The sequence below is a fragment of the Acidisphaera sp. S103 genome (genome assembly GCF_009765975.1).
In the GTDB taxonomy this organism is placed as follows: Bacteria; Pseudomonadota; Alphaproteobacteria; order Acetobacterales; family Acetobacteraceae; genus Rhodopila.
In genome coordinates this window covers 1-46,374 of sequence record NZ_LMUJ01000100.1, presented here as the reverse complement: position 1 = coordinate 46,374, position 46,374 = coordinate 1, and the positions used below count along the sequence as shown (strand labels likewise).

At 64.5% G+C, this 46,374-nt stretch carries 40 protein-coding genes, 1 tRNA gene and 1 pseudogene; 14 read left to right on the top strand and 28 right to left on the bottom strand.

The window, feature by feature from the left end; genetic code table 11:
- Positions 1 to 1,761: pseudogene (locus GSQ89_RS32430) on the bottom strand (heme utilization protein); the annotation flags it as partial.
- Positions 1,762 to 1,947: 186 nt separating this feature from the next.
- Between GSQ89_RS32430 and GSQ89_RS32425 the strand changes: the two are divergent.
- The 6 genes from GSQ89_RS32425 to GSQ89_RS32400 all read left to right on the top strand — a co-directional run bounded on the left by GSQ89_RS32425 (position 1,948) and on the right by GSQ89_RS32400 (position 8,908).
- Entirely contained in the window at positions 1,948 to 3,300 is a 1,353-nt protein-coding gene (locus GSQ89_RS32425) for a tetratricopeptide repeat protein (RefSeq protein ID WP_158932249.1), read from the top strand.
- Positions 3,301 to 3,352: 52 nt separating this feature from the next.
- Entirely contained in the window at positions 3,353 to 4,954 is a 1,602-nt protein-coding gene (locus GSQ89_RS32420; RefSeq protein ID WP_158932248.1) for a tetratricopeptide repeat protein, read from the top strand.
- A gap of 62 nt (positions 4,955 to 5,016) precedes the next feature.
- A complete protein-coding gene (hemE, locus tag GSQ89_RS32415) occupies positions 5,017 to 6,060 on the top strand; it encodes a uroporphyrinogen decarboxylase (RefSeq protein WP_158932247.1) in 1,044 nt (347 codons plus the stop codon).
- Positions 6,047 to 7,102 carry a ferrochelatase gene (gene hemH / locus GSQ89_RS32410; protein ID WP_254073468.1) on the top strand — a complete coding sequence of 352 codons (1,056 nt, stop codon included), beginning with the start codon at positions 6,047 to 6,049 and terminating at the stop codon, positions 7,100 to 7,102. The genes hemE and hemH overlap by 14 nt, the downstream gene beginning before the upstream one ends.
- Positions 7,103 to 7,578: 476 nt before the next feature.
- The gene (locus GSQ89_RS32405; RefSeq protein WP_216856525.1) at positions 7,579 to 8,226 is read left to right on the top strand and encodes a class I SAM-dependent methyltransferase; all 648 of its coding nucleotides are present in this window, start codon (positions 7,579 to 7,581) and stop codon (positions 8,224 to 8,226) included.
- A gap of 52 nt (positions 8,227 to 8,278) precedes the next feature.
- Complete coding sequence (locus GSQ89_RS32400; RefSeq protein ID WP_158932245.1) at positions 8,279 to 8,908, top strand: hypothetical protein; 630 nt, start codon at positions 8,279 to 8,281, stop codon at positions 8,906 to 8,908.
- A gap of 203 nt (positions 8,909 to 9,111) precedes the next feature.
- Here GSQ89_RS32400 and GSQ89_RS32395 read toward each other — a convergent pair whose 3' ends face one another.
- The 5 genes from GSQ89_RS32395 to GSQ89_RS32375 all read right to left on the bottom strand — a co-directional run bounded on the left by GSQ89_RS32395 (position 9,112) and on the right by GSQ89_RS32375 (position 15,456).
- Entirely contained in the window at positions 9,112 to 11,811 is a 2,700-nt protein-coding gene (locus GSQ89_RS32395; RefSeq protein ID WP_158932244.1) for a valine--tRNA ligase, read from the bottom strand.
- A gap of 95 nt (positions 11,812 to 11,906) precedes the next feature.
- Positions 11,907 to 12,458 carry a DUF2497 domain-containing protein gene (locus tag GSQ89_RS32390; protein ID WP_158932243.1) on the bottom strand — a complete coding sequence of 184 codons (552 nt, stop codon included), beginning with the start codon at positions 12,456 to 12,458 and terminating at the stop codon, positions 11,907 to 11,909.
- Positions 12,459 to 12,471: 13 nt separating this feature from the next.
- Positions 12,472 to 14,001: a TolC family outer membrane protein gene (locus tag GSQ89_RS32385; RefSeq protein WP_254073467.1), complete on the bottom strand. Its 1,530-nt coding sequence runs from the start codon at positions 13,999 to 14,001 to the stop codon at positions 12,472 to 12,474.
- 163 nt (positions 14,002 to 14,164) lie between these two features.
- Positions 14,165 to 14,833, bottom strand: coding sequence for a protein-L-isoaspartate O-methyltransferase (locus GSQ89_RS32380; protein WP_158932242.1), 669 nt, complete (start codon positions 14,831 to 14,833; stop codon positions 14,165 to 14,167).
- A gap of 83 nt (positions 14,834 to 14,916) precedes the next feature.
- Positions 14,917 to 15,456 (bottom strand): GcrA family cell cycle regulator, encoded by a 540-nt coding sequence (locus GSQ89_RS32375; RefSeq protein WP_158932241.1) that lies wholly within the window; start codon positions 15,454 to 15,456, stop codon positions 14,917 to 14,919.
- Between the two features lie 186 nt (positions 15,457 to 15,642).
- On the opposite strand from GSQ89_RS32375, the gene GSQ89_RS32370 reads away from it, so the two are divergent.
- Positions 15,643 to 16,470 carry an amidohydrolase gene (locus GSQ89_RS32370; RefSeq protein ID WP_254073466.1) on the top strand — a complete coding sequence of 276 codons (828 nt, stop codon included), beginning with the start codon at positions 15,643 to 15,645 and terminating at the stop codon, positions 16,468 to 16,470.
- A gap of 14 nt (positions 16,471 to 16,484) precedes the next feature.
- Here the strand turns inward: GSQ89_RS32370 and GSQ89_RS32365 are convergent.
- Positions 16,485 to 16,558 (bottom strand) — tRNA-Cys (locus GSQ89_RS32365).
- Positions 16,559 to 16,634: 76 nt separating this feature from the next.
- Positions 16,635 to 17,093 (bottom strand): DNA-binding transcriptional regulator, encoded by a 459-nt coding sequence (locus GSQ89_RS32360; RefSeq protein WP_158932240.1) that lies wholly within the window; start codon positions 17,091 to 17,093, stop codon positions 16,635 to 16,637.
- Between the two features lie 469 nt (positions 17,094 to 17,562).
- On the opposite strand from GSQ89_RS32360, the gene GSQ89_RS32355 reads away from it, so the two are divergent.
- On the top strand, positions 17,563 to 18,015 hold the full coding sequence (locus GSQ89_RS32355) for a GFA family protein (RefSeq protein ID WP_158932239.1): 453 nt from the start codon (positions 17,563 to 17,565) through the stop codon (positions 18,013 to 18,015).
- Positions 18,016 to 18,019: 4 nt separating this feature from the next.
- On the opposite strand, the gene argB is transcribed toward GSQ89_RS32355, so the two are convergent.
- Positions 18,020 to 18,931: an acetylglutamate kinase gene (gene argB, locus GSQ89_RS32350; protein ID WP_158932238.1), complete on the bottom strand. Its 912-nt coding sequence runs from the start codon at positions 18,929 to 18,931 to the stop codon at positions 18,020 to 18,022.
- A 160-nt stretch (positions 18,932 to 19,091) separates the two neighbouring features.
- Here argB and GSQ89_RS32345 point away from each other — a divergent pair, with 160 nt between their 5' ends.
- Positions 19,092 to 20,723 carry a bifunctional diguanylate cyclase/phosphodiesterase gene (locus GSQ89_RS32345; protein ID WP_158932237.1) on the top strand — a complete coding sequence of 544 codons (1,632 nt, stop codon included), beginning with the start codon at positions 19,092 to 19,094 and terminating at the stop codon, positions 20,721 to 20,723.
- Positions 20,724 to 20,748: 25 nt separating this feature from the next.
- On the top strand, positions 20,749 to 21,222 hold the full coding sequence (locus GSQ89_RS32340; protein ID WP_158932236.1) for a BLUF domain-containing protein: 474 nt from the start codon (positions 20,749 to 20,751) through the stop codon (positions 21,220 to 21,222).
- 10 nt (positions 21,223 to 21,232) lie between these two features.
- Here GSQ89_RS32340 and hpaB read toward each other — a convergent pair whose 3' ends face one another.
- Positions 21,233 to 22,681, bottom strand: a complete 1,449-nt coding sequence (gene hpaB / locus GSQ89_RS32335; RefSeq protein WP_158932235.1) for a 4-hydroxyphenylacetate 3-monooxygenase, oxygenase component — start codon at positions 22,679 to 22,681, stop codon at positions 21,233 to 21,235.
- Positions 22,682 to 22,906: 225 nt separating this feature from the next.
- Here hpaB and GSQ89_RS32330 point away from each other — a divergent pair, with 225 nt between their 5' ends.
- Complete coding sequence (locus tag GSQ89_RS32330; RefSeq protein ID WP_158932234.1) at positions 22,907 to 23,788, top strand: TauD/TfdA family dioxygenase; 882 nt, start codon at positions 22,907 to 22,909, stop codon at positions 23,786 to 23,788.
- A 251-nt stretch (positions 23,789 to 24,039) separates the two neighbouring features.
- On the opposite strand, the gene GSQ89_RS32325 is transcribed toward GSQ89_RS32330, so the two are convergent.
- The 8 genes from GSQ89_RS32325 to GSQ89_RS32290 form a co-directional block, all read right to left on the bottom strand.
- The gene (locus tag GSQ89_RS32325; protein ID WP_216856524.1) at positions 24,040 to 25,203 is read right to left on the bottom strand and encodes an MFS transporter; all 1,164 of its coding nucleotides are present in this window, start codon (positions 25,201 to 25,203) and stop codon (positions 24,040 to 24,042) included.
- Complete coding sequence (locus GSQ89_RS32320; RefSeq protein WP_158932233.1) at positions 25,200 to 25,976, bottom strand: SDR family oxidoreductase; 777 nt, start codon at positions 25,974 to 25,976, stop codon at positions 25,200 to 25,202. The genes GSQ89_RS32325 and GSQ89_RS32320 overlap by 4 nt, the downstream gene beginning before the upstream one ends.
- A gap of 9 nt (positions 25,977 to 25,985) precedes the next feature.
- Positions 25,986 to 27,473: a M81 family metallopeptidase gene (locus GSQ89_RS32315; protein ID WP_158932232.1), complete on the bottom strand. Its 1,488-nt coding sequence runs from the start codon at positions 27,471 to 27,473 to the stop codon at positions 25,986 to 25,988.
- A gap of 2 nt (positions 27,474 to 27,475) precedes the next feature.
- Entirely contained in the window at positions 27,476 to 28,432 is a 957-nt protein-coding gene (locus GSQ89_RS32310; protein WP_158932231.1) for a D-glycerate dehydrogenase, read from the bottom strand.
- A gap of 1 nt (position 28,433) precedes the next feature.
- On the bottom strand, positions 28,434 to 29,405 hold the full coding sequence (locus tag GSQ89_RS32305; protein WP_158932230.1) for a D-glycerate dehydrogenase: 972 nt from the start codon (positions 29,403 to 29,405) through the stop codon (positions 28,434 to 28,436).
- Positions 29,406 to 30,088: 683 nt separating this feature from the next.
- On the bottom strand, positions 30,089 to 31,417 hold the full coding sequence (locus GSQ89_RS32300; RefSeq protein WP_158932229.1) for an MFS transporter: 1,329 nt from the start codon (positions 31,415 to 31,417) through the stop codon (positions 30,089 to 30,091).
- A 97-nt stretch (positions 31,418 to 31,514) separates the two neighbouring features.
- On the bottom strand, positions 31,515 to 33,008 hold the full coding sequence (locus tag GSQ89_RS32295) for an FAD-dependent oxidoreductase (RefSeq protein ID WP_158932228.1): 1,494 nt from the start codon (positions 33,006 to 33,008) through the stop codon (positions 31,515 to 31,517).
- Positions 33,009 to 33,228: 220 nt separating this feature from the next.
- Positions 33,229 to 33,858: a pyridoxamine 5'-phosphate oxidase family protein gene (locus GSQ89_RS32290; protein WP_158932227.1), complete on the bottom strand. Its 630-nt coding sequence runs from the start codon at positions 33,856 to 33,858 to the stop codon at positions 33,229 to 33,231.
- A gap of 77 nt (positions 33,859 to 33,935) precedes the next feature.
- Here GSQ89_RS32290 and GSQ89_RS32285 point away from each other — a divergent pair, with 77 nt between their 5' ends.
- On the top strand, positions 33,936 to 34,325 hold the full coding sequence (locus tag GSQ89_RS32285) for a nuclear transport factor 2 family protein (RefSeq protein WP_158932226.1): 390 nt from the start codon (positions 33,936 to 33,938) through the stop codon (positions 34,323 to 34,325).
- A gap of 25 nt (positions 34,326 to 34,350) precedes the next feature.
- Here GSQ89_RS32285 and GSQ89_RS32280 read toward each other — a convergent pair whose 3' ends face one another.
- From GSQ89_RS32280 to GSQ89_RS32265, 4 genes are all read right to left on the bottom strand, one after another.
- The gene (locus GSQ89_RS32280; protein WP_158932225.1) at positions 34,351 to 35,052 is read right to left on the bottom strand and encodes a pirin family protein; all 702 of its coding nucleotides are present in this window, start codon (positions 35,050 to 35,052) and stop codon (positions 34,351 to 34,353) included.
- 60 nt (positions 35,053 to 35,112) lie between these two features.
- The gene (locus GSQ89_RS32275; protein WP_158932224.1) at positions 35,113 to 35,865 is read right to left on the bottom strand and encodes an SDR family oxidoreductase; all 753 of its coding nucleotides are present in this window, start codon (positions 35,863 to 35,865) and stop codon (positions 35,113 to 35,115) included.
- A 165-nt stretch (positions 35,866 to 36,030) separates the two neighbouring features.
- Positions 36,031 to 36,447 carry an immunity protein YezG family protein gene (locus tag GSQ89_RS32270; protein ID WP_158932223.1) on the bottom strand — a complete coding sequence of 139 codons (417 nt, stop codon included), beginning with the start codon at positions 36,445 to 36,447 and terminating at the stop codon, positions 36,031 to 36,033.
- A gap of 8 nt (positions 36,448 to 36,455) precedes the next feature.
- The gene (locus tag GSQ89_RS32265; RefSeq protein WP_158932222.1) at positions 36,456 to 37,526 is read right to left on the bottom strand and encodes a DNA/RNA non-specific endonuclease; all 1,071 of its coding nucleotides are present in this window, start codon (positions 37,524 to 37,526) and stop codon (positions 36,456 to 36,458) included.
- Between the two features lie 293 nt (positions 37,527 to 37,819).
- Between GSQ89_RS32265 and GSQ89_RS32260 the strand changes: the two genes are divergently transcribed.
- Together GSQ89_RS32260 and GSQ89_RS32255 are read left to right on the top strand one after the other, a co-directional pair.
- Positions 37,820 to 38,959, top strand: coding sequence for a hypothetical protein (locus GSQ89_RS32260; protein ID WP_216856523.1), 1,140 nt, complete (start codon positions 37,820 to 37,822; stop codon positions 38,957 to 38,959).
- Positions 38,960 to 39,188: 229 nt separating this feature from the next.
- Positions 39,189 to 40,256, top strand: a complete 1,068-nt coding sequence (locus GSQ89_RS32255) for a hypothetical protein (protein WP_158932221.1) — start codon at positions 39,189 to 39,191, stop codon at positions 40,254 to 40,256.
- A gap of 73 nt (positions 40,257 to 40,329) precedes the next feature.
- On the opposite strand, the gene GSQ89_RS32250 is transcribed toward GSQ89_RS32255, so the two are convergent.
- The 6 genes from GSQ89_RS32250 to GSQ89_RS32225 form a co-directional block, all read right to left on the bottom strand.
- Complete coding sequence (locus GSQ89_RS32250) at positions 40,330 to 41,376, bottom strand: C-terminal binding protein (protein WP_158932220.1); 1,047 nt, start codon at positions 41,374 to 41,376, stop codon at positions 40,330 to 40,332.
- A gap of 87 nt (positions 41,377 to 41,463) precedes the next feature.
- Positions 41,464 to 42,639: a mandelate racemase/muconate lactonizing enzyme family protein gene (locus GSQ89_RS32245; protein WP_158932219.1), complete on the bottom strand. Its 1,176-nt coding sequence runs from the start codon at positions 42,637 to 42,639 to the stop codon at positions 41,464 to 41,466.
- Positions 42,640 to 42,717: 78 nt separating this feature from the next.
- Positions 42,718 to 43,104 carry a PRC-barrel domain-containing protein gene (locus GSQ89_RS32240; protein ID WP_158932218.1) on the bottom strand — a complete coding sequence of 129 codons (387 nt, stop codon included), beginning with the start codon at positions 43,102 to 43,104 and terminating at the stop codon, positions 42,718 to 42,720.
- 58 nt (positions 43,105 to 43,162) lie between these two features.
- Positions 43,163 to 43,456 (bottom strand): hypothetical protein, encoded by a 294-nt coding sequence (locus tag GSQ89_RS32235; protein ID WP_158932217.1) that lies wholly within the window; start codon positions 43,454 to 43,456, stop codon positions 43,163 to 43,165.
- Entirely contained in the window at positions 43,453 to 44,877 is a 1,425-nt protein-coding gene (locus GSQ89_RS32230; protein WP_158932216.1) for an amidohydrolase family protein, read from the bottom strand. The genes GSQ89_RS32235 and GSQ89_RS32230 overlap by 4 nt, the downstream gene beginning before the upstream one ends.
- An 82-nt stretch (positions 44,878 to 44,959) precedes the next feature.
- On the bottom strand, positions 44,960 to 46,015 hold the full coding sequence (locus GSQ89_RS32225) for an MORN repeat-containing protein (protein WP_158932215.1): 1,056 nt from the start codon (positions 46,013 to 46,015) through the stop codon (positions 44,960 to 44,962).
- Between the last annotated feature and the right edge of the window lie 359 nt (positions 46,016 to 46,374).

Here is a 46,374-nt window from a genome sequence, read left to right as displayed (position 1 = left end):
CTGCGCCGAGGACAACGCCGCCACCTCGGTGGTGCTCAGCACCGCCACCTGGGCCGTGGTCAGGGCCTTGATCTGCGCCGTGGTCAGCGCCTTGACATCGGCGGTGGACAACACCGGCACCTGGGTGGTGGTCAACGCCGCCACCTGAGCGGTGGTCAGCCCGGCCACCTGAGCGGCGGTCAGCACCGCCACCTGCGACGTAGTCAGCGCGGCAGTCTCGGTGGTGGTCAGCGCCGCCAGCGCGGCGACCGCCAGCGACGGCAACTGTGCCGTGGTCAGGGTGGCGATCTGCGCCGACCCGATGGCGGCGACCTGCGCCGACCCCAGCCCGGCGATGCCACCGGTGGACAGCACCGGCACCTGGGTGGTGGTCAACGCGGCCGCCTCGGTGGTGGTCAGCGCCGCCACCTGCGCCGAGGACAGCGCCGCCACCTCGGTGGTGCTCAGCACCGCCACCTGCGTGGTGGTCAGGGCCTTGATCTGCGCCGTGGTCAGCGCCTTGACGTCAGCGGTGGACAACACCGGCACCTGGGTGGTGGTCAATGCCGCCACCTGGGCGGTGGTCAGCCCGGCCACCTGAGCGGCGGTCAGCACTGCCACCTGCGACGTGGTCAGCGCGGCAGTCTCGGTGGTGGTCAGCGCCGCCAGCGCGGCGACCGCCAGCGACGGCAACTGCGCCGTGGTCAGGGTGGCGATCTGCGCCGACCCGATGGCGGCGACCTGCGCCGACCCCAGCCCGGCGATGCCACCGGTGGACAGCACCGGCACCTGGGTGGTGGTCAGCGCGGCAGCCTCGGTAGTAGTCAACGCCGCCACCTGCGCCGAGGACAACGCCGCCACCTCGGTGGTGCTCAGCACCGCCACCTGGGACGTGGTCAGGGCCTTGATCTGCGCCGTGGTCAGCGCCTTGACGTCAGCAGTGGACAACACCGGCACCTGGGTGGTGGTCAACGCCGCCACCTGCGCGGTGGTCAGCCCGGCGACCTGAGCGGCGGTCAGCACCGCCACCTGCGACGTGGTCAGGGCGGCGGTCTCGGTGGTGGTCAGCGCGGCCAGCGCGGCGACCGCCAGCGACGGCAACTGCGCCGTGGTCAGGGTGGCGATCTGCGCCGACCCGATGGCGGCGACCTGCGCCGACCCCAGCCCGGCGATGCCGCCGGTGGACAGCACCGGCACCTGGGTGGTGGTCAGCGCGGCCGCCTCGGTGGTGGTCAGCGCCGCCACCTGCGCCGAGGACAACGCCGCCACCTCGGTGGTGCTCAGCACCGCCACCTGGGCCGTGGTCAGGGCCTTGATCTGCGCCGTGGTCAGCGCCTTGACGTCGGCAGTGGACAGCACCGGCACTTGGGTGGTGGTCAACGCTGCCACCTGCGCGGTGGTCAGCCCGGCGACCTGAGCGGCAGTTAGCACCGCCACCTGCGACGTAGTCAGCGCGGCAGTCTCGGTGGTGGTCAGCGCGGCCAGCGCGGCGACCGCCAGCGACGGCAACTGCGCCGTGGTCAGGGTGGCGATCTGCGCCGACCCAAAACCAATGATCTGGGTTGATCCAAGCCCCCTCACCCCCGCCGTGCTGAAGGCAGGCACCTGCGCAGTGGTGAACGCGGCCGTCTCCGTGGTGGTCAACACCGCCATCTGCACCGAAGTCAACGCCGCCACCTGAGCGGTGGTCATCCCGGAGACTTCGGTGGTGGTCAGCGCCGCGATCGTGGCGGTCGGCAGTGCAGCGATTTGCGCGGGCGTCAGGGCGGTGATGGATGCCATTGGGAAGGACTCCGAAGCAATTTCGACGAACGGTTTCACCACTCGGGTGAAGGCGAAATTTTTTCGGCCGGCGCACAACATGACCCGTGAAAGTTAACGAAAAGTGAACACAGCAGAGCTCTCATGCCGATTTTCGCATTGGGGCGCGTTAACCGGCGCTTAACTCCCGGCCGGCAGGATGGCCGAATGCTCAGGTCCCACCCATGGCTGAACCGCCTGCGTGCCCTTCTCGGTTCATCCAAGGCTCGGTTTGCCCTTGGCGAGGCGCTGGCAAGCCACGACGCGCACGCCGCCGCATTCCCGTTCTTCGCCCGGGCAGCCGCGGCCGGTCTACGGCAGGCGCAATATCGCCTGGGACGCAGCTACCTGCTGGGCCTCGGTGTGCCGCCGAGTATCGGCGAAGCACTGCGGTGGCTTCGCCGTTCGGCGGAGGCTGGGGAAACAGCCGCGCAGACGCAGCTCGCGGCCCTCGCTCTGCAAGGGGTTTCCGACGACGGCGCCGCCGGCCTGTTCCACGATGGGAGTCAGGAAGCCGCGTCTGACTACGAAACCGCCGAACGCTGGTGCCGCAAGGCCGTGGCGGCCGGATCGGCGGAGGCAAAGGTGCTGCTGGGCTTTATCCTGACAGCCGGGCCGGAAAGCCGTCGTGACCCGGCGGCGGGCGAATCGCTGTATCGCGAAGCGGCACAAGCCGGCTGGTCGCGCGGCAAACTCGGCCTGGCAATGACATTGCTGCGAGACGGCACGACGGAACACGCAGCGGAATCGGTCGCATTGCTGCAATCCGCCGCCACCGATGGCGTAGCTGTTGCCCACCACCTGATGGGAATGCTGGCCGAAAGCGGCGCGGCCGGTTCGGTTGATTTCACCGCGGCGGCGGCCAGCTACAAAGCTGCAGCCGAACTTGGCCACCCCCAGGCCCAAGTCCGCTACGGCTTCGCCCTTCTGCTCGGTCGAGGCATAGAACGCAATGTTTTCAATGCGGAAACCTGGCTGCGACGGGCGGCACTGGCAGGGGATGCGCAGGCGGCGGCGGTAGTCGGCTTTCTTTATGCCCGGGATGGCGAGCTGCCGCCCAATTACGCCGAGGCCGCGACGTGGCTGCGGCGCGCGGCCGAGGCCGGGCACACCGGCGCGGCCCGAATCCTGGGTCGGATGCTGCTGCTGGGCACGGGCATCCCCAAGGATGTCGCGGAAGCCGCCCACTGGCTGCGGATCGCCGCCGCCAACGGCGAGGAGACGGCCCGCGCCGACCTGGTACGCCTGGCGCTGACCCGCGGGGTAGGGGTGGACGATCAGGCCGCGGTGGCAAGCTTGTTACGGCAAGATGCGGCGGCCGGCGACCGCGCGGCACAGTTCGATCTTGGCCTGTGCCTGGCCCAAGGCATCGGTGTCGAACAGGATGACCGAGCGGCGTTCGCCTGGGTTCGCCGCGCGGCCGAGGCCGGTCATCCCGAGGCAACACGGATGTTGGCCCAACTCGCCGAGAGAGGCGAATGCGAGCCGGCCGGCGCGGAGACGGGAGCAACCAGTTGCTAACCCGCTGTTAACCTTCCGCTGCCATCCTGCTGCTTTCCGTAGAGGCTCCGTGATGCCATCACCTGAACTCCTGGCTGAGGCGATGCGTCTGCTCGCTGCCGGTGCCTGGCTGCAGGCCGAGACGGCGGCACGGGCCGCTCTCGCCACCGATCCGGCCGATTCGCACGCCACCCTTCTGGTGGGCCTCGCCATCGCCGCGATGGGGGAACACGGCAGGGCCGCCCCCATCCTGACGCAGCTCGCCGCCGCCAGGCCCGACGCCGATCATCCCTGCCTGGACTTCGCGCGGCTACAGCCGCCGCTGCCTCGCACGATGGTGGCACGCCAGTTTCGTGCCTGCCTGCGATTGGCCCCCGCCGATGCCCGCCTGAGACTGGATTTTGCGGCATTCCTGCTCGATACCGGCCAACTTACCGATGCGGAACGCATCCTGGCGGAAGGTCCTGCCTCCGCCGCGAGCCATCATCTGATGGGCCTGGCGCTGGCCGAACAGAACCGGTTCGCCACCGCCGTCGCCAGCTTCGAGCGAGCCGTCGCATTGAATCCGGACGCCGCGCCCAGTTGGTCGAACCTCGGCATGGTGCTGAAAATCGAAAGCCGCTTCACCGAGGCCATCGCCGCGCACGACCGCGCGGTCGCGCTGGACCCCGGCAACCCCCGCTTCCGCGTCAACCGCGCCGTCGCCTTGCTGCGGGCGGGCCTCTGGGACCGCGCCTGGCGGGACTATGAGGCCAGGCTCGAGCTGACCGGCACACCGGCCGTGGACCCGGTTCGGCTGCTGCGGTCGCTGTATCCGCGCGAGACCCTGTCCGGCCGGATCGTGCTGGCGCTGCATGAGGACGGGTTCGGAGACACGCTGCAATTCCTGCGCTATCTGCCGCTGCTGGCCGAACGCGGCGCTCGCGTGGTGGCCTGCGTTCCCCCAGCACTGGCCCGGATCATGCGGCTGGTGCCCGGCGTGGCCGAGGTGAACACTGACGCCAACCATCTGCCGCCGCACGATTTCGTCTGCCCCATGTTCAGCTTTCCCCGGGTGTTCGGCACGTCGGTCGACACCATTCCGCCCGTACCGCCAGCAGCGCTGGATCCCGCGCTGCTGCAACGCTGGGCCGGCCGCCTGCCCACGGGCGGTCTGCGAGTCGGCCTGGTATGGGCCGGCCAGGCCCGCCCGTCGTTGCAGGGGTTCGGTACCCTGGACCGCCGGCGCAGCGCCGGGCTGGCGGCGTTTGCTCCGTTATCCGATGTCCCCGGCCTGTCATTCGTCAGCCTGCAAAGCGGCCCCGCCGCTCGGCAACCTCGGCCACCCGGCCTGGAGTTGTTCGACCCGATGCCGGACGTGCTGGATTTCGCAGACACTGCCGCGATCATCGCCGGGTTGGACGTGGTGGTCAGCGTGGATACCTCCGTCGTGCATCTGGCCGGCCTGGTCGGCAAACCGATCCTTCTGCTGGACCGCTACGACAGTTGCTGGCGCTGGCTCAGTGGCCGCCTCGACAGCCCGTGGTATCCAGGCCTGACGATTTTCCGCCAGGAGCAACCCGGCGACTGGTCCGGCCCGATGGCACAGGTCCGATCGTCCCTGCGCGCCATGACACTGTTTCACGGCTACAGTTCCGAGACCTCCGGCATGTGGGAACAAGCGTTCGTCGCTTGACCGGCGCCGCGATAGCCTGGACACAGGCGCGATGGCCCGATCCCGGGCCAACGGACGTCGATATGAAACCGTTGCTGCGGACCTTGGGTGGAGAGGCGGTATGGCCGCCGCCCGTGTGGCTGATGCGTCAGGCGGGGCGCTATCTGCCGGAATACCGGGCGGTGCGTGCCGGCGTGAAGGACTTCATCGCCCTCTGCACCACGCCCGAACTGGCGGCAGAGGTCACCTTGCAGCCGATCCGCCGCTACGGCTTCGACGCCGCCATCCTGTTCAGCGACATCCTCATTCTGCCCTGGGCACTCGGGCATGGCCTGGAATTCCGCGAAGGTGAGGGGCCCGTCCTGCCCAAGCTGCACGACGAGGCCGGTGTCGCCGCCCTGGACCCGTCGCGCGTCGCCGACCGGGTTGCTCCGGTGATGGAAACCGTGCGCCTGGTCCGAACCGGACTGGCCACCGAGGGTTTCGCGGATACCACCCTGATCGGTTTCGCCGGCGCCCCGTTCACCGTCGCCTGCTACATGATCGAAGGCGGTGGCTCCAAGGATTTTGCCAACATCCGAGGCATGGCCTACGCCCAGCCGGCGCTGTTCCAGCGGCTGATGGATACGCTGACGGACGCCTCCATCGAATACCTCTCGGCACAGGTCACCGCCGGCGCCGAGGCGTTGATGCTGTTCGACTCCTGGGCCGGCGTGCTGTCGCCACGCCTGTTCCGCGCCCATGTCATCGAACCCGCCAAACGCATCGTGGCGGCGCTGAATCAGCGGCACCCCGGCGTGCCGATCATCGGCTTTCCCCGCCTGGCCGCCACGTTGGCCGGCGACTACGCAGCGGCCACCAGGGTGAACGGCGTGGGCCTGGACACCGCCGCCGACCTGCCGCGGATCGCCGCAATGATGCCGCCCTCGACCGCCGTCCAGGGCAATCTCGACCCACTCGCGCTGGTCGCCGGCGGCGCGGCCATGGCAGCGGAGACCGCCGCGATCCTGGACGCCATGCGGCACGCCGAACGGCCGTTCATCTTCAACCTGGGGCACGGCATCGTGCCGCAGACGCCCCCCGAACACGTGGCGGCGCTGCTGAGGCTGGTGCGTGCCGCGTCCTAAGGTCGCGATCGTTCTGTTCAACCTCGGCGGCCCCGACCGCCCCGAGGCGATCCGGCCGTTCCTGCTGAACCTGTTCAACGATCCCGCCATCCTGCGTGTGCCGTTCTTCGTACGACCGTTTCTTGCTCGGACCATTGCCCGAGCGCGTTTGGCACCAGCCACGGCTAATTACGCGTTGCTCGGTGGCAAATCCCCGCTGCTGGACCTGACCCGGCAGCAGGCCGACGCACTGGAAGCCGCGCTTCCGGACGCCGACGTCAAATGCTTCATCGCCATGCGCTACTGGCACCCGTTCAGCCTGGAAACCGCCCGAGCGGTGCGGGAATGGGCACCGGATCAGGTCGTGCTGCTGCCGCTGTATCCGCAGTATTCCACCACCACCACCGGCAGTTCGCTGCTCGCCTGGCGGCAGGCGGCCGCCCGTGTCGGTCTGGCGGCCGAGACCACGACTGTGTGTTGCTACCCCATCGATCCCGCCTTCGCTCAGGCGACGGCGGCGCTGGTCGAGGCCGCATTCGACAGCGCCCGATCGGCCCTGGATCCCGCGGTCGGGCTGCGCGTGCTGTTCTCTGCCCACGGCCTGCCCGAGGCCATAGTTGAAGCCGGCGACCCCTACCAATGGCAGGTGGAACACACCGTCGCCGCCGTGATGGCCGCCTGGGGCGCCGCGGTCGATCACACCATCTGCTACCAATCCCGCGCCACGCCGCAGAAATGGATCGACCCCAGCACGGATGCCGAGGTGGAACGTGCCGCGAAAGACCGCACCGCCGTGCTGGTGGTGCCGATCGCCTTCGTCTCTGAGCACACCGAGACGCTGGTCGAACTGGATGTCGAATACCGCGACCTGGCAGTCAAGCTGGGCGTCCCCGGCTATTTCCGCGTCCCGACACAGAACGCCGACACGGGCTTCATCAGCGCCCTGGCCGGTTTGGTCCGCCACGCCCAATCCGCCGGTCCCGGCCTGTGCAGCGCGTCCGGCGGCCGCCTATGCCGCATCGAGCATCGCGGCTGCCCCTTCGCGGCGGTCCAGGCGGCGTAGTCGCGCATCGCCATTCTCTTGGTGTCATGGCCGGGCTTGGCCCCATTCGGTCCACCCGTCATAGCCGGGCGTGTCCCGGCTATCCGCGCTTCGTCCGCCGGTGCAAAGATGGCCGGAACAAGCCCGGCCATGACGTGAGAGCGTGGCGCCAGCGACACCCTTCTCCCCGCCGCCGCTATCCTGATGCCCCCTTGGGCTTGGCCTGGCCGCTTCCTCCAATCCCGACCTCGACACCCTCCTTTATTTACCCCCGTCATACAAATGACATGAAAACTCGACCTTGCCGCCATGGAATTGTAATATATTTAGCCATTTTTTCTTGTCGTGACTGCGGTAATTAACTCCGATGAATGTGTAAACGAATCACCGACTCGCCGGCACGTAACCAACCACAGCGGGGTGCCACCCACACGACCCGACCTTGTTAAGCGCCAGCATCCCCGCTGACGTCCACCTTAATGACACGGAAGAGAGATATGGCGATAACGAGCGTGATGGACCGGGACCAGGTTGCCGAGGCATACGGACGATGGGCGCCGGTCTACGACATCGTCTTCGGCCCGGTGTTCCGCCAGGGCCGCCGAGCCGCGGCCAGGGCGGCTGACAGTATCGGCGGCCGCGTTCTCGAAGTGGGTGTGGGGACCGGCCTGTCGCTGTCCGACTATGGCAAGGGCACGCGGATCGTCGGCATCGACATCTCCGAACCCATGCTGGACAAGGCCCGCAAGCGGGTCGAGGCCCAGGGCCTGACCAATGTCGAGGCCATCCAGGTCATGGACGCTGAAAACCTGGCCGTGCCCGATGCCTCCTTCGACGTTGTGGTGGCGCAGTATGTGGTGACCGCTATCCCCAACCCGGAAAGGGCGCTGAATGAGTTCGTCCGGGTTGTCCGCCCCGGCGGCGAGATCATCCTGACCACCCGAATCGGTGCTGAGACCGGCCTGCGCGGCACGATCGAGAAATGGTTGATGCCGCTGACCACCAAGCTGGGCTTCCGCACCGAATTCCCCTGGGCGCGGTATGAGCGCTGGGCCGAGGGCACCAAGGTCCGCCTGCTGGAACGGCGTGCCCTGCCGCCGATGGGCCATTTCTGGCTGCTGCGGTACGTCCGCACGGCGGACTAAACCCCCGACCCGTTACGTCCAAAACCAAACCTGGAATCCGTAAGGAACCTCGATGCGCAACTTTCTCGACACGCTCAGAATACAGCGGTGGGATGACCATCGGTACTACCACCACAGCCTGGTCAACCAGTCGCTGCATCTGCTGAGTGCCGTCAGCTTCGTCATCGCCTACATGCTGATCTACAAGGACCCGTGGCTGGGTGCGCTGATCGGCTGGCTGATTTCGATGACCAGCCGCCAGATGGGTCATTTCTTCTTCGAGCCGCGCGACTACGACGTCGTCAACCAGGCGACTGACGAATACAAGGAGGCGATCAAGATCGGCTACAACATCCGCCGCAAGATCGTGCTGATGTCGATCTGGGCGCTGTCGCCGGTTCTTCTCCTGGCCGATCCGACGATGTTCGGGTTTGTTTCCGCACCGCGAACCTGGATCCAGTTCGCCCGTCATCTGGGTTACCTGTGGCTCGCGGTGGGTGTGTGCGGCCTGATATTCCGGACGGTGCAGTTGTTCCTGACCCGTGACGTCATGACCGGGATCGCCTGGGCCACGAAAATCTTGACCGACCCGTTCCATGATATCAAATTATACTACCGGGCCCCGCTGCAACTGGTGCGCGGCGGCCTGATCCACCGGACCCTGACCGCGAACGCCGAGGACGAGACCGTCGAATCCTTCTAATAGTACTAACGGGGGTTGTTGCTGACCCTTCGGCGGCCACCATTCGTCATGCCGATACCCGGGTCAAGCCCGGGCACATGTGCAGATCGGCATCCACGCCTTTTGCGTTCGAAACAAAGGCGTGGATGGCGAGCCTCCGCTCGCCATGACGATTACACAACGGTACCGAATGTTCGCGCGTGACCCGGCGAAGAACTCCAACGCTACCCCAACCGATCCAATGCCGCCTGTAACCTGGCGATCTCCGACTCCGCCGCCGCCAGCCGCTCGCGGTTTTCCGCCACCACTTCCTCCGGCGCACGCTTGACGAAATCGGCATTCTCCAGCTTCTGACGGGTCTTTTTCGCGTCCGCCGCCAGCTTATCACGCTCTTTCGACAGTCGCGCCCGTTCCGCCGCGATATCGATCAGCCCTTCCAGCGGCAGGACGATAGTTACCTCTTCCAGCACCGCCTGAGCCGACCCTTTCGGCACATCCCCGCTCAGCGGCAACACGTCGGACGCCCGCGCCAACCGTCTGATCGCGTCCATCCAGCGATCCACCCGCCCCAGCATCGCCGCCGAGGCACCCTGCAACAGCACCGGGGAAGGCTTCGACGGCGGCACATTCATTTCATTACGAACGGAACGAACCAGCCCGATCAGCCGCACCACCCAGTCCAACTCAACCCGAGCATCCGAAGCATCCGGCACCGGTACAACCTCCGGCCAGGCCGCCCCGATCAGGCTGAACGTCTCGCCATAGCCGAAATGATCCCACAATTCCTCGGTCACGAACGGGATCGCCGGATGCAGCAGCCGCAGGATCAGGCCCAGCACATGCGCGCCCACCCGCTTGATCTCGGCTGCATCCGCCGGGTCCGCGCCCTCCGCCAGCAGCGGCTTGGACAATTCCAGGAACCAATCGCAGAACGTATTCCAAACGAAACGGTATCCGGCAGCCGCATATTCGTCGAAACGATACGCCTCCAACGCAGTCGTCGCCTCGGTGATCGCCGTGTTCGCCGAATCCAGCAGCCAGCGGGACAGCGGCAGCCGCACCGACGCCGGATCGAACCCCGCCTCCGGCCGCATCCCGTTCATCTCGCAAAACCGAGCGGCATTCCACAGCTTGGTGACGAAGCCGCGGTAGTTCTCGACGCGAGACGCACCCAGCTTTACGTCCCGGCCTGGACCGGTCAGCGCGCAAATGGTGAAGCGCAACGCATCGGCGCCGTACGTGTCTATCAGCTCCAGCGGATCGATGACGTTGCCTTTCGACTTCGACATCTTCTGGCCCTTCTCGTCGCGCACCAGGCCATGGATATAGATAGTGCGGAACGGCACATCGCCCATCATGTGCAGGCCCAGCATCATCATCCGGGCAACCCAGAAGAAGATGATGTCGAACCCGGTGACCAGCACATCGCCCGGATAGTAACGATCCAGTTCCCGCGTCTTCTCCGGCCATCCCAGCGTAGAGAACGGCCACAACCCCGAACTGAACCAGGTGTCCAGCACGTCCTCATCCTGGGTCAGCGCTTCATCCCGCCCGTAATGAGCACGCGCCTGCGCCGCCGCCCCATCAGCGTCCTTCGCAACGAACACCGTCCCATCCGGCCCGTACCAAGCCGGAATCCGATGCCCCCACCACAACTGCCGGGAAATGCACCACGGTTGTATATCTCGCATCCATGCGAAGAACGTATTCTCCCACTGCTTCGGCACGAACACTGTCCTGCCGCTCTCCACCGCCTCGATCGCCGGCTTCGCCAGCACCCCGGCGTTGCAGTACCACTGGGTGGTCAGCAGCGGCTCCACCGGCACCCCGCCGCGGTCGCCGTGAGGCACCTGGTTGGTGTGCGGCTCGATCTTCTCCAGCAGTTCCAGCCGTTCCAATTCCGCCACGATCGCGGCGCGCGCGGCGAACCGGGCCTGGCCGGCCAGCGTGCGGACGAATGCCGGGTCCGCGACCCCGGCGACCGAGACCAGCGCGTCCTCGATTTCCGCCAGCGTCACCATCGCCTGGCGGTCCAGCACCGACGGCATCGGCAGGTCGTGCCGCCGCCCGACCTCGAAGTCGTTGAAATCATGCGCAGGGGTGATTTTGACCGCACCGGTTCCTTTCTCCGGGTCGGCGTAATCGTCCCCGACGATGGGGATCGACCGCCCGACCAGCGGCAACACCGCCCGCTTGCCGATCAGCCCGCCATACAAAGGATGATCCGGATGCACCGCCACAGCGGTATCGCCCAGCATCGTCTCCGGCCGCGTGGTCGCGACGATGATGAACTGGCCGGGCTCGCCCTCGATCGGATAGCGGATGTACCACAGCGATCCTTTGATCTCGCGGTTCTCCACTTCGAGGTCGGAGATCGCGGTCTGCAGCTTCGGATCCCAGTTGACCAGCCGCCGGTCGCGATAGATCAGCCCTTCGGAATACAGTTTGACGAACGTCTCCTTCACCGCGGCCGACAACCCGTCGTCCATGGTGAACCGCTCGCGCGGCCAATCCAGCGATGCCCCCAGGCGCCGCAACTGCGTGGTGATCGCCCCGCCTGACTCGGCCTTCCACCGCCAGACGCGGTCCACGAACGCCTCGCGGCCCATGGTCCGGCGATCCAGGCCCTCGGCCGCCAGCAGCCGTTCGACCACCATCTGCGTGGCGATCCCGGCGTGATCGGTGCCCGGCTGCCACAGCGCGTCACGCCCCTGCATCCGCCGCCAGCGTACCAGCGTGTCCTGCACGGTGAAGGTCAGCGCGTGGCCCATGTGCAGGCTGCCGGTGACGTTCGGCGGCGGGATCATGATGGTGAACGGCTGCGCGTTGGACTCGGGGTCGCACGCAAAGCCGCCGGCGTTTTCCCAGCCAGCGTACAGACGGGGCTCGATCTCGTTCGGAGCGAACCTGCTTTCCAGTGTCATTGCTATCTCCCGCGGCCCGGCGCCTGCGCGGCCAGGGTTCGCGTCGCCAATTGTCGGAAATCCGGCGCGGTCCGCCGGAAACAGCGTTCCCTTTATCAGGGAAATTCGCGGCCGACGACCCTTTCGATTTCGGTGCGGACCAAGCGTTCCACCATCGGCGGCAGATACACGTCCAGCCATTCCTTCAGCAACGGCCGCAATTCGGCGCGCACCATGTCTTCCAGTGTCGGCCCGCCGGCATAAACCTGGGTCGTACGGCCAGCCGCCAGCGTCCGCACCAAACTCCCGACCGAGGACGCAGCGGCGGCGGCGGTTTCTGGCGCTACCAGGCTGGGCGTCGGAACCGGCCGTTCCCTGGGTTCGGCATAGGGCAGGGGCCCCAGGACTTCCATCTCCCGATCCGGCGCCATGGGTTCCGGCGGCATTGCCACTGGTTCGGGGTCTTGATGATCGAGGGGGGCTTCGGACACCAACATGGTCTCGTCCAAAACCAACACATCGTCGTTTGCCGCCGACGAATCCGGCGTCTCCACCGGTTCGACCGGGACATCGTCGTCGTTCAGGATGCGCCGGATGGAGGCAAGAATTTCCTCCATCGACGGGTCGGCGCCGTCTTGCGTCGTGGGCGTCGGTGGTTCTGTTGTCATGTGCGGACCATCGTCAGCGACCCGGCTGGTTGGTGGCATAGTCGCCAAGGCCAAACCATTTGTCCTTGACCTCTTTGTAGTAGGCGGTGTCGTCATACAGCGGCACCTGCAGATGCAGGTCCCTGGCGGTCAGGCGGCCGATCGCGGCGGCAACCCCATAGGACGCGCTGATCACCTGGGCGAGGTTCTGCACCAGCGTCGTGCGGGACGTCAGCAGGGCCTGGGTCGCGTTCAGTACGTCCAGCGTGGTGCGGCTGCCGACAATGGCCTCGCGCTCGACGCCCTCCAGGGCTACTTCGTTGGCGTGGATTGCCGCGCGGGTGCTGTCGGCGGCGGCCTTGGCGGCAACCAGCGTATCCCAGGCCTGCACCGCGTTTTGCACCGCCGTCCGCTTGGCATCGTCGATCAGCCGGTTGGCCTGCTGCTCGGATTGGCGTGCCTGGCGAACCGCCGAGTATTCCGCGCCGCCTTGGTACAAGGGCAGTGAAACCTGCGCCAGGATCTGATAGCCATTGGCCTGGCTACTGCGGCCGCCGGCGTTGTTCTGCTGGAACGTCTGTCCTTGCAGGCTGACCTGCGGCATCAGCGCGGCAAACGCCACATCGACTGCATCCTTGGCCGCGGCGTCGGTGAACTGGGCGCTGACGACATTCGGATTGTTGACCCCGGCGAGCACGGAGGCCTCCTGCTCGTTATGTACCGGCAGGTTCAAAGGTTGCGGCTCCACCAGATCGTCCGGCGGAAACACGCCAATGATCTGCTGGAACGTGCCGCGAGCGGTCTGTAGCGTGCCTTCCGCCGTCTCACGGGTCGCGCGGGCACCTTCGAGTGCTGCCTCAGCCTGGGCGACGTCCGTGCGGGTGATCTCGCCAACCCGGAACCGGTCGTTTGTAGCCTGAAGCTGCTTGGCGAGCACCTGTTCGTTGTTCACCTGCAGTTCCAGCAATTCCTTGTTCTGGATGACTCCGACATAGGCACTGATGGCGTTGGTGAAGCTGGTCTGCTCTTGCGCGATAAGGTTCGCCCGCTCCGCGTAGACCTGGTTCTTCGAGCGGTTGATGTTACCCTGTGTCTTGCCGCCGGTGTAGAGGTTTTGGGTGAGGGTGGCCTGGGCGGTGCCGATCAACCGGTCGGTTTGCACGTTCTGCACGCTCTGCAGTGTCCCGGAGTAGGTGCGCGTCATGCCGTCGCCATAGCCGGTGGACCCCCCCAGGACAACCGTCGGGCGCCATCCCGAGAGTGCGGTCGGCACGTTTTCGTCGGTTGCCCGCAGTTTCGCCCGTTCGGCCTGCAACGCGGGCTGGTTCGAATACGTCGCCGCCAGTGCCTCGGCCAGGGTATGCGGAAGCGCCTGCTGGCCATTTACCACACGTGCCTTGGCGGCCATCGCCGGCCTGGATTTAGCTGCCGGAGCGACGGGCGCCGATGCCTGCGCCACTTTGACGCGCGGCGCGACCGGAGGCACCGGTAACGTCTGAGCCCCAGCGGAGGCCGCTAGCGCGACCAGGCTGAAGCCGGCAAGCAATCCATGACGCAGACCCATTCGGAACCCTTCTCACAAGACCGCCTGCCATCCTGGCCGGCTTATCGGATGGTTATCTGAAGATTTGGTTAACTAACCGCGACTGCGGCCCAGCGAAATTAGATTCGTCCCGATAACACCGTTCTGTCCAGTACCGCGTTGCATAGGATCGCCTCGGTCGGTCTCAAAATGCAAACATTGGCGCTTTTCGTAAAGACGGGATGAGCGGCGTGCCGCAGTCGAACAGTGGCGAAATACCCACACCGAACGCCGTTGCCTCGGCGATGACGGCCTGGGTGATGCGACCTTCTGCATGGATCGCGGCAAGGATCCGTCCGTTTTCCTGGTGCGTCTGCGTGGCCAGGGCGGCCGGGATTTGCGGGACAGCGCCCTCGATCAGAATAAGGTCGAACGGTCCGTGAGCCGGCCAGCCGGCCGCCAAAGGTCCCGTAACCAGGGTCACGCTTGGTGCCTCGACCGGTAGCACGGTCCGGGCGATCGCCAACAGGGAAGCATCTTCTTCCAGCGCCGTGACCCGGCAGCCACAGGCGGCCAGCACCGCGGCGCCATAGCCAGTGCCGGCACCGACGACCAGGACACGCTCGTTGTCACGCAGATTGGCGGCCTGGAGCAGTTTGGCCAGCACCATCGGCTCCAGCATGAACCGCCCGTTGCCCAGCGGCACGTCTTCATCCGCGTAGGCGAGCGACCACACATTCGCGGGCAGGAACCGTTCCCGCGGCAGGCGCCGCATGGCCGACAGGATGCGTGGATCGGCCACCCGGTTGGGACGGATCTGGCTATCCACCATGCAATTGCGGGCGTCGGCGAAATGTTCGGCTGGCGTGGCCATATCGTCACTCGGCTTCTGGGGCGGCCCCCTTATAGACGGGGCATGCCGCGCCGCAAAGCTTTCGTCGCCGGTGTACTCATGGTTTAGGCTGCGTCTTCCTTGCGGTCGCGCAGTTTCACATAGGCCAGCTTGGCATGCTCGTCGCAATACGGCTTGCCGGCGACCGAGGCGTCGTCGCAGAATCGGAACGTCTTCGTCCCCGGTTCCCCGATCGGCCAGCAGCACGACGGGGCGGAGCGCCGAACCTGGATCGGCGCGACCGGCATCACCGCGCGCGGGACGGGGGTTACAGCCGGCGCTGGTGCGACCGGCCGGGGGCCGATGGCCGGCGGCGAACGCAGCACCTGAACATGCGGTGTGGCCAATGGCGCCGATGGACCGCCCGCGCTGGCCAGCGGCGGCAGGGTCGGTCCCGCCATCCGCGGATAGGGCGACGGACGCTCCGTTGCCGGCTTCGCAGCATCACGCCTTATGGGTGACGGACGAGCATCAAGGTCGAGCCGATGGGCCTTCCCCACGATGGCGTTTTTGGACACACCCAGCCGGCGGCCGATCTCGGCCGTCGAATGCCCTTGCGTCCAGAGATCCCTCAAATGACGGATCGTCTCGTCGTCCCATACCATATGCTGGTTCCTTCTAAGACGCTGCCTACTAAATACAGTATGGGCAGGCGAAACCGCTGGCAACGACTGAATCAGTGCAAAGGTCAAAATCTTGTGGACAACCCGGGACTCCGGCACCAGACCTGGGTTTATTGACGCCGGCGCGGCGTTGTGGGACTGCCCGCCGACGGGATGGGAGCACACAAGATGACGAAAAATGGTCGGTCCGGCCGCCGAGCGGTTCTCGTTGGCGCCGCGGTCGCCGGAATGGGCCCCGGCCCAACCCACGCCCAACCGGTGTTCGACAGCCATTTCCATATCATCGACCCAAGATTTCCGCTGATCGCCAATGAGGGCTACCTGCCGCCGCCCTATCTGCTGCCGGCGTATCGCGCTGCCGCCGGCAAGCTGGGCATCACGGCGGGCGCGGTCGTCTCCGGCTCCTTCCAGGGGTTCGACCAGACCTATCTGCGCGCGACACTCGCCGAACTGGGCCCCGGCTGGGTCGGCGTCGCCCAGGTGCCTCCCGACATCACCGACGCCGCGCTGCTCGACCTGTCGCATGCCGGCGTCCGCGCCCTGCGCTTCAACATGTATCGCGGCCGGATCGACAGCGTCGATGACGTGGTGGCGTTGGCCACACGGGCGCATGCCGTTGCCGGCTGGCACGCCGAAATCTACGCCGATGCTGCCGCGCTACGGCCTTATGTCGACCGATTGGGCCGCATGCCGGCGCCGCTGTCGATCGATCATCTGGGGATGACCCAGGCCGGCCTGCCGGTGCTGCTCGACCTGGTATCCGCCGGGGTAAAGGTGAAGGCGACCGGTTTCGGCCGCGTCAAGATGGACGTGCCCCAGGCGCTCGCCGCGATCGCTGCCCGCGATCCCGCCGCCCTGATGTTCGGCACCGACCTGCCGTCCACCCGAGCCGCTCGGCCGTTCGAGGCATCGGACGTCGACCTGCTGCGCAACGCGCTCGGCCCCGACCTCGCCCGGCGCGCACTGTGGGACAACGCGAAGGCGTTCTACGGCTGAACCAGAGGAGGATTTGGAGGTCCGGGCCGGAATCGAACCGGCATCCGCGGATTTGCAGTCCGATGCATCACCACTCTGCCACCGGACCCCCGGGGCGCAGGCGCGGTATATGGTTCGGCAGGCGGGCAGGGGTCAAGAGCGAAGTCTGAACCGAGGCGACAGGATCACCCCGGCACCGGATCGGTCTGGCCCCACAACGCGGCTTCCACCCCCGCCGGGTCGTTGCTGATCGCGCGCAGATAGCTTTGTGCCGCCGTGTCCGGCTTGCGCCGGCCATGTTCCCAGTTCCGCACCGCATCGAGTTCCAGCCCGTAATGGATCGCGAACTGCTCCTGCGTCAGGTCGAGCCGCTGGCGAATGGCTTTTACATCGATCTCGTCCTGAACGACGCGGGTCACCTTGACACCGGCCGCCACCAGTTCAGCCGCCAGCGCCTCGAACGATTCCAGCCGGGGCACCGTGATGAAAGCACGCTTGTGCTCGACCATCGCTTCGACCGCCCGCTTCCCGCGCAACACCGGCGTCCATCGCTTCGTCAGCGCCCTGATGGCGTCGATCGTCCTGATTTGACGGATATCACCAGCCCATTCGATCAGCACGGTCGCGGGTGAACCGTCGCTCACGCGGGGGGCGCCCTGGGTTCGCGCCAGTCGTTCGAATCCCTCCGGTAACCACGAGTTCGTCAAGGTTCATCACCTCCATGAAAACACGAACCAGGAAAGTAAGGTTCGCCGGTCCAATCGCGTTACGGCCGAAACCCTCGCTCTGGACATGAAGTCCGCGAAGTGCCAGCGAGCGGCCCTGCCGAATTGTCTCCGCCATCACCGAGAGTCGTCCGACCGGGGTCTGGATAACCAACGTCGCGATGGGATGGACGCTGGTCTCGTCTTCCAGTTCGAACCAAAGTTGATCTCGCCGCCAACGTGCCATTCTTATATGCCATTGACCTACAGGTTTACAAGCCCGATCACCGGACCACCCCCGACCGTCGCAGCAAAAGGTTAGCGATTGATTGACGACGCTCGTCCCCGCGACCCTTGACGCCCGCGCGACGACCAGCGGATCATCAGCGCCTGCTAGGGGAGTCCGTCGATGCTTGAAACCCGGGAAGGTGGCTGCCATTGCGGCCGGGTCCGGTTCCGCGCCCAGGTCGATCTGGACCTGCTGTCGCAGTGCAGCTGTACCGTCTGCACCAAGAAGGGGATTCTCCACCTGCCGGTCTTCCCGGCCGACTTCACCCTGCTGCGCGGCAAAGATGCGCTGACCGTCTACACCTTTGAGACCGGTGTCGCGCAGCACCCGTTCTGCTCGCATTGCGGCATGGCCGCCTTTTACGTACCGCGTTCCCAGCCAGACAAAGTCACCGTGAACGCACGGTGCCTCGACGGCATCGACGGGCCGTCCCTGAAACCCACCCGATTCTTCGATGGCCGCCACTGGGAGGACGCCCAGCGCAACCGGATCGCCCACGGCGGCCACGTGACGCCGCCCGGTACCCACGGCGCCGACACGCTCAAGGCCATCCTGGACCGAGCGCTGGCGTAGTCCCTTACCGCTTGATCAGCGTCCCCGGCCCGGCCTCGGTGAACAGCTCCAGCAGGCAGGCATGCGGCACCCTTCCATCCAGGATAACCGCGCCCTTGACGCCCTGACGCACCGCCTCGACGCAGTTCTCCACCTTCGGGATCATCCCGCCGGTGATCGTGCCATCGGCGATTCGTTCCTCGACCTCGGCCAAGGTCAGTGACGGGATCAGCTTCTTGTCCTTGTCCAGCACCCCCGGCACGTCGGTCAGCATCAGCAACCGAGTCGCATTCAACGCGCCCGCCACCGCTGCCGCCACCGTATCGGCGTTGATGTTGAACGTCTGACCGTCGGCATCGACACCAATCGGCGCGATCACCGGCACCAGCCCCCCACCAGTCAGCGCATGAATCACCCGGGCATCCACACCGCTCGGTTCCCCGACGAAGCCAAGATCGAGCGCCCGCTCGATATGGCTGTCCGGATCCTTCTTCGTCCGTTGCAGCTTACGAGCGCGGATCATCCCGCCATCCTTGCCGGAAACGCCCACCGCCAGCGCACCGGCCCGGGTAATCAGCCCGGCGACATATTTGTTGACGGTGCCGGCCAGCACCATTTCCACCACCTCCACCATCGCCGCATCGGTGACGCGCAGCCCGTCGATGAAGGTGGACTGGATGGCGAGGCGCTTCAGCATCGCGTTGATCTGCGGCCCGCCGCCATGCACCACGACAGGGTTGATGCCGACCTGCTTCAGCAAGGCGATATCGTTGCCGAACTGCTGCGCCAGGTGCTCCTCGCCCATCGCATGACCGCCGTATTTCACCACGACCGTCGCGCCGGCATAGCGGCGCAGGAAAGGCAGGGCCTGGGCGAGGACATGGGCCTGTTCGGTCGCCGCGGCGATGTCGATTGCCGGCGTGTGTGATTCGCTCATATCGCGCGTTTAGGGCGGGGTGGCATCCAGGGTCAAGCGGCCTGCCACACCCAATTGGACCGAAACCGAAATTCCACAAACGAAAAATCACGCGCGTTAACGGTTCGGTAAGGCTCCGCGGATATCGTTGCCGCTGTTTGTAGTTTTGGATGCGCGGGAAATGACATTGCGAGCACCTTGGGCGGCGCGGGCACCAGATGGATTGGCCGGCGGCGTGCGGCCGTCCCAGCCGGAACGCGGCGCATCACGGCGGCGAGCCGGGGCTGACGGCCGGTTGGCCAACGCCATGCTGGCACACCTGCCACTGGCCCTCGCGGTTCTCGACGCGGAATCCCGGCTGGTGTTCTGGAACGAACAGGCTGCCGGACTGTTCGGCGTTCCGCCGCTGATGGCTGCCGACACGCCGCCTCTGACGGCCATCCTGGCGGGCATCGCCAACCTGACCTTCCAGCAGCGGGACCGGATCATCGCCTTTACCGCCACGCACATCGCCGCCGGCGACCGGGTGGAGCCGGAAAGCTGGCTGCGAATCGCCCTGGGGCGGGATCGCCGGATCACCATCCAGGTGCGGGGGATCGGATCGCACTACTGGATGCTGGTAATCGATGACGGAACGATGGCGTTGGCGGCCGGACGGCGTGAACCGGCGCAAACCGGCGGCGATGCCTGGCTCGATCCGCTGACCGGACTGGGCAACCGCCGGCATTTCAATCAAACGCTGCGTACCCTGGCCGACAACGCCGAACCCGACTCCCGGCACACCTTGCTGATGATCGATCTCGACCGCTTCAAGCCGGTCAACGATACGTTCGGCCCCGCCGTGGGCGACGCACTGCTGTGCCTCGTCGCCCAGCGTCTGCGCCGGGAAACGCGGGAAGAAGACCTGCTGATCCGCCTCGGCGGCGATGAGTTCGCCATCCTGCTCACTAACGGCGAACGGGCCGAAGCACTGGCAACTCGGATCGTCGACATCCTGTCGCGCCCCTTCCTGGTCGAAGGCCAGATCGCCCAGATCGGTGCCAGTATCGGCATCGCCCACTCCCCGGAACACGGACCGTCGGCCGACCACCTGACACGCCACGCCGAACTGGCGCTGTATGACGCGAAATCCGCCGGCGGCGACGTCTGGCGGATTTTCGAACCCACCCTGGCAACAGCCGCCCGCACACGGCGGGATCTGGAAACCGACCTGCGAAAGGCACTGTCGCTGGGTGAGCTGTCGCTCGCCTACCAGGCGCGATTCGACACCGGAAATCAGGCACCGACTGGGTTTGAAGCCGTGCCATGCTGGAACCATCCGACCCGAGGCGCCGTGCCGACCCAACAGTTCATGCCTGTCGCCGAGGACACAGGCTGCATCGTCGCGCTGGCCGGATGGATGCTGACAACCGCGTGCGCGGAGGCCGCGCACTGGCCGGCACCAATGACCGTGGCGGTGCACGTCTCGCCCCGGCAGTTGGCTGATGGCGAAACTCTGTTCGACGCGGTCCAGGCGGCCCTGCATGCATCCGGACTGGCCGCTGAACGGCTGGAATTGGAGATAGTCGAAAGCGCGCTGCTGTCGCCGGGGGCACCGGTTCAGGCCGAACTCCACCGCCTGCGCGCTCTCGGTGTTCGCATCGTGACGCTCTGGACCACATCGGCCCCAGGGATGGCGACGACCGAGTATGCCGTGCCGGTTGAGACCGGCGGATGCGGCGGCATCCAGGACGATCCGGCCGGCCGGCCGATCCAGGCGGCCGAGATCGATGCACTGTTACACCGGCACGGATCGAACCGGATAACGGATTAACACCAGTATGAGAACGGGCCGCCGCATGAAGAAGACAAACATGGCCGGAGCGCTGTACAGGCTGATCTACTGCAGCCGAAACGTCATCCTGCAGGCGATGCCGGACGCCGTCCTGGAGGACGAGATCCGTGCCATCCTCGCCAACGCGCGTCAACGCAACAAGGCCGATAACATCACCGGTGCCCTGCTGTTCACCGCCTCGGGCTTCGCCCAGGTGCTGGAGGGCCTGCGCGATGTCGTCGAACGTACGTTCGAGCGCATCAACGCCGATCCCCGCCACGCCGACGTCACGGTGCTGAGCTTCACCCCCACCGAACACCGCAGCTTCCCCGACTGGCCGGTGGGCTTCAGCGGCCAGACCTCACCGGACATGCCCGACCCGCTGGCGCATCTGCTGGCCGATGCGACCGGCGCTGGCCCCAGAGCAACCACGGGAAGCGACGTGCTCCGCCTGTTGGAACGTGTGGTGCAGCGGGAGGATGAGTGGGTCGCGGCGTGACCCCTACCCATCAATCCCGTCCCAGGAAATCCAGCACCCGGTCGGTCACCTGCTTCTTCGGGAACATCCCCGCCAAAGCCCGAGCCCGGGTCAGCGGGTCGCTGGCGAAAAACCGCTCGTACAGCACCTGCCGGTTGCCGAACGAACTGCACGCGATATCCCACGCCAGATGAAACAGCTTCACCCGATCCCGGGCGGAACTGTTGTCGGTCGCCAGATACTGATCGATATGCCCGGCCAGAGGCCCGCTCATATCTGCGTCGGTCGGCAGGATCATCAGGCTGGACGACCCCAGCAACTGCAGGATCTCCACCATCCGCGGATACGCCGTCATGAACAGGTTGCGAGTCGTCTCGGCCGGCAGCGGGGCAGGGCACATCACACCCCATTCGTCCAGTTCGGCGTCCGCCTCCGCCGCCCGCATGCAGGCGCGCATCAGTTCGGTGTACATTACCAGCTCGCCGATCCGCTCCTCGGCGTGGGGCAGGTGGCTGTTGCCCAGCGTCTCCGTCACCAGCAGCGCCACGCCCAGCACCAGTTCGCATTTCGCCAGATTCTTCGCACAGCCCTGATGCGAGGTGTGGGCGGACGAATGCGTCACCGACGCCGTCCCGTTCAGCAACCCGACATCGCCGTTGATGAACACGCGCTCCCACGGCACCAGCACGTCGTCGAAGAACACGATGCTGTCCATTTCCTCAAACCGAGACCCCAACGGATGATCGAAATGTGACTTTTCGTGATCGAAACTGTCCCGGCATAGGAAGCGCAGGCCCGGCGTGTCGCACGGGATCGCGAAACTCAGCGCGAACGGGCTGTAATGATCCAGATGCTGCGCCAGCCGAGGCGAATACACCGCGATTTCATCCGCTAGTGGACCCAGCGTCGCCAGCACTCGAGCCCCGCGGACGATGATGCCGGCCGAGGTCTCCTTCACCACCTGCAGCGCGGTGCCCTCCTGCAGGTTGAACATCCCGCTGACATGCCGGCTGCGCTGCAGGTTGATCAGCGCATGGGTCAGTACAAGGTCGTTTTCGGCGATATAGCGGTAATAGCGCCGCATGTTGTCGGCGAACTCGGGCTTGCCGCGTCCGAAATAGTCGGCCGACCCCGCCCAGCAGGCATAGGTCACGTTCATGAAGTCGGGTGACCGGCCCATCATCCCGCAGGTCGTCCGAGCCCAGTTCAGCATCATGACCCGCCGTCGCACCAAGTCGTCCCGGGTGCGAGGAATGATGAAAGATAGGCCCAGCGTGTCTCCGGTATCGGGGCAGGTGAACGTCATCGCGTCCCGAAGGGCCGGATCGGACTGCTGATCATACAACGACGCGATAGCCGCCGCCCCGCCGGCGAGGCCCGGATGGGTGGCGACATCGGTCACCCGTTCGCCGCGCAGCCAGACCTCGGTCCGGCGCGCCCGCAGACCGGCCAGATATTGCGCACCCGAACGTGCAGGCATGCCGTCCTCCCCGTTTTTGTCCCGCGCCGACTGTCCCGGTGCGACGGCAGCGGGTCAAGCTTTTCGTCGGCGAGGCACGGGGCGGCAGCACTCCTTCCAGCCCAGGTGATCGGGCAAGACTTGATAGATGCGAACAATCGGCCGATCCTGTTGGCCAGAGCGGTTTTCCGGAAATGCCACCCGCACCCGCCGCAACCCGCGGGTCAAGATAAGAGGAGCCAGATCATGAGCGCTGCCGCGTCAAAATTTCCCACCCAGTCCATGAACATTGCGAAGGTCAAGGAGCACATCGGCGCCATTGTCACCGGTATCGACCTTGCCCAACCCATCGACGGCGAAACGCAGAAGAAGCTCTACGACGCCGCCGTCGAAAACGTCGTCCTCGTGATTCGTGGGCAGGAGCACCTGACCCCAGGCCAGGTGCAAGCCGCTGGCGAAATCTTCGGCGAACTGATGGAGGACCAGAACCGGCGCTATCTGGTTGACGGATTTCCGTTGATCAGTGTGCTCGACAACCGTCACAAGGACAGCAAGGGTCAGCCCGCGAAAGTCGGCACCAATGCCACCTGGCACACCGACCACACCAACCAGGAATTGCCGCCCAAGTTCACCATGCTGTACGCGGTGGCAGTGCCGGACAAGGGTGGCGCGACATCGGTTTGTAACTCTCGTGCGGCCTACGAAGCGCTGCCGGACGACATCAAACTGAAGATCGCCGACGCGAAGACCGAGAATACGCTGATCAGCAGCGCGCGCATGAAGACGGCCAATCCGGACGTCGTGAAGGCCCAGCTCGAGGCGAAGAAACCGCCGACGGTGCATCCCCTGGTCCGGACACATCCGGAGACGGGCACCAAGGCCGTGTGGTTCCATAAAAGCAAGACTGAGACGGTCACCGGCATGTCGCCCGAGGAAACCCAGGATTTTCTGCAGGATTTGACCGATAGGATCACGCAGCCTCAGTTTTGCTATGCGCACGAATATAAGGCGGGCGACCTGCTGATTATCGATGACCGAGCCTCGTTACATAAAGCCGGCTTCGATTACGATCACAGCCAGCATCGCCGCCTGTATCGGATGCTTGTGCGCGGCGACCGTCCTCACTGAGCGCCGCGAACTGGCCGCATGCGAACGAAGCTGTGGCTGGTCCAGATTTCCGGCGTGAACTGATCACGGGTAAACTTCAAACCGCAGGGTGAATGGCGTCCAATCGCCAGCGGGCATTACCGCGTAGCCTGACAGCGGTGACCAACCAACTCAGCCTCGCCACGCCAACCAGCTACTGTCCGGTGAGGTTCCACCCCGCCCCAGACCAGGTGACCTCGCCGCCCTGATGCGGCCAAAGCCTGGCTAAACCATCAGAGAATGCGACTGCTGAGGGAAACGGCAACGAGCATCGCGGCCAGAATGAGAAAGGCCGTCGGCAGGCTCGAAAGATGCGCGATGAAACCGATGCAGACCGGGCCCGCGAGAATCCCGGCGTAGCCGAGAGTGGTGATCGCCGGGACCGCGACGTTTTCCGGCATGACGTTCTGCCGCCCGACGGCGCTGAACAGGACAGGAACGATGTTCGCGCAGCCGGCACCGATCAAGGTGCAGCCCAGCATGGTCATCTGCCAGGACGGCAGCGTGGCCGCGAGGAGGAATCCGGCCGCGGCCAGCAGGCCCCCGATGAGGACGATCTTTTTGTGTCCCAACCGGTCCACGACGCCGTCGCCGGTCAGCCGGCCGATCGTCATCGTCGTAGCGAACGCGGCATAGCCGAGACCGGCGTAGGCGGTGGGCAGATGCCGGACGGATGTCAGGAACACCCCGCTCCAATCCAGGATCCCGCCTTCGGCCAGGAACAGCACGAAACACAGGATGCCGATGAACAGCACGATCCCATGCGGTATCGCGAAGGCCGGACCATCGTTCCTGGCACCGTAGGGCAACAGATGCGAAGCGCCGGCGGCGAGGGCCGTGAGAAGTCCGAACGACATGCACAGGCTGGCAATCAGGGGTGAAGCGCCGGCAACCAGCAGGGCCGCCATCCCGCCGGCACCAACGATCCCGCCCAGGCTGAACAGTCCATGGAAGCCCGACATCATCGCGCGTCCGCTGGCTCGTTCCACGATGATCGCCTGGATGTTCATCGCGATATCGAGGGTTCCGAGGCCAGCGCCGAACAGCATCAACGCCACGACCAGCAACGGCAGCGCCGAAAGGGTCGCAAGAAAGGGCAGCGTCACAACGATGGCCAGGATGGCAACGATGATAACGCTGCGGCAGCCGAACCGCGCCACCAAAGCGCCGGCGGCGGGCATGGTCACGATCGAGCCAATGCCCAGGCATAATAGCAACAATCCCAGCCCGCCGTCGCTGATGTCGGTGCGGACCTTGGCGAAGGGTACCAGTGCTGCCCAAACGGCGCTTCCGAAGCCGGCGACGCCGAAGGACATGCGCGTGGCATGCTGTTCGGCGACGTTCGGAATTCCCGGCGATGAACCGCCATGAAGCACGTCCGGCCCCTGTTGCGTCACTCCTCCGGCACCGCGACGTAGCCCGGTGCCGCCCACTGCATGTGCTGTCCGCCATCCAGCGCGATCATCTGCCCCGTCATCGCCGGCAAACTCAGGATCGCCACCACCGCTCGGCCGATCTCATCCGGATCGGTCCCATGCCCGAGCGGAACCGACGCCGACTGCCGGGCAAACTGCGCCTCACTCTGCCGAGGACTCGGCAACGCCGGCCCCGGCCCGATCGCATTGACCCGAATCCGAGGCGCCAGCGCCAACGCCATCGTCTGGGTCAGCACCCACAACCCTGCCTTTGAAATTGTATAAGAAACGAAATGCTGCGTCAGCGACCACACCCGCTGATCGGCCATGTTGATGACGACACCCTCGGCCTCCGCCGGCAGGGCCTTTGCGAACGCCTGGATCAGCACGAACGGCGCCCGCAGGTTGGTTTCCATGTGGGTGTCCCAGGACTCCCGAGTCACATCGTCCCATTCGTCGCGATCGAACTGGCTGGCATTGTTGACCAACACCCCGATCGGCCCCAACTGCTCGACCGCCGCGGGGAACAGCCGCGAGACTGCTGCCTCATCCGCCAAATCTGTTTGCAGCACCACGGCGCGGCGCCCCATGGCCTCGATCTGCCGCCGCGTCTCGTCCGCCGCCGCCGCGCTGCCACCGTAATGGATCGCGATATCGAAACCCTGATGCGCCAGGGCCAGCGCGATCGCGCGCCCGAGCCGCCGAGCGCCGCCGGTGACCAAAGCAACCCGAGGGATCGAACTGGGAATGTCCATCGTAACGACCTAACGAACCCGGGGTCGCCGCCGGACCTCCGCCCGCACGTGCTGGAAGTTCAGCACCGCCGGATCGGCGACCACCGGCCCCGGTGCGATCGCCACAATCACCCGTTCCGCCATTGGCCCAAAATCCGCTCGGAAATGCACCGAAGATTTCAACGCGATGATAGAACAATCCGAGGGCTCGATACCGACATGCCGCAAAATCGCCTGATCCAGAGCCTGCATTTTGCGCGATGTCACCATCACCCGCACGCCGTCGATGTTCACCAGCGCGGTGTCGCCCAAATTGCCCGGGTTGCCGGCGCCCATCGGCCCGGTCAGGGTAAACACGCCGTCGGTCAGCCGCTCCACCACCGCCGAACAGGCGAACGGCATCCCGTCCGACTTTCCACCGAGCGACAACGACACCGTCGCCCCAACCCCCGCCGCCACGCAGGCCGCCACGCTCTCCGCATCATTGATCAGACAGACCACCGCGCCTGCCGCCTTTTGCCGGACCAGTTCCGACAACAACTCCGTGGTATCGCCATGCCCACCGCCGCCCGGATTGTCTTGCGTGTCCGCCAGCACCACCGGCCGGCCAGCCCTGGCGGCGATCCGTTTCGCCTCGGCAACCGCCTCGGCCGAGGGCAAAGTCTCCTGCACAAACGAAGCCTCTTGCGCGTTCACAAACCCCAGCAGCGCGTCGGCCGCCGCATCCGCTGCTGCCTGGGTCTCGCTGAACGCCGCTATGGCGGCGCCACATCCCGCGAAATCCGCATACGGAAACCCAAAACAGAACGCCAGTTCCACCGACCCCAACCGTTCCGCCAGCCCGGCGCGTTCGGTCATTACGGTCTGCATTGGCGGCATAAGCGTGCACTGGCTGCCCAGCGGAAGCCAGAAATCCAGCGTCCGGAAGGCCCGAGCCCAAGGCTGCCCACGCTCGATCCGGGCCAGCAACAGACGCATTGCCTGTGCCCCGGCGTCCTTCATGTCGACGTGCGGATAGGTCCGGAACGGCACCACCGCGTCCGACAGTCGCACCATCTGCGGCGTCAGGTTGGCATGCGGGTCGAGGCTGATCGTCAGCGGCAGATCCGAACCCACGATTGCCCTTACCCGCCGCAGCAACTCGCCCTCGGCATCGGGAAAACTGTCCACCACCGCCGCGCCATGAAGGTCCAAATAGACCCCGTCCAGCGGCCCCGCATCCAACGCCACCGACAGAGGTGCACAGATACGCGCGGCAATCCGCTCGAACGCTTCGTCCTGCACCGGTCCTGCCGGATTGGCGAACCCCCAGGCCAGCGGCACCAGATCGACCCCAGCCTTTTCCGCCACCGCAATCGCCCCAGCCAGCGGCACCGATCTGGGCCGCATCGCCTCAATCAACCCATCGCCGGCCGAAAACGCCGGCAACCCACCGGGCTGCAGGAAATCCGCATACGTCGTCGGCCGAGGCGCGAACGAATGACTCTCATGCAAGAAGCCGCCAACAGCGATGCGCATCGTCAAACCACCAGGTTGGAAGGGGTCTCACCCGCCAGGATCGCACCGATCCCGGACAGGACGATACGCCCCATGGCATCCCGGGTTTCCGTCGTGGCGCTACCCAGATGCGGCAGCAAAACCACATTCTCCAGCGTCAGGTAATCCGCATGCAGCCGAGGTTCCCCGTTGTAGACATCCAATCCGGCGGCGGCGATTTGTCCGCTCCGCAGTGCCGCGATCAGCGCGCCGTCGTCCACCAGGGTGCCGCGGGCGGCGTTCACCACCACCGAACCCATCGGCAATTTCCCGATCCGCGCTTCGTTCAGCCAGTGGCGGGTGCCGTCCCCGCCCGGTGCGTTGAGCGACAGCACCTGGCAGAGCGGCAGGAAACTATCGTCGTTGTCATGGAAGATCGCCCCTTGCTCCAGGTCCGGCGGCAGACGGGTCATGTCACGATAGTGGATCTCCATACCGAAGCCGCGTGCCATTCTGGCGATCTCCCGCCCGATGCGGCCCATGCCGAAAATCCCGAGGCGCCGTCCCGAAACCTGGGTCCCCATCAACTGGGTCGGCGCCCAGCCATCCCATTTCCCGGCCCGAACGAGGCGTTCCCCTTCGCCGGCACGCCGGGCGGCGGCCAGGATCAGCAGCATGGCGCACTCGGCGGTGGCGACGCTCAGCACGTCGGGCGTGTTGCAGACCCTGATGCCGCGAGCCTTCGCCGCTGCGATGTCGATATGATCGTAACCGACGCTGAATGTGCCGATGACCTTCACCGATGCAGGCAGCGCCGCGATCGCCTTCGAATCCAGCGTATCGCCAGGGCAGCACAACACCGCATCCGCACCCTCGGCCTGCGTCAACAGGTCGGTGATCGCCACATCCGACGGGGTCAGTCGAGCTTGATAGTCTTGTTGCGCCTGGGCCTCGATCGAGGCCGGCAGACGGCGGGTCACGAATAGAACAGGTTTCGGCATGTCAGTCCTTCCACAGCGGGTCGATCGCCGGCCGACCAGCCAGCACCGCGACAATATTGTCCAACGCTCGGAAGCCCATTGCGTCACGGGTTTCTTTCGAGGCGCTTCCCACGTGCGGCGACAGCACCACGTTCTCCAGCGGCGCAAAGCGCAGGTCGTAATCCGGTTCGGCTCGGAACACGTCCAGGCCGGCGGCGAACAGTTTTCCGGACGTCAGCGCATCGAGCAGCGCATCTTCATCGATCAAGGTGCCTCGGGCGACGTTCACCAGGACGGCACCGTCCGGCAGCAGGGACAGCGCCTTGGCATCGACGATCTTGTCGGTGGCGGCCCCGCCGGGGGCGTGGATCGACAGGAAGTCGCAATGCGGCAGCATCGCGTGGAAGTCGGAAAAGTATTCGGCGCCCTGTTCCAGTTCGGGCGGCAATCGCGTTCGGCCATGATACATGATCTTCATATCGAACCCGCGCGCCCGCTGTGCGAAGGCCTGGCCGATCCGGCCCATGCCCAGGATGCCGACCCGCTTGCCGGTCACCCGGACACCGAGCAACTCACCCTGGCCGATGCGGCGGCGCCAACCCTGGCGCATGATGCGGTCATACTCGGCACCCCGGCGGGCGGCGGCGAGCATCAGCATCATCGCATGATCAGCGGTGCATTCCGTCAGCACGCCGGGTGTGTTGGTGACGACAAGACCGCGGGCCTTGGCGGCTGGGACATCGATATGGTCGTAGCCGACACTGCTGGTGGCGCCGACCCGGACGCTGGGGGGCAGGCCGGCGATGGCGGCGGCGTCCAACGGCAGGGTGTTGGTGAACAGGATGGCCTCGGCCTTAAGCGACTTGGCGGCCGCGGTTACCTCCGGCACCGTCATGTCGTCGGGGCCGTCCAGGACGATCGAGTCGAAGTCGGCCCTTGCTCGGGCAACAACATCGGTCGTCGTCAGGCAGGCCAGCACCAGCCGTGGCTTCATATCGATTGCTTTCCTGTTATCGCTACCAATCATAGGTGCGGGCGGGTTGGTTGGACAGCCTTTACCCCTAGACGAAACGATTCTGGAGCATGTGCGGTCGGCGGCAGATTGCCGTGTCACCGCTGTTCCCGCAATGGGCCGGCGTCGGGGGCGTGGGGGCCGAGGAAGCAAGGGCCTAACGCAGATAGAAAGGCGGATGCAGGCGAAACACGCAGATGCTTGGTTATACCAAGTGCCGTTGAGTTTGACCCTTCCGCTGCCGTCATGGCCGGGCGCCTGCTTCGGGCGTCCCGGCCATCCGCGCACCAGCCGATGAAGCGTGGATGGCCGGGACACGCACAGCGCGCGCGCCCGGCCATGACGGCATCCAAGAGTCGGCATCAACGGCGCCTGGTATTATAGCTCGCTGACCATGCGTTTGATGCTCAGCCTTGCGGACTTTCTCCGTAGACCCGATGCCGAGCGTGTAAAGGCAAAGCCGATGACATGTCCGGATATATCATTTAGCCGGTTTTCATCCGCGTGTTTGGCGTGCATCTGCTGTGTTATCTGCGTAAGGTTCTTCTTTGCGATGATACCAGCAAAACGTTGCCAAAGAGCTAACAGGTTGCCGCGTAACAACGTAACCCGATACGGCCGGGACGGCGGCGCGTACAACCGGTCAGCCTCTTCGTTTCGAGACGCTACGCTCCGTCAGCCCGGCTGGCCCGATGGCCGTCCCGCATGAACGCCGCGGCAATGATGCTGATGATCGAACACAACACCAGGTAGCCGGCGATCAGGTAGCCGCTGCGGTCGCGCACGAACAGCAGCGTGGCGATGATCGGTGTCGGTCCGCCGCCCAGGATCGAGGCCAACTGATACCCCACGGCCGACCCGCTGTAGCGCACGTTGGCGGAGAAGCTTTCGGTAATCAGCGCGGCCTCGGCGCCGTACTGCAGCCCGTGCGGGATCAGCGACAGGGCGATAACCAGGAAGACCAGAGACGGAGACGCGGTCGCGAAACCGGCGAAATAGACGAAGCTGAACAGCCCGGCGCCGGCCACGCCGATCATGAACATCAGTTTGCGGCCGAACCGGTCGGCCAGCGCACCGGAGATCGGCACGCAGAAGCACTCGATCGCCAGGCCGACCAGCAGCGCGGCCAGGATGAAGTTGCGGTCGAAATGCAGCACCTGGACGCCGATGGTGAAGACGAAGACGGTGAAGATGATGAAGCTGCTCAGCTCCGACATCCGCAGCAGGGTGATCAGGATGATTTCCCTGTAGTGCTGCTGGATCGCCTTGATGACGGGCAGCTTCTGCACCTGGCCGGCATTGGCGAATTCCCGGAATACCGGGGTTTCCGTCAGCCCGAGGCGCATATACAGGCCCAGCATGACCAGGATGGCGCTGAATGCGAACGGGATCCGCCATCCCCATGTCATGAAGGCGCTGCCGGTGGCCAGGCTGGCGCCGCCGAACAGCAGGTTGGAGAACAACGCCCCCATGGGGACGCCGATTTGCGGCCAACTGGCGAACAGGCCGCGGCGCTTGGGTTTGCTCCATTCCATGGACAGAAGGATCGCCCCGCTCCATTCGGCGCCGACGCCCAGGCCCTGGAGAAACCGCAGTACGGACAGGATGACAGCGCCCCAGATGCCGATGTGCTGATAGGTCGGCACCAGCGCGACCAGGAACGTGCCGAAGCCCATCAGCAAAATGGTGGCGACCAGCGCGCCCTTGCGGCCGAGGCGGTCGCCGAAATGGCCGAAAATCAGCGCACCGACGGGGCGGGCGATGTAGCCGACGGCGAAGACGATGAAGGAATTGAGGGTTCCGGCCAGCGCGTCGGAATTCGGGAAAAACAACGATGGAAACACCAGCCCGGCGGCGATGCTGTAGAGGCCGAAATCATACCACTCGATGATGGCGCCGATGGTGCTGGCGATGACGGCGCGTTTCCGATTCCGATTGTCCCTGACCGAATCCGCTGAGTCCAGGCTGTTGCCGTAGCCCGCGCTGCTGCTCATCATTGGATCTCCCATTTTCTTTGTCTTGACCGTCTTGGGCGGCGTTTATCGAAGTCCCGGCGGCCGCCACGGGATTGCCCGCGGCGGCCTGGCCGTCTTATGCGTTGTCGGCCCTCCACGCTGGTTCGGCGACCGCGTTGCGGGCGGCGATGCGGCCGAATGTCAGGCATTCGCCGATATTGCCGGTGCCCTGATACAGGTAGCTGTAGATCGATCCCAGTTCGCCGGCGCTGTAGAGCCTGGGGATCGGGGACCCGTCGGGACGCACGATCTGCGCCCGTTCGTTACGCCTGGGGCCGCCCTGGGTGTTCAGCATCGAGGGCGACAGTTCCACCGCGTAATACGGTCCGTCACCGATCGGCTGCATCATCAGGGTTCGGCCGAACTCGGCGTCACGCTTCGCCGCCACATGATCGTTCCAGCGACTGACTGTATTGATCAGTGTGGTGGCGTTCACGCCGATGACCCCGGCGAGATCGGCGAGGCTGGCGGCACTCTTGACCCAGCCTTTTGCCAGTTCCTTGCTGTTGTCCTTGCTCCAGTCGTACTGCTCGATGATTTGCGTCCACCCGTGGCTCGGGTGTCCGTCGTAGAGCGGGCCGGAAGAAAACATGGTGTGATCGAAGATCAGATACATCGGGCAGGGCGTGGCCAGCGGCAGCCAGACGCCGTTGATCGGAACCTTGCCGTGACGGGTGCGGTATTTTTCGTCGGCGAACCGTTTTCCGTCCGGGCCGACAACGATCATGCCGCCCGGGATTTCCTTGCTGTAGTGCAATGCCTGCATCGAGAATGTGGTGCGGACTTCCGGCACTTTCAGTGCCATCGACGGACCAGCATAGTTGTTCATGTGCCACAGATCGGCGCCCACGGACATTGCCATGGTGATGCCGTCACCCTCATTGTACGGCGAACCGGAGGTGTAACAATAGGGGACACCGGGCAGATAATCGCGGATCATCTGTTGGTTGTTTTCGAAACCACCGCAGGTCAGGACGACGCCTTTGCGGGCCTTGACGGTGATCGGCTTGCCATCCCGTTGGGCGCGGACACCCAGGATTTCCTTGGTGGTGTCGTGCTGGATCAGCGCCTGGCCGGGCGTTTCGTAGAGGATCTGGATAGGGCGTTCCTTCACCAGGCGTTCGAACAGTTTCCAGGTGTAGGAATAGCCATAGGTCGGGCCGTCGTGGAACTTGTGCACGCAGTCGGACCCGGGCAGGTCGGGGAATTCGATTCCGACCGGCGGATGCTGATGCTCCTGCGGGTCGCCGCCGAGGCTGCGCAGCCAGTCATTGTTGCGGCCCATCTCCTCGGCCCACACCTTCACCATGGTCTCCGGCACGGTGTAGGGGCCACACAGGGCGGTCAGGTAGGCAGCGGCGCTTTCGGCCGACGACGTGTTCAGGTAGCCCTGGCCGGCGACGCGGGTGTTGCCGCCTTCTTGCCCCTCGGGCGCTTTCTCCAGGATAACGACCTTGGCGCCGAGTTCGTGGGCGGTGACGGCGGCGGCCATGCCCGCGGCGCCAAATCCGACGACGACGACATCAGCTTCTATGTCCCACTTCCGTGGGATTGCATTCTGGTGGTCCATGGGTATTCCTGCTGGCGGAATCAGTCCGCGATTAATCGGTGCGAATCCGGTCTGGATGCGTCCTGTTGCGAACCGAACAATCCATCGCAGCGTCGTGATATATCGATATCACGGTTCTGTTTTGGCGCGCAATTTTCCGGGCCGGGCCGACGGGCGGATTCCACCGATCATATCGGAACGATATGGTCTTATCCCGAATGCAGGACTATATAATTCCGGTTCAGTAGATTGTCGTGCGCAGCCGTTCGGGGTAGTCGCGGTCGTATTGCTCGCCACCCACCTTGCCGGCGGTGATGTCGGCCAGGATCGTACCGGTGCTGGGCAGCGATTTCCGGCTGATATGCTTCTCGGGGTTCCATAGTTCGGAGCGGACCAGCGCTTTCGGGCATTGGAAATAGACGTTTTCCGCCCGTACGATGATGACCGAGCGGGGCAGGGTGCCACGGTACGGGAAGCGGCCGATCAGCTCCGGCGCGGTGGAGATCGCCGCTCGGCCGTTCACCCGCAGGGTTTCGCCGACGCCGGGGATCAGGAACAGCAGGGCGATACGGTCGTCTCGGACAATGTTGCGCAGCGTGTCGATGCGGTTGTTGCCGCGCCGATCGGGAATCAGCAGGGTCTTTTCGTCCAGCACGTGGACGAAGCCAGCGGGATCGCCGCGGGGGGAACAGTCCAGCCCCTCCGGCCCGCTGGTGGCGATGACGACGAAGGGCGAGGCCTCGATCATCGTGCGGTAATGCGGATGGATATGATCGGTCTCCTTGGCGATCGCGCCAATGGGGGATTCGCCGTAGATCGCATCGAGGGCCGCCTGATCGCGGATCAGGCCGTCGGTGTTGATCGCATCCATCGCGGGCACGCTCCTGTGACGCTGAGACCGATCAGTCTATACTGGCGCGGGATAAAGGGAACGGACAAGGAGGGCATATGTCTGATAAAGATGAGATTCGGGAACTGTTGGCACGCTATTGCTTCGCGCTGGACGCCGATCGGTTCGAGGAGATGGCGGCGTTGTTCACCCAAGACGGGGTTTGGGAGACGGCGTTCGGCACCGGGACGGGGCGAGCGGGCATCGTGGCGCAGGCACGCAGCATCGCCACGGGCGAGCGGCCGCGGCGGGTGCATCTGACCACCAATATCGTGATCGACCTGGATGGCGATACCGCGACGGCGCGGTCCAACTGGGCGCTGGTGCAGAACAGCCCCGCCGGACCGGTGATCGGGTCGGGCGGGGCCTATGCGGACCGGCTGGCGAAGGTCGAGGGCCGTTGGTTCTTCAAGCATCGGACGATCGAGCGGTATATCAAAGCGGGGTGACCGGACGATAACCCCGCCTTGAGGCCTAAGCGGCGACGTCCACGACCACGATCTCGGTTGCCTTGGTCGCGGTGATGGTCACCGACCGTTCATCCGCGATCGCAACGCCGTCGCGGGCCTGGGCGGTGACGCCGTTCACCGTGACCGAACCGTTCACCGCCACGAGGTAGGCGGCTCGGCCGGGGGCAAGGGTGAGTTCGGTCGTCTGGCCCTCGGCCAGGGTGCCGGCGAGGACGGCGGCATCGGCGTTCAGGGGAAGCGCGCCGGTGTTCGCGTCGGCTGGACGGCCGCTGGCCACGACGGACAGGCCCTTGTTGTCGCGAGGGAATGCCTTGGTGCCCCAGCCAGGCGCGACGCCGCGCTTGTCCGGCATGATCCAGATCTGGAACAGGCGGGTCGGGACGTCTTCCTTGTTGTATTCGGCGTGGGTGATGCCGGTGCCGGCGTGCATGACCTGGACGTCGCCGGCTTCCGTGCGACCTTCGTTGCCCAGGTTGTCGCGATGGGTGATCGCGCCTTCGCGGATGTAGGTCACGATTTCCATGTCGCGGTGCGGGTGGGGATCGAAACCGGTGCCGGGTGCGACCTCATCATCGTTCCATACGCGCAGGCGGCCGAGGCCCATGCGCTCCGGGTCGTGGTAGCCGCCGAAGCTGAAGTGATGGTGGGCGTTCAGCCATTCGTTGCGGAACGCGCCCAGGGTGGCGAAGGGGCGAAGCTGGATCATGGTGCGGGGTTCCTTTCTGTTGGCGCCGCACGTGGGAAGCCGTTTGGCTTTCGACAAGTGTTACAGGGCGGCGGTCAGACCCCCGTCCACCACAAGGATATGGCCGGTGACGTAGGATGCGGCGTCCGACGCCAGGAACACGGCCGGACCCGCGAGTTCCTTTGGATCGCCCCAACGGCCCATGGGTGCTCGTGTGGCAATCCAGTCTGCGAATTTCGGGTCTTTGTGGAGAGTGTCGGTGGCGTCGGTGGGGAAGAAGCCGGGGGCGATGGCGTTGACGGTGACGCCCTGGGGCGCGAGTTCGGCGGACAAAGCGCGGACCATGCCGTGCAGGCCGGCCTTGGCGGTGATGTAGCCCGGGATGGTTGGCCGGCCGACCAGGCCCATGATGGAGGATACCATGATGATGCGGCCGGATTGGGCGGGGACCATGAGGCGGGCGGCTTCCCGGGACAGGCGGAAATAGGCGGACAGGTTGGAGTCGATGACGCCGGCCCAGTCTTCGTCGGTGGTTTCCAGCAGCGGTTTGCGGGGGATGATGCCGGCGTTGTTGACCAGGATATCCAGGCGGCCGTGGTCCTGGGCGATGGTTTCAAATGCGGCTTTCGTGGCTGAGCGGTCGGAGACGTCGAAGGCCAGGGTTCCCGCCAGGTTGGGGAAGGCGGCGGCGGTAGCTTCAAGGCGGGCCGGGTCGCGGCCGTGGAGGATGACCTTGGCGCCGGCCTCGGCGAGGCCCTGGGCGATGGCGTGGCCGAGACCACGGGAGCTGCCGGTGACGAGGGCGATGCGGTTGGTCAGGGAGAAGTCGGGCATGCGGGCGTTCCTGGCTGGTTGCCGTGGTCTACCCCAGGGATCGCTTGTCTGCCCAGATCAATGTTCTGTTGCGCGGCTGGTTATCGCGGCAATGGTATGTTCCTTATAAGAAACTACAATAAATTCGGGGTGCTCGTCCACGTATCCATTGCCGTTTGTGTCTCGTTATGTTCGGCCGCGGTCGGTCTTGTAGGTTTCCAGGTAGCGGTCGAAGCGGCCCTGGGATTGTTCGTCGAAGATTCCATTGACACGCCTTGGGGCGGCGTAGTCGAAGTTGAACTTGTACTGGCCGGAACGATCGATCACCAGGTCGCAGGTGCCCCAGCGCTCGTTCTCGGTCTTCGCCATCAGGTCGTTGAGCTGGATGAACAGGTCATCCACCGCGTCCGGCAGGGTGCGCAGGCTGGTCTCCTGGAAGTCGCCGCCGGCGGCGGAGATGTAGAAGGCACAGTAGTCAACTTCGCGTCCCTCGTCGGTGGTCAGCATCTCGTAGTTCACCACGATGCGCTCCCACGATTCCTGCATCGCGTCTGACACCGCCCGGGCCAGGGATTTCTGAAGTTCCAGCGCTTGCAGGTTCATCGGTGCACCTATTTGTTGATCAGCTTGCGGGTATTCCACTTGCCGCCGTTCACCCGGTAGGAGGCGATCAACTGATCGGGACGGTTCGTGGTGTTCCCGGCGCTGTAGCGCGGTTCGACGCTGACTTCCACCTTGTTGGACGTGTTGGAGGCGAGATCGCGGACGGTGTTCTCGAATCGTTTATAGGCGCCCTGGTTCAGGTTCGGAATGCCATCGCCGATCGTCTTGCCGTTGCCCGGCACCACGTTCAGCCGCACCGTCGGTCCGTCCATGGAGTCGGCGATCAGGTGGAAGCCGACATCGGTCGGTTTGCCCTCATGCCCGATATCCTTCTGCAGGTCGGGATGGTTGCGGCCGAATTCCCGCACCTTGACCGTGCCGCTGGCCTCGACGGTGCGGCCCTCGCTGTCGGTCGACCATTTGTAGTCGCCATATTGATAGCTCGTGTTCGGTGCTGGGTTGTTGGCTGCGTCCTCAAAATCCTTGAATGAGGTGAAGGTCTTCACCGGGGGCGCCGGTTCGGCTTCCGGCATCTTGGGCGGGTCGATCTGGCCTTCGGCATGGGTGGTGAGTTTGCTGGCGTCCCCGGCGGTATCGGCGAGTTTACCGGCATCCCCGGTTGCGTCGGCCACTTTGCCGGCGTCGCCGGTGAGTTCGGCGACGCGACCGGCATCGCCCAGGGCGCCGGCGGCATCGGCTTCAGCGCCACCTGGAACGAAGGCGGTGTCGATCATGACGACGCCCTGGCCGAACAGCTTGCCGACGAAGGCGCTGCCTTGGCCTTGTGCCGCGGCCTGGTCGTAGGCGGTCTGCACCGAATGCCAGGCGCAGCTGATGGCGTGACCGGTTTCGCTGGCGGCCTTGCCGGGATCGGTGACGGCGGTGGCGGCGAAGTTGCCGACGGCCTTGGCATCATGAACGGCGTCGTCCCAGGCCTGCTTTCTGTATTGGCTGTTCGTTGCCAGCTTGTAGCCGGACTGGGCCAGGTGGCCGACGCCCTCGACCATGCCCTTGGCGCCATCCCAGGCGCCTTCGCCGGCGCCCTCCACGAACCCGCCAACGTCACCGAGCCAACTCATTTGTTTGATCTCCTGGTGTTTTTGCTCAAGGGTTTGTCGGATTTTGTGCAGTTGAATTTTTGGTGATGTAAAATTCAACGTCTGTATACTGGAAGAGAATGAATACGAATCCCCAACAACTGTTGAATCGGGGGTAAATGACGCCCCCGATTGCCACAACGGCACTGCGATGACGGTTGCATGACCTTGCCGACCCGAATCGTCGGCGTCGATATGCAGCCCGGCGAGCGGTCGTTTGCTGACGACGGGTGGGGGGCCGGATCGATCATTGTCGGTCCGCGAGTGTCTCCAGCATGTCACTTGGTCCGCGGGCACTGTTTCGATATTGTGTCGGCATGCATCATGTCATGGGCGATTTGCGTCTCGGTCGGATGGCGATCCGTTACAGCCAGTTTGTGCCCAGGCTTTACAATTATTGCCGGTCGTTGGGGTTTCGGCGGGACCGGATGATGCCGTCGCGGGCGTTCTGCTCCGACGAAAGCCAGGGCTATCCGGTTATTCTGATCGCGCAGCATTTTGGCACATTTCCGTTCGATCATGGACAGGTCGGCGGCCGGGTGGCGACCGACCGGCATGGGCCGCATGCGCATCACGGCGAGGATCTCGTCATCATCCAGGCCAGCCATGTCGGTTACGATGTCGATGGCCGGCGTTTCGGGGTTTATCCGCGGCCGCGCACGGACCACGGCGGGTTCGGTGCGAACTGCGGGAAGCTGTCGGCCGTGCTGGACTGGTATCGGACGGAATATGCGCATGCCCGTAACGATATCCGGCTTGGTTCGGTCGATGGGATGCCCACGGTGTTTATCGACAATGCACTGCTCGATCCAAATCGCACCGAGGGCTTGTTTCCGCGGCTTGACCGGCTGATCGATGCGGCTCGGCCTGATCCGCTGCGGATGCTGAGCACGTCGAAGGCGTTCGCGGCGGCGCCGTCGCTGGCGCGCGGTGGTGGCGGGCCGGGGCCGATCGGCGATTTGTTGACGGCCGACTTGTTCTTTTTCCGCCGCCAGCCGGTGATTGGTCCGGAAGGGCACGACCTGCTGGAGGACGCGTTGGCGCCGGCTATGCCGACAGTCGTGACGTCGCCGAATCCGGCGCTGGACGCTGCGCGGTATCATACGCAGATCGAGTTCGACCGCACGTACCGTACTATGCAGCGCGAGCCGGCCTATCACGGCAAGAACGTGCTGTTCGTTTCTGGACTGAATGTGGATGTCGCACCGCGGGATGGCTTGCTGTTTCCGCTAACCAAATTCGTGCCGTGGGCGGCGTATGCCCGATTGCGGGACGGAACGCATTTCCTGTTGGAGCAGGACGCGTTGTTTGAGGCACTGGCCAGGCAATCAATTGAAAATGCAGATCAGGTCTCGTTCGATGCCACGATCACGACCATGGCGGAGGTCGAGGGGATCGAATTGCCGTCAGTCTAACGTCCCCGGGGATTGGCCGGGAAGATGCCGGTTCCGGCGTTTCATCAAAGTATTCAGGGGATGATGCGGTCCCGCCGGACGGGTGGTCCTGGCACGTGATTCGACAGGCCGGCCATAGTCGGATATTTTCATGTTCCCGGATAAGCATTAACGCAAGTTTAGAAAATGCGAAGACGCTTCCGGCCGGCACTTAATACAACAAGAAATGTCGAGGAAACGAGGAGGATTCATGGCTTATAATATCCTGATCATGGGCGCGTCCTATGGCTCGCTGCTGGCCTCCAAACTGATGTTTGGCGGGCACAACGTGAAGCTGGTGTGCCTGCCGGCCGAGGCCGACCTTATCAATGCGGAGGGCTTCCGAGTTCGGATGCCGATCAGGGGCCGGAAGGATCAAATCGAGATCGACTCCCGTAAGCTGCCGGGCAAGGTTTCCGCATCGGGTGCCAGTGATGTCGACCCGAAAGACTACGACCTGATCGGCCTGGCGATGCAGGAGCCACAATATCGGTCCCCCGGCGTGCGGGAACTGCTGGACGCGGTGGCGAAATCCAGGGTGCCCTGCATGTCGATCATGAACATGCCGCCGCTGCCCTACGTGCAGCGCATTCCGAACCTGGACTACGAGGCGCTGAAGCCGGCCTACACCGATCCGACGGTCTGGAACAGTTTCGATCCCGGGACGTTGACGCTGTGCAGTCCGGATCCGCAGGCGATCCGGCCGCCGGAGGAAAAGGTCAACGTGCTGCAAGTGACCTTGCCGACCAACTTCAAGGTGGCCCGTTTCGAATCCGACAAAAGCACGGCGATCCTGCATCAGTTGGAAAAAGACGTCGACGCGGTGCGGTTTGACGTGCCCGAAGGCAAGATCGAACTGCCGGTGAAGCTGCGCGTGCATGACTCGCTTTTTGTGCCGTTGGCCAAGTGGTCGATGCTGCTGGCGGGTAACTATCGTTGCGTCACCGCTGATGGCATGCGCACCGCCCAGGAAGCGGTGAATGCCGATCCGGCGGAAGCGAAATCGGTTTATGATTTTGTGTTCGATCTGTGCGTGAAGATTGGCGCGTCACCGAAGGATCTTGTGCCGTTCGAGAAATATGCCGAGGCAGCGCAAAGTCTTTCGCGGCCGGCGTCGGCAGCGCGGGCGTTGCAGAATGGTGCCCCGTATATCGAGCGTGCGGACAAGTTGGTGCAGCTTATTGCGCGGCAGAAAGAAATGCACCACCCGGCGATCGATGCTCAGGTGGCGTTGGTCGATGCTCGTCTTGAGGCGAATCGGAAGAAAGCGGCGGGATAGTACCGAGCGCTACGAGGGCGTAGCGAGATTCGTGTATCGGGAGGCGCGGCCTCCCGATACGGATAGATGCTCTCTAGCTGTTTGGCCCGCGTTCCATCGACACCGGCTGCCAGCGACGCAGGTTCGACTTCAGCAGCACGGCCGGGTTGACGCAGCTCATGGGCCATTTGCCGTTCAGGATCAGGCCGAGTTCGCGCCCGACGTGACGTTTCCGAGCCGGATCGAACCGGGAGGAGGCAGAGGCTGTGTGGGCGGACAGGGTGACGTTCGGCATGCCCAGCAGCGGGTTGTTGTTGCCGGGCGGCTCGATTTCCAGAACGTCGAGGCCGGCGTGGGCGATCCAGCCTTCCGACAGGGCCTTGATCAGACCGGCTTCCTGGACGGTGGGGCCTCGGCCGGTGTTGATGAAGATGGCGGTCTTCTTCATCAGGCGGAAGTGCTTTTCCATCAGCATGCCTTCCGCTTCCGGTGTGGCGGGCGCGTGCATCGAAACGAAATCGGACTGGGAGAGGACTTCTTCCAGCGTCACCGGCAGGACGCCGTGTTCGACCATGACCAGTTCCTCGATGAACGGGTCATAGGCGATGACACGCAGGCCGAACGGCTTGGCTCGTTTCGCCACCGCTCGGGCGACGTGGCCGAAGGCGATCAGGCCGAGGGTCAGGCCCATCAGGCGGGGGATTTGCAGTAGAGCGGGGCGGCCTTCGCGCCAACGGTTTTCTCGGACCATGCGGTCTTGCTCGATGGTGCGGCGATGGGCAGACAGCAGCAGCATCAGCGCGTGGTCGGCGACTTCCTCGATGAAGGTGTCGGGGCAGTTGGTGACGGGCAGGCCGCGTTCGGTGGCGGCTTTCACGTCGACGCTATCCACGCCGACACTGCCCAGCACGATGGCGCGACACTTGGCTGGCAGTCCTTCAACGACCTTTTTGGTGAAGCGCATGCCTTTCGCGTAGACCACGTCGGCATCCTGGGCGAATTTGATAAAGCCGTCCTCATCGGCAGGGCCCTCGACGATTTCGGCGTCGATGCCTTCCAGCGGTTCCATTTCGTAGTTGTAGCCGCCGCCGGCGGTGGTGAAGCTGGCCCCGGTCGGGGTCGCGATCTTGAATTTTGCCAATTGTTTTCTCCTTGGGGTGGTTTTGGTGCCGCTATAAGTGGCCCGGACTTCGCCGGGCCATGACGATTTTTTGGCCGGCGACGACAATCAGTTTTTCGGGGGACGGGCGCGGACGGCTTTTTCGTTGATGTCGATGCCCCAGCCGGGGCCGGTGGGCAGGATGAACTCGCCGTTCTCGATTGTCGGGACGACTGTATAGAACTCGTCGCGCCAGGGGGCACTGTCGATGTCGATCTCCATCACCCGGAAGTTCGGCACGATGGCGCTGAACGTCGCACTGATGGCGCTGCACAGATGGCCGTAGAAGTTGTGCGGGGCGACGTTGATTTCGTAGACATCGGCCATGGACGCGATCTTGGACGATTCCAGCAGGCCGTTCCAGATGACATCGACGATGGCGACATCAGTGGCGTAATGATCCAGGAACGGTTTGAATTCGCGGCGGCCGTGCAGCGTTTCGCAGGATGCGATAGGGCAGGGCGCGCCGCGCTTGATCTCGGCCAAGGCGGGGGCGTCGTGGGTGTCGATTTCCAGCCAGGTCAGGTTGGCGTCGGCGACCGCGTCGGCGATGCGCTTGAAGCCCTCGGTCTTGAAGTTGAAGTTGATGTCGAGGTGAATGCCCATGTCGGGGCCGACGGCCTGGCGGATGATGGACAGTTGTTCGGTGACGCCTCGGGTCAGCTTGTTGTCCCAGTTCAGTTCGGGCCAGCCAGCGTGGCGGCCGAAACCGGGGACGTAGGAGCCCAACCGGCCATCGGCAATTGGGAGAATATTGGTTTTGAGGGCGCGGAAGCCTCGATCGCGGACTTCTTGCGCGTGTTTGGCGAGGTCGTCGTAATTGCGCAGTTCAGGGACGCCCATCAGGGCGGCACTGCGCACGCGGTAGGTGCCGAAATGCGACCAGTAGACGGGGATGCGCTCGCGGATCGGGCCGCCGAACAGTGCGGCAACGGGGATGCCGTAGGCCTTGCCGGCGACGTCTAGCAGAGCGTTCTCAATCGCGGCGATGGCTTGCTGGTTCAGGCCGCCGCGGGATTGGCGGGTCAGCACGTGCAGGTGCTGCGTGACCTGCTCGAACTTGCACGGATCGCGGCCGATCAGCACTGGCGACAGGCCCTTGATGACGTCGGACAGGCCGGTACTGCCGAAACTTTCGTTGAACTCCGACCAGCCGATGATACCGTCACTGGTTGTGATTTTCAGGAATGAAAACATGCGCCAGCCGGCGTCGGCCTGGAGCGTCTCGACCTGAGTGATCTTCATGGCGTCCCCCTCGGACGTGATGATTGCGTTATCACGGCCCGAGGAGATTCCAAGCACGGTCAGCGATGCGGGGCAAGGTTAGGGAACCAGGTCCCAAAACGGATTGACGCCATAGTGTGTGTAAATGTCGCGGCCCCAGCTTTCGTCATGCCACGAAGCGGTCGCCGGATCGGTGTAGGATGGGGCGCCTTCGAGCACGTCCTGGTCGATGTCGACGACATAGCCACCCATTTCAGTGTCGTAGCTGAGTTTTTCCCAGGGCAGCGGGTAGTAACGGTCGCCGACGCCCAGGAAGCCGCCGAAACTGAGCACGGCGTATGCGATGCGGCCAGAAGCCTTGTCGATCATGACGTCGTGGATGGAGCCGAGTTTTTCCAGCGCGACGTTGTAGACCGTGGTGCCCTGCACCTGTTTGGCCGCGATCATCCGGCCGGCGGGATTGGAGGTGTCGTCGAGCGTTGCCATGTGCTGTTCCTGTCGTTGACACGGAGTCCAACGCACGGCGGGGCGCGAGGTTCTTTGCCTATGCGCCGCCGATCCGCAGGCGGTCGCCGCGCGTGCCGCCCATCGCGTTGCGCAGCGCCGACAGCAGGGCGACGATGGATGGCACGGGTCGCGGAGGACGCTGGGCCGCCGCCCGCTCCGGCGTCTGGTAGAACCAACGCACCGGACGCAGATCGGGATCGGCTCGTGTCACGGTGAAGGAACCGAACGGGGTTTGGATGAGGAGGCCGGGGTCGGCGGCGGTGATTTTGCCCTCGATTTCCCACAGCTTCAGGCAATCCAGGAGGAGTGCCCGAAGCTGCGAGTCGGTCACAGCCGGGGCGCGGTCAACATGTCCTCCGCGATGCGGCGGTGCTGCCATTTGCCGTCGTTCAGGCTGCCCTTGAAGACGCCATTGTCCACCACAACCTTGCCGCGCAGCACGGTCAGGCAGGGCCAGGCGTCCATCTTGCGGCCTTCCCAGGGGGTGTAGTCGGCTTCGTGCAGGTCCTCGGCTTTGATGACGCGCTGATCGGCGGGGTCCAGCACGCAAATATCGGCATCCGATCCAGCGGCGAGCGCTCCCTTGCGTGGATACAGGCCCATGATCTTGGCGGCGTTGGTGGATACCAGATCGACATAGCGGCGTAACGAGTAGCCGCGTTTGCCGACCATTTCGGTGTACATCAGCGCCACGCGCGGCTCGACGCCGGCATTGCCGCCGGTGGTGTCGTCGATGCGGTTGCCTTGCAGTTTCTGCTTCAGGGTGCAGCAGATTTCGTCGGTGGCGACACAGTTGATGGACCCGTCAAGCGTGCCCTGCCATAGGGCGGCATGGTCTTCCTGACCCTTCAGCGACGGGTAGGTGTGGTAGATCTGGCCGTTGGGGCGTTTGTAGTCTTCCTTGGTATACAGCATGTATTGATGCAGGGATTCGCCGTAGATCGGCACGCCGCGGTGGCGGGCTTCCTGGATGGCGGAGACGCCGGTCGCGGCGGAGACGTGCATCATATACAGCGCGGCGCCGACTTTCTCGGCAAGGCGAATCACGCGGCGGAACGAAACGTCCTCGGACAGGGTGTTGTGGACTTCGGCCATGTTCTCGAAGCCCGCTCGGCCTTCGCGGATCAGCTTGCCATACATGTGCATGACGATGTCGTTGTCCTCGGAGTGGATCACACCAAGGCCGTTATTCGCTGCCAAGATCTGGAATATTTCCCAGATGTCGCCGAAATCGACCATGCGCCCTTTGCGGCTGGGGGTGATGTCGGTGGTGAAGATTTTCACCGTCGGGAAGCCGGCCTGGATGGCCTCGCCGATCTGGCCGGGCAGGTCGATCGGCAGGGCGCCTTCCACCATCAGGTGCTGGGCGTAATCGCAGGCGCAGTGGCCGTGCCAGTCCTCTTCGCGCTGTTCGATGGCGTCGCGCACGTCCTTGCCTTGGGAGGCTCGGGTGAAGTCGAGCATCGTGGTGGTGCCGCCATGCACTGCGGCCTTGCTGACGACGTCGGGTGGGGCGGTTAAATTGGCGGTGCCGTCGGGGTTGGGCAGGTGCCATTTGCAATGCACGTGCGGGTCGATGCCGCCGGGGATGACGATTTTGTCGGTGGCGTCGATGACGCGGGTGCCGTCGGGCACGGCGATACTGCCGGGTGCGGCGATCGCGGCGATTTTGTCGCCGGCGATCAGGATGTCATGTGCGCCGACGCCCTGCGGTGTTACGACGGTGTCGCCGCGGATTATCAGATCGATCATGGAATTCCCCCTGCTAGTCCTGGTTGGCCCATCGTCGCCCGGACGGGGCCAATCGGCAAGCGGGGTGCGACAGCGGTCGCCGCTACTGGTGCGGCAAAGGAGCGGCGTTGGCCTTGGGGCATGATGATGGATCAACACCGAACGCTGTTGATCGGCTGCCGTCCTGGAAGCAGCCGTGCTTGCACAGGCCTGAAAATGGAGGAATATCCGGCCTTACCAGGGTCCCCTCGCCATCGGCGAAGCCATCGCGCCACTCCCCCACGTAGCGAGTGCCGTGGCGCGAGACCATCGTCCCATGACCGTTCATTTTCCAATCGTAAAACCCGCCCTCGTAGTGGGCACCATTTCCAAACGTTAACGAGACGGGACCATCGGGCACATCGTCTTTCCAATTGGCTTCGATGTGCGAGGACGCCCATGATTGGGTTCCGTGCCCGTTGCGCTTGCCCTGTTGAACCTCCCCCTCGTATGTCGATCCACTCGGGTACTTGACGATACCGAAACCGGACATTGTACCAGCGTGCCAATTGCCATCATACGAACCGCCATTCGGCTTTGTCAGTGTTCCATGACCCTCAAGCTGCCCGTGGTGCCAGTTGCCTTCAAAGCGGGAGCCATCGGCAAGGGTCTCGATGCCGTAACCTTCAAATCCGTCCACCTTCCATCCGCCTTCGTAATGGAGGCCACCCTCAATTGACAGGACGACCGGGCCATCGATCCTGGCATCGTGCCAAATTCCCGAAACCGTCATGCCACCCGGCGTGTGACTTGTGCCTTGCCCGTTGGCAAGTCCGTTTCGCACCTCTCCTTCGTAGCGCCATACCACCTTGTTATTGATTTTGGCTTCCACAATGCCGGTTCCCGACACAAAACCATCGACGCAGGGCCCTAACCACGTGATCTGGGCGGAAGCAGAATCTGAGATCAGGACCTCGGCGGAAACAGGACCTGAGATCTGGGAGGAAGGGCCGCCTAACGTCAGATGAAGCTTGACAGGCGTCCCGAGCTTGCAACCTGACGTCGTTTCCCGGTAGCCCAGTATATCGATCGATTGGATTGAAAGCTCCGCGGCGACGCACGCCTCGGTAACGAAAAGCAAGCCAATGGCAAGCAAGGTTACCCTTGACAGGACGCCCATCGAACACTCCGAAATAGAGGTCGGAACGTATCATGGGTTGGCGCAATCGTCACGATAGCGCACACGATTGATGGTGGCGCTTTGAGCGTCGCGGTGGCCGATGAGCGCGAGGCGGCGTCGGACACGTAGCCGGCGCCGGCGCGAAGGCGTGGATGGTGGCCCTGCGGCCACCATGACGGGGGGTGACGATCGTGCCTTGCCCGCAACGCTTATTCCTGCGCATCGCCTTCGTTACCACCACGTTCTGTGAACGCGCTGTCGTGCCTAAGAGCCTGACCGGAAACGGTATCGGAATCAAATCTGGTAAGGGTTAAGTCTTTGTAGACGTTGACCGGTCTCGCAGGTTGCGATTCGCTGGC

Bases quoted from the DNA above. Each gene is read 5' to 3' on its own strand.
- GSQ89_RS32425 (WP_158932249.1), top strand. From the start codon at position 1,948: ATGCTCAGGTCCCACCCATGGCTGAACCGCCTGCGTGCCCTTCTCGGT.
- GSQ89_RS32420 (WP_158932248.1), top strand. From the start codon at position 3,353: ATGCCATCACCTGAACTCCTGGCTGAGGCGATGCGTCTGCTCGCTGCC.
- hemE (WP_158932247.1), top strand. From the start codon at position 5,017: ATGAAACCGTTGCTGCGGACCTTGGGTGGAGAGGCGGTATGGCCGCCG.
- GSQ89_RS32405 (WP_216856525.1), top strand. From the start codon at position 7,579: ATGGCGATAACGAGCGTGATGGACCGGGACCAGGTTGCCGAGGCATAC.
- GSQ89_RS32400 (WP_158932245.1), top strand. From the start codon at position 8,279: ATGCGCAACTTTCTCGACACGCTCAGAATACAGCGGTGGGATGACCAT.
- GSQ89_RS32395 (WP_158932244.1), bottom strand. From the start codon at position 11,811: ATGACACTGGAAAGCAGGTTCGCTCCGAACGAGATCGAGCCCCGTCTG.
- GSQ89_RS32390 (WP_158932243.1), bottom strand. From the start codon at position 12,458: ATGACAACAGAACCACCGACGCCCACGACGCAAGACGGCGCCGACCCG.
- GSQ89_RS32385 (WP_254073467.1), bottom strand. From the start codon at position 14,001: ATGGGTCTGCGTCATGGATTGCTTGCCGGCTTCAGCCTGGTCGCGCTA.
- GSQ89_RS32380 (WP_158932242.1), bottom strand. From the start codon at position 14,833: ATGGCCACGCCAGCCGAACATTTCGCCGACGCCCGCAATTGCATGGTG.
- GSQ89_RS32375 (WP_158932241.1), bottom strand. From the start codon at position 15,456: ATGGTATGGGACGACGAGACGATCCGTCATTTGAGGGATCTCTGGACG.
- GSQ89_RS32370 (WP_254073466.1), top strand. From the start codon at position 15,643: ATGACGAAAAATGGTCGGTCCGGCCGCCGAGCGGTTCTCGTTGGCGCC.
- GSQ89_RS32355 (WP_158932239.1), top strand. From the start codon at position 17,563: ATGCTTGAAACCCGGGAAGGTGGCTGCCATTGCGGCCGGGTCCGGTTC.
- argB (WP_158932238.1), bottom strand. From the start codon at position 18,931: ATGAGCGAATCACACACGCCGGCAATCGACATCGCCGCGGCGACCGAA.
- GSQ89_RS32345 (WP_158932237.1), top strand. From the start codon at position 19,092: ATGACATTGCGAGCACCTTGGGCGGCGCGGGCACCAGATGGATTGGCC.
- GSQ89_RS32340 (WP_158932236.1), top strand. From the start codon at position 20,749: ATGAAGAAGACAAACATGGCCGGAGCGCTGTACAGGCTGATCTACTGC.
- hpaB (WP_158932235.1), bottom strand. From the start codon at position 22,681: ATGCCTGCACGTTCGGGTGCGCAATATCTGGCCGGTCTGCGGGCGCGC.
- GSQ89_RS32330 (WP_158932234.1), top strand. From the start codon at position 22,907: ATGAGCGCTGCCGCGTCAAAATTTCCCACCCAGTCCATGAACATTGCG.
- GSQ89_RS32320 (WP_158932233.1), bottom strand. From the start codon at position 25,976: ATGGACATTCCCAGTTCGATCCCTCGGGTTGCTTTGGTCACCGGCGGC.
- GSQ89_RS32315 (WP_158932232.1), bottom strand. From the start codon at position 27,473: ATGCGCATCGCTGTTGGCGGCTTCTTGCATGAGAGTCATTCGTTCGCG.
- GSQ89_RS32310 (WP_158932231.1), bottom strand. From the start codon at position 28,432: ATGCCGAAACCTGTTCTATTCGTGACCCGCCGTCTGCCGGCCTCGATC.
- GSQ89_RS32305 (WP_158932230.1), bottom strand. From the start codon at position 29,405: ATGAAGCCACGGCTGGTGCTGGCCTGCCTGACGACGACCGATGTTGTT.
- GSQ89_RS32300 (WP_158932229.1), bottom strand. From the start codon at position 31,417: ATGAGCAGCAGCGCGGGCTACGGCAACAGCCTGGACTCAGCGGATTCG.
- GSQ89_RS32295 (WP_158932228.1), bottom strand. From the start codon at position 33,008: ATGGACCACCAGAATGCAATCCCACGGAAGTGGGACATAGAAGCTGAT.
- GSQ89_RS32290 (WP_158932227.1), bottom strand. From the start codon at position 33,858: ATGGATGCGATCAACACCGACGGCCTGATCCGCGATCAGGCGGCCCTC.
- GSQ89_RS32285 (WP_158932226.1), top strand. From the start codon at position 33,936: ATGTCTGATAAAGATGAGATTCGGGAACTGTTGGCACGCTATTGCTTC.
- GSQ89_RS32280 (WP_158932225.1), bottom strand. From the start codon at position 35,052: ATGATCCAGCTTCGCCCCTTCGCCACCCTGGGCGCGTTCCGCAACGAA.
- GSQ89_RS32275 (WP_158932224.1), bottom strand. From the start codon at position 35,865: ATGCCCGACTTCTCCCTGACCAACCGCATCGCCCTCGTCACCGGCAGC.
- GSQ89_RS32270 (WP_158932223.1), bottom strand. From the start codon at position 36,447: ATGAACCTGCAAGCGCTGGAACTTCAGAAATCCCTGGCCCGGGCGGTG.
- GSQ89_RS32265 (WP_158932222.1), bottom strand. From the start codon at position 37,526: ATGAGTTGGCTCGGTGACGTTGGCGGGTTCGTGGAGGGCGCCGGCGAA.
- GSQ89_RS32260 (WP_216856523.1), top strand. From the start codon at position 37,820: ATGTCACTTGGTCCGCGGGCACTGTTTCGATATTGTGTCGGCATGCAT.
- GSQ89_RS32255 (WP_158932221.1), top strand. From the start codon at position 39,189: ATGGCTTATAATATCCTGATCATGGGCGCGTCCTATGGCTCGCTGCTG.
- GSQ89_RS32245 (WP_158932219.1), bottom strand. From the start codon at position 42,639: ATGAAGATCACTCAGGTCGAGACGCTCCAGGCCGACGCCGGCTGGCGC.
- GSQ89_RS32240 (WP_158932218.1), bottom strand. From the start codon at position 43,104: ATGGCAACGCTCGACGACACCTCCAATCCCGCCGGCCGGATGATCGCG.
- GSQ89_RS32230 (WP_158932216.1), bottom strand. From the start codon at position 44,877: ATGATCGATCTGATAATCCGCGGCGACACCGTCGTAACACCGCAGGGC.
- GSQ89_RS32225 (WP_158932215.1), bottom strand. From the start codon at position 46,015: ATGGGCGTCCTGTCAAGGGTAACCTTGCTTGCCATTGGCTTGCTTTTC.